At 50.1% G+C, this 57,064-nt stretch carries 58 protein-coding genes and 1 pseudogene (1 of these 59 cut by a window edge); 20 read left to right on the top strand and 39 right to left on the bottom strand.

Annotated features, from left to right (window positions below):
- The 8 genes in view from FVR03_RS05540 to FVR03_RS05510 are tightly spaced (at most 53 nt apart) and all read left to right on the top strand, a layout consistent with a single transcriptional unit that may run on beyond the window.
- Positions 1-95: the end of a hypothetical protein gene (locus tag FVR03_RS05540; RefSeq protein ID WP_147920753.1), read on the top strand. 166 nt of this gene lie to the left of the window's left edge; 95 of the gene's 261 nt are visible here — the last part of the coding sequence; its start codon lies beyond the left edge, outside the window; the stop codon is at positions 93-95.
- 15 nt (positions 96-110) lie between these two features.
- A complete protein-coding gene (locus FVR03_RS05535; protein ID WP_147920752.1) occupies positions 111-437 on the top strand; it encodes a hypothetical protein in 327 nt (108 codons plus the stop codon).
- 10 nt (positions 438-447) lie between these two features.
- Positions 448-1,233 carry a DUF6671 family protein gene (locus FVR03_RS05530; RefSeq protein ID WP_255474074.1) on the top strand — a complete coding sequence of 262 codons (786 nt, stop codon included), beginning with the start codon at positions 448-450 and terminating at the stop codon, positions 1,231-1,233.
- 53 nt (positions 1,234-1,286) lie between these two features.
- Positions 1,287-2,639, top strand: a complete 1,353-nt coding sequence (locus FVR03_RS05525) for a dihydroorotase (protein ID WP_147920750.1) — start codon at positions 1,287-1,289, stop codon at positions 2,637-2,639.
- Positions 2,640-2,641: 2 nt separating this feature from the next.
- The gene (bioD, locus tag FVR03_RS05520; protein WP_147920749.1) at positions 2,642-3,250 is read left to right on the top strand and encodes a dethiobiotin synthase; all 609 of its coding nucleotides are present in this window, start codon (positions 2,642-2,644) and stop codon (positions 3,248-3,250) included.
- Positions 3,247-3,744, top strand: coding sequence for a carbonic anhydrase (locus FVR03_RS05515; RefSeq protein WP_147920748.1), 498 nt, complete (start codon positions 3,247-3,249; stop codon positions 3,742-3,744). The genes bioD and FVR03_RS05515 overlap by 4 nt, the downstream gene beginning before the upstream one ends.
- Before the next feature lie 48 nt (positions 3,745-3,792).
- Positions 3,793-3,960 (top strand): hypothetical protein, encoded by a 168-nt coding sequence (locus FVR03_RS24295; RefSeq protein WP_187270052.1) that lies wholly within the window; start codon positions 3,793-3,795, stop codon positions 3,958-3,960.
- Positions 3,957-4,916, top strand: coding sequence for a sodium-dependent bicarbonate transport family permease (locus FVR03_RS05510; protein ID WP_147920747.1), 960 nt, complete (start codon positions 3,957-3,959; stop codon positions 4,914-4,916). Before FVR03_RS24295 ends, FVR03_RS05510 begins: the two co-directional genes overlap by 4 nt.
- Positions 4,917-5,411: 495 nt before the next feature.
- Here the strand turns inward: FVR03_RS05510 and FVR03_RS05505 are convergent, their stop codons facing one another.
- Positions 5,412-6,005, bottom strand: coding sequence for an EF-hand domain-containing protein (locus tag FVR03_RS05505; RefSeq protein WP_147920746.1), 594 nt, complete (start codon positions 6,003-6,005; stop codon positions 5,412-5,414).
- 376 nt (positions 6,006-6,381) lie between these two features.
- Here FVR03_RS05505 and FVR03_RS05500 point away from each other — a divergent pair, with 376 nt between their 5' ends.
- The 7 genes and pseudogenes from FVR03_RS05500 to FVR03_RS05470 all read left to right on the top strand — a co-directional run bounded on the left by FVR03_RS05500 (position 6,382) and on the right by FVR03_RS05470 (position 13,989).
- Entirely contained in the window at positions 6,382-6,675 is a 294-nt protein-coding gene (locus FVR03_RS05500; RefSeq protein ID WP_147920745.1) for a transposase, read from the top strand.
- 225 nt (positions 6,676-6,900) lie between these two features.
- Positions 6,901-8,268, top strand: coding sequence for an IS110 family RNA-guided transposase (locus FVR03_RS05495; RefSeq protein ID WP_147920744.1), 1,368 nt, complete (start codon positions 6,901-6,903; stop codon positions 8,266-8,268).
- Positions 8,269-8,321: 53 nt separating this feature from the next.
- A pseudogene (locus FVR03_RS05490) lies at positions 8,322-9,179 on the top strand (IS3 family transposase); the annotation flags it as partial.
- A 49-nt stretch (positions 9,180-9,228) separates the two neighbouring features.
- On the top strand, positions 9,229-10,113 hold the full coding sequence (locus FVR03_RS05485) for a chromate resistance protein ChrB domain-containing protein (protein WP_255474073.1): 885 nt from the start codon (positions 9,229-9,231) through the stop codon (positions 10,111-10,113).
- Positions 10,114-10,213: 100 nt separating this feature from the next.
- Positions 10,214-11,437 carry a chromate efflux transporter gene (gene chrA, locus FVR03_RS05480; protein WP_222707175.1) on the top strand — a complete coding sequence of 408 codons (1,224 nt, stop codon included), beginning with the start codon at positions 10,214-10,216 and terminating at the stop codon, positions 11,435-11,437.
- A gap of 91 nt (positions 11,438-11,528) precedes the next feature.
- Positions 11,529-12,515 (top strand): DUF1259 domain-containing protein, encoded by a 987-nt coding sequence (locus FVR03_RS05475; protein WP_255474072.1) that lies wholly within the window; start codon positions 11,529-11,531, stop codon positions 12,513-12,515.
- 232 nt (positions 12,516-12,747) lie between these two features.
- Positions 12,748-13,989, top strand: coding sequence for an MFS transporter (locus FVR03_RS05470; RefSeq protein WP_147920741.1), 1,242 nt, complete (start codon positions 12,748-12,750; stop codon positions 13,987-13,989).
- A 178-nt stretch (positions 13,990-14,167) separates the two neighbouring features.
- On the opposite strand, the gene FVR03_RS05465 is transcribed toward FVR03_RS05470, so the two are convergent.
- The 15 genes from FVR03_RS05465 to FVR03_RS05395 all read right to left on the bottom strand — a co-directional run bounded on the left by FVR03_RS05465 (position 14,168) and on the right by FVR03_RS05395 (position 31,839).
- Positions 14,168-15,352: a TolC family protein gene (locus tag FVR03_RS05465; protein ID WP_187270051.1), complete on the bottom strand. Its 1,185-nt coding sequence runs from the start codon at positions 15,350-15,352 to the stop codon at positions 14,168-14,170.
- Positions 15,345-18,437: an efflux RND transporter permease subunit gene (locus FVR03_RS05460; RefSeq protein ID WP_147920739.1), complete on the bottom strand. Its 3,093-nt coding sequence runs from the start codon at positions 18,435-18,437 to the stop codon at positions 15,345-15,347. Before FVR03_RS05460 ends, FVR03_RS05465 begins: the two co-directional genes overlap by 8 nt.
- A 56-nt stretch (positions 18,438-18,493) precedes the next feature.
- Positions 18,494-20,035, bottom strand: a complete 1,542-nt coding sequence (locus tag FVR03_RS05455) for an efflux RND transporter periplasmic adaptor subunit (protein ID WP_147920738.1) — start codon at positions 20,033-20,035, stop codon at positions 18,494-18,496.
- Between the two features lie 113 nt (positions 20,036-20,148).
- Entirely contained in the window at positions 20,149-20,415 is a 267-nt protein-coding gene (locus FVR03_RS05450; protein ID WP_147920737.1) for a hypothetical protein, read from the bottom strand.
- Between the two features lie 156 nt (positions 20,416-20,571).
- Positions 20,572-20,973, bottom strand: a complete 402-nt coding sequence (locus FVR03_RS05445) for a hypothetical protein (RefSeq protein ID WP_147920736.1) — start codon at positions 20,971-20,973, stop codon at positions 20,572-20,574.
- A gap of 187 nt (positions 20,974-21,160) precedes the next feature.
- Positions 21,161-22,246 carry a PDDEXK nuclease domain-containing protein gene (locus FVR03_RS05440; RefSeq protein WP_147920735.1) on the bottom strand — a complete coding sequence of 362 codons (1,086 nt, stop codon included), beginning with the start codon at positions 22,244-22,246 and terminating at the stop codon, positions 21,161-21,163.
- 325 nt (positions 22,247-22,571) lie between these two features.
- A complete protein-coding gene (locus FVR03_RS05435) occupies positions 22,572-22,784 on the bottom strand; it encodes a hypothetical protein (protein ID WP_116544964.1) in 213 nt (70 codons plus the stop codon).
- Between the two features lie 181 nt (positions 22,785-22,965).
- Positions 22,966-25,110 carry a DUF5916 domain-containing protein gene (locus FVR03_RS05430; RefSeq protein ID WP_133242792.1) on the bottom strand — a complete coding sequence of 715 codons (2,145 nt, stop codon included), beginning with the start codon at positions 25,108-25,110 and terminating at the stop codon, positions 22,966-22,968.
- A gap of 109 nt (positions 25,111-25,219) precedes the next feature.
- Positions 25,220-26,014 (bottom strand): ABC transporter permease, encoded by a 795-nt coding sequence (locus tag FVR03_RS05425; protein ID WP_116544962.1) that lies wholly within the window; start codon positions 26,012-26,014, stop codon positions 25,220-25,222.
- A 12-nt stretch (positions 26,015-26,026) separates the two neighbouring features.
- Positions 26,027-26,659 carry an ABC transporter ATP-binding protein gene (locus tag FVR03_RS05420; protein WP_116544961.1) on the bottom strand — a complete coding sequence of 211 codons (633 nt, stop codon included), beginning with the start codon at positions 26,657-26,659 and terminating at the stop codon, positions 26,027-26,029.
- Between the two features lie 68 nt (positions 26,660-26,727).
- The gene (locus tag FVR03_RS05415; protein ID WP_116544960.1) at positions 26,728-27,711 is read right to left on the bottom strand and encodes a DUF1259 domain-containing protein; all 984 of its coding nucleotides are present in this window, start codon (positions 27,709-27,711) and stop codon (positions 26,728-26,730) included.
- Positions 27,712-27,759: 48 nt separating this feature from the next.
- Complete coding sequence (locus FVR03_RS05410) at positions 27,760-28,521, bottom strand: hypothetical protein (RefSeq protein ID WP_116544959.1); 762 nt, start codon at positions 28,519-28,521, stop codon at positions 27,760-27,762.
- Positions 28,522-28,543: 22 nt separating this feature from the next.
- Positions 28,544-29,260, bottom strand: coding sequence for an ABC transporter ATP-binding protein (locus tag FVR03_RS05405; RefSeq protein ID WP_137761650.1), 717 nt, complete (start codon positions 29,258-29,260; stop codon positions 28,544-28,546).
- Positions 29,247-30,806, bottom strand: a complete 1,560-nt coding sequence (locus tag FVR03_RS05400; RefSeq protein WP_116544957.1) for an ABC transporter permease — start codon at positions 30,804-30,806, stop codon at positions 29,247-29,249. Before FVR03_RS05400 ends, FVR03_RS05405 begins: the two co-directional genes overlap by 14 nt.
- 16 nt (positions 30,807-30,822) lie before the next feature.
- The gene (locus tag FVR03_RS05395; RefSeq protein ID WP_116544956.1) at positions 30,823-31,839 is read right to left on the bottom strand and encodes an extracellular solute-binding protein; all 1,017 of its coding nucleotides are present in this window, start codon (positions 31,837-31,839) and stop codon (positions 30,823-30,825) included.
- 398 nt (positions 31,840-32,237) lie between these two features.
- Here FVR03_RS05395 and FVR03_RS05390 point away from each other — a divergent pair, with 398 nt between their 5' ends.
- From FVR03_RS05390 to chrA (FVR03_RS05380), 3 genes are all read left to right on the top strand, one after another.
- Complete coding sequence (locus tag FVR03_RS05390) at positions 32,238-32,804, top strand: hypothetical protein (RefSeq protein WP_207774915.1); 567 nt, start codon at positions 32,238-32,240, stop codon at positions 32,802-32,804.
- 157 nt (positions 32,805-32,961) lie between these two features.
- Positions 32,962-33,825 carry a chromate resistance protein ChrB domain-containing protein gene (locus FVR03_RS05385; RefSeq protein WP_147920733.1) on the top strand — a complete coding sequence of 288 codons (864 nt, stop codon included), beginning with the start codon at positions 32,962-32,964 and terminating at the stop codon, positions 33,823-33,825.
- 140 nt (positions 33,826-33,965) lie between these two features.
- Positions 33,966-35,177, top strand: a complete 1,212-nt coding sequence (chrA, locus tag FVR03_RS05380; protein WP_116545007.1) for a chromate efflux transporter — start codon at positions 33,966-33,968, stop codon at positions 35,175-35,177.
- 129 nt (positions 35,178-35,306) lie between these two features.
- Here the strand turns inward: chrA (FVR03_RS05380) and FVR03_RS05375 are convergent, their stop codons facing one another.
- The 4 genes from FVR03_RS05375 to FVR03_RS05360 all read right to left on the bottom strand — a co-directional run bounded on the left by FVR03_RS05375 (position 35,307) and on the right by FVR03_RS05360 (position 38,383).
- Entirely contained in the window at positions 35,307-35,750 is a 444-nt protein-coding gene (locus FVR03_RS05375; protein ID WP_116544954.1) for a beta-barrel fold lipoprotein, read from the bottom strand.
- A 136-nt stretch (positions 35,751-35,886) separates the two neighbouring features.
- The gene (locus FVR03_RS05370; RefSeq protein ID WP_147920732.1) at positions 35,887-36,981 is read right to left on the bottom strand and encodes a DUF3991 domain-containing protein; all 1,095 of its coding nucleotides are present in this window, start codon (positions 36,979-36,981) and stop codon (positions 35,887-35,889) included.
- 7 nt (positions 36,982-36,988) lie between these two features.
- The gene (locus FVR03_RS05365) at positions 36,989-37,621 is read right to left on the bottom strand and encodes a DUF4099 domain-containing protein (RefSeq protein WP_147920731.1); all 633 of its coding nucleotides are present in this window, start codon (positions 37,619-37,621) and stop codon (positions 36,989-36,991) included.
- A gap of 381 nt (positions 37,622-38,002) precedes the next feature.
- Positions 38,003-38,383 carry a hypothetical protein gene (locus FVR03_RS05360; protein ID WP_137761653.1) on the bottom strand — a complete coding sequence of 127 codons (381 nt, stop codon included), beginning with the start codon at positions 38,381-38,383 and terminating at the stop codon, positions 38,003-38,005.
- A 106-nt stretch (positions 38,384-38,489) separates the two neighbouring features.
- Here FVR03_RS05360 and FVR03_RS05355 point away from each other — a divergent pair, with 106 nt between their 5' ends.
- On the top strand, positions 38,490-39,944 hold the full coding sequence (locus FVR03_RS05355; RefSeq protein ID WP_240773492.1) for a tyrosine-type recombinase/integrase: 1,455 nt from the start codon (positions 38,490-38,492) through the stop codon (positions 39,942-39,944).
- 390 nt (positions 39,945-40,334) lie between these two features.
- Here the strand turns inward: FVR03_RS05355 and FVR03_RS24290 are convergent, their stop codons facing one another.
- On the bottom strand, positions 40,335-40,565 hold the full coding sequence (locus tag FVR03_RS24290; protein ID WP_187270050.1) for a hypothetical protein: 231 nt from the start codon (positions 40,563-40,565) through the stop codon (positions 40,335-40,337).
- A gap of 128 nt (positions 40,566-40,693) precedes the next feature.
- Between FVR03_RS24290 and FVR03_RS05350 the strand changes: the two genes are divergently transcribed.
- A complete protein-coding gene (locus FVR03_RS05350) occupies positions 40,694-41,311 on the top strand; it encodes a hypothetical protein (RefSeq protein WP_147920730.1) in 618 nt (205 codons plus the stop codon).
- Positions 41,312-41,382: 71 nt separating this feature from the next.
- On the opposite strand, the gene FVR03_RS05345 is transcribed toward FVR03_RS05350, so the two are convergent.
- The 18 genes from FVR03_RS05345 to FVR03_RS05260 all read right to left on the bottom strand — a co-directional run bounded on the left by FVR03_RS05345 (position 41,383) and on the right by FVR03_RS05260 (position 56,656).
- Complete coding sequence (locus FVR03_RS05345) at positions 41,383-41,733, bottom strand: helix-turn-helix domain-containing protein (RefSeq protein WP_137761655.1); 351 nt, start codon at positions 41,731-41,733, stop codon at positions 41,383-41,385.
- The gene (locus FVR03_RS05340) at positions 41,730-43,697 is read right to left on the bottom strand and encodes a type IV secretory system conjugative DNA transfer family protein (RefSeq protein ID WP_147920729.1); all 1,968 of its coding nucleotides are present in this window, start codon (positions 43,695-43,697) and stop codon (positions 41,730-41,732) included. The genes FVR03_RS05345 and FVR03_RS05340 overlap by 4 nt, the downstream gene beginning before the upstream one ends.
- Positions 43,698-43,801: 104 nt before the next feature.
- Positions 43,802-44,260 carry a hypothetical protein gene (locus FVR03_RS05335; RefSeq protein ID WP_147920728.1) on the bottom strand — a complete coding sequence of 153 codons (459 nt, stop codon included), beginning with the start codon at positions 44,258-44,260 and terminating at the stop codon, positions 43,802-43,804.
- Positions 44,257-45,045, bottom strand: a complete 789-nt coding sequence (gene traN, locus FVR03_RS05330; protein WP_147920727.1) for a conjugative transposon protein TraN — start codon at positions 45,043-45,045, stop codon at positions 44,257-44,259. The genes FVR03_RS05335 and traN overlap by 4 nt, the downstream gene beginning before the upstream one ends.
- A 1-nt stretch (position 45,046) precedes the next feature.
- Complete coding sequence (gene traM / locus FVR03_RS05325; protein ID WP_147920726.1) at positions 45,047-46,228, bottom strand: conjugative transposon protein TraM; 1,182 nt, start codon at positions 46,226-46,228, stop codon at positions 45,047-45,049.
- Positions 46,215-46,493 carry a hypothetical protein gene (locus tag FVR03_RS05320; protein ID WP_147920725.1) on the bottom strand — a complete coding sequence of 93 codons (279 nt, stop codon included), beginning with the start codon at positions 46,491-46,493 and terminating at the stop codon, positions 46,215-46,217. Before FVR03_RS05320 ends, traM begins: the two co-directional genes overlap by 14 nt.
- 85 nt (positions 46,494-46,578) lie before the next feature.
- On the bottom strand, positions 46,579-47,187 hold the full coding sequence (traK, locus tag FVR03_RS05315) for a conjugative transposon protein TraK (protein WP_007661352.1): 609 nt from the start codon (positions 47,185-47,187) through the stop codon (positions 46,579-46,581).
- Between the two features lie 17 nt (positions 47,188-47,204).
- Positions 47,205-48,200, bottom strand: coding sequence for a TraJ family protein (locus tag FVR03_RS05310; RefSeq protein WP_018480024.1), 996 nt, complete (start codon positions 48,198-48,200; stop codon positions 47,205-47,207).
- 4 nt (positions 48,201-48,204) lie between these two features.
- Positions 48,205-48,828, bottom strand: a complete 624-nt coding sequence (locus FVR03_RS05305; protein WP_147920724.1) for a hypothetical protein — start codon at positions 48,826-48,828, stop codon at positions 48,205-48,207.
- 15 nt (positions 48,829-48,843) lie between these two features.
- Positions 48,844-49,515 carry a plasmid transfer protein gene (locus FVR03_RS05300; protein ID WP_147920723.1) on the bottom strand — a complete coding sequence of 224 codons (672 nt, stop codon included), beginning with the start codon at positions 49,513-49,515 and terminating at the stop codon, positions 48,844-48,846.
- Positions 49,490-51,934 (bottom strand): TraG family conjugative transposon ATPase, encoded by a 2,445-nt coding sequence (locus FVR03_RS05295; RefSeq protein ID WP_147920722.1) that lies wholly within the window; start codon positions 51,932-51,934, stop codon positions 49,490-49,492. The genes FVR03_RS05300 and FVR03_RS05295 overlap by 26 nt, the downstream gene beginning before the upstream one ends.
- 48 nt (positions 51,935-51,982) lie before the next feature.
- Complete coding sequence (locus tag FVR03_RS05290; protein WP_255474070.1) at positions 51,983-52,216, bottom strand: DUF4133 domain-containing protein; 234 nt, start codon at positions 52,214-52,216, stop codon at positions 51,983-51,985.
- A 72-nt stretch (positions 52,217-52,288) separates the two neighbouring features.
- On the bottom strand, positions 52,289-52,558 hold the full coding sequence (locus FVR03_RS05285; protein ID WP_439651038.1) for a DUF4134 domain-containing protein: 270 nt from the start codon (positions 52,556-52,558) through the stop codon (positions 52,289-52,291).
- A 48-nt stretch (positions 52,559-52,606) separates the two neighbouring features.
- Positions 52,607-53,017: a hypothetical protein gene (locus tag FVR03_RS05280; protein ID WP_147920720.1), complete on the bottom strand. Its 411-nt coding sequence runs from the start codon at positions 53,015-53,017 to the stop codon at positions 52,607-52,609.
- Between the two features lie 154 nt (positions 53,018-53,171).
- A complete protein-coding gene (locus tag FVR03_RS05275; RefSeq protein ID WP_147920719.1) occupies positions 53,172-53,666 on the bottom strand; it encodes a hypothetical protein in 495 nt (164 codons plus the stop codon).
- A 71-nt stretch (positions 53,667-53,737) separates the two neighbouring features.
- Positions 53,738-54,367 carry a ParA family protein gene (locus FVR03_RS05270; protein WP_147920718.1) on the bottom strand — a complete coding sequence of 210 codons (630 nt, stop codon included), beginning with the start codon at positions 54,365-54,367 and terminating at the stop codon, positions 53,738-53,740.
- 20 nt (positions 54,368-54,387) lie between these two features.
- Positions 54,388-55,965 (bottom strand): relaxase/mobilization nuclease domain-containing protein, encoded by a 1,578-nt coding sequence (locus FVR03_RS05265; protein WP_147920717.1) that lies wholly within the window; start codon positions 55,963-55,965, stop codon positions 54,388-54,390.
- Positions 55,966-56,218: 253 nt separating this feature from the next.
- Complete coding sequence (locus tag FVR03_RS05260) at positions 56,219-56,656, bottom strand: plasmid mobilization protein (protein WP_187270049.1); 438 nt, start codon at positions 56,654-56,656, stop codon at positions 56,219-56,221.
- Positions 56,657-57,064 lie beyond the last annotated feature (408 nt).

Here is a 57,064-nt window from a genome sequence, read left to right as displayed (position 1 = left end):
CCAATAATGAAGCGTCTTTACTGACGGAGCTTACCAAAGCTTTAGCCATTATCGCTTGTTTAAATCTTATTCGAATTCTTCCAAAAACTTCTTAAATAAAAACAATTTTTATGACAACAATTAATTTGATCATGGGTGATTACACCCCTATGGAGGCCAAGGAAACACTCCTTGATGTGGTAAACAGTAAAATCAACTTTTATAAGCTTCAAAATTTTAGCGCGCAAGTTCGTTTCGGCAAACCCGACACTGCATCGGAGTCAAGGGTAAATGAGCTGGAGGAAGCAAGGGCGCAAATCATCGCTCTTATTCAAAAAGCGCAGGAGGCAAGCAGCAGCTTAAAAATAGAGTCAACCATAAACGTTGCTTTCGAAGCCAAAGGTCAACCCGGTGATTATGTTCAAAGGCAGGAGCTTGCTCATAGCTACCAAGCATAAGAAAGAAAATGTGATTGTCCCCCTCTTTCAGGAGGCCTTTGGGGTAGAATGCTTTGTCTCAGAGAGCTTTGACACAGATACGTTTGGCACTTTTAGCGGAGAGATAGAAAGAAAGGACGATCCGATCACCACCGTACGGAACAAGTGCCTGAAGGTAATGGAGTTGTATAGTTGCGACTTGGGCATCGCTAGTGAGGGGTCCTTTGGACCCCATCCTTCCTTTTTCTTCCTGCATGCTGATGAGGAAATCCTGATCTTCATAGATAGGGAGAACAACCTGGAGATCATCGTCAGGGAGTTAAGCACCGAAACCAACTTTGGAGGGGAACAAGTTCACACAGAGAGCCAGCTGGCAAGCTTTGCTGAAAGAGCGCAGTTCCCGTCGCATGCGCTGATACTCCGCAAGTCGAGAGAAGACAATGCCGGGGTTATAAAAGGTATTCAGGACTGGAGCCAGCTTAAAGACTATTTCTATCATTTATTAGGAAAGCACGGCACAGTGTACGTGGAAACGGACATGAGGGCGATGCTGAACCCTACGCGGATGAAAGTAATCGGACAGGCAGCCCAGAAGTTACTAGAGAAAGTCCGCTCACGTTGCCCCCACTGCGCTACCCCTGGCTTCGGTATCACCGGAGCTCATCCGGGCCTACCCTGCGAATGGTGCCGTTACCCTACCCGTTCCATACTGAGCTATGTATATGAGTGTCAGAAGTGCGCATTCGTGAAAGAAGAGAAGTACCCGCATCAAAAAACCAGCGAGGACCCGATGTACTGCGACCTGTGTAATCCATAGATAACCAGATTAGAAAATCAAATAAAGACCTAAGAGCAACTTAAAAGCCGGAGATGAAAACTATTATACGCAACGCGAATGTCGTAAACGAGGGAAGCGTGTTTGTTGCAGATGTGTTGATTGCAAAAGACAGAATTGAGAAGGTTGCTCCTGAGATTACTTCTCCAAAAGAAGGAAGATATATGGAGATCAACGCGGAAGGACTGTATTTGATGCCGGGTGTTATTGATGACCAGGTGCACTTCAGGGACCCCGGCCTCACTCACAAAGCAGACATCTTCTCCGAGTCAAAAGCTGCCGTTGCGGGTGGTGTTACCTCCTATATGGACATGCCCAATACCGTTCCTAATACGCTGACGCAGGAATTGCTTGAAGAAAAATACGGTTTGGCGGCTGAGAAGTCCCTTGCGAACTATTCCTTTTTCATGGGCATTGGGAAAGACAACTTAGAGGAAGCCTTAAGAACGGATACTGAGAACGTTTGCGGCATCACCGATGATGGCCTCTACTTTCACAATGATGAAGGGATACTGGCAAATTATCCAGATTTCTTAGAAAAACTATTTTCCAGAACCAGCACCTTAGTTGCCCTGCATTGTGAGGATGACAGCATCATAAAAAGGAATACTGAATTATTCCGGAGAAAATACGGCGATAACATACCCTTTGGCTGCCATCCATTGATAAGAAGTGAAGAGGCCTGTGTAAAAGCAACTGAAAGGGTGTTGCAGATTGCACGCAAGCACAGCAGCCGCCTCCACCTGTTTCATATTTCCACACTGGCAGAAACAAACCTTCTTGACAACAAAGCAAAAGCCAGAGAAAAGCGCATAACAGCCGAAGCATGTATCCACCATCTTTGGTTTTCAGAGAAGGATTATGACCAGTTGGGCTCCAAAATAAAATGGAACCCTTCCATCAAAAGCGAAAAGGACGCTAAAGGTTTATTAGAGGCTCTTATAGATGGCAGATTAGATATTGTTGCTACCGACCATGCTCCGCATACCAAAGAAGAGAAAGCGGGAAATTACTTTCAGGCGAATTCAGGGGGTCCTTTAGTTCAACATGCCTTAGTTGCTATGCTGGAACTCTATCATCAGAAAAAAATAAGTTTGGAAAAGATAGTCGAAACCATGAGCCATAAAGTGGCTGAGATCTATAAAATCAAAGAAAGAGGCTACATCCGGGAGGGATATTATGCAGATATGGTTCTGGTCGATATAAACCGGCCATGGCAGGTAAATCCACAAAACCTGCTGTATAAATGCAATTGGTCGCCTTTTTCAGGACAGGTTTTCACAAGCAGCGTCACTCACACATGGGTAAACGGAAATTTAGTGTATGCAAATGGAAAATTCGCCAGCGAAGCAAAAGGCAAGAGATTGGAATTTGAAAAGATAAGGTAAGAATGAAGAGACTATTTGTAACTGGCATTGGTACGGAAGTGGGGAAAACAGTGGTTTCAGCCATTCTCACGGAAAAGTTAAAGGCCGACTACTGGAAACCTATCCAATCGGGTGATCTAGACTACTCTGATACCCAAAAGGTTAAGAACCTGACAGGCAATTCAACCTCAATATTTCATCCGGAAAGGTACACGTTTTCACAGCCTCTTTCCCCACATGCGGCAGCTGAAATAGATGGAGTAACCATAAGGCTGGAAGAGTTTATCGTACCGGAAACAAAGAATCATTTGATTATTGAGGGAGCCGGCGGCTTATTGGTTCCACTCAATAAGGAGCATTTGATTGCTGATCTCATATCACACCTCCGAGCAAGTGTGGTCCTGGTGTCCAGAAACTATCTTGGAAGCATCAACCACACACTGCTCACTGTTCAGGAGTTAAGGCGCAGGAACATCCCTGTTCTTGGTCTTGTATTTAACGGCGAGAGCACGCCAAAGACAGAAGCCATTATTGAGCACTATTCCCAACTGCCCGTTTTGTTCAAAGTTGAAGAGGAGAAGGTAGTCAACAAAGCAACTGTCTTGAAATACGCTAAAGAAATAGAGATATGAAAAACAGGCTGTTTCTCATTTGCCCGGCCAGCCAAACAGAGTCACTCATCAAAGAACAATATGGCCAGGAGGTGTTCTTTCTTACCGCACTTGGAGCCGTATTTAACTTTCAGGAAATAAATTATGTGGAGACATTGGAGGACTTCCTCAAAAGGGAGGCTATTGATGAGGTCATCATTGTGAGTGACTCCTCCTGCCCTTTCATAAAGAGTGTTCTGGAGCAGGAAAAAGGCTTTGACACTAAGGCAGAACAGGTATTGCGGGACCTGCTTGTAGATAATTACGCCACAGTCATGGCAGGCGACTCTCTGGCAGACAAGAAGAAAAACATGGCGAAACTGAATATACAGCGGCAAGCTGATGACATTCTTTCCAATGAGCTGCTCCTGTCACCCATCACTCAATCTCAGATCAGGATAAAAGGCTTGGTTACCACAAAAGAAAAAGGCCAGCTGGAAGAAGTGAAGTTGACGCTAAAAGAACTAAATCAATAACCTTGGCAGCTGCCAGGACACCCTTTCAAGTCCTTCCCTAAAGCCGAAATGACTACAACAAATCAAAGCCTGATTCCTTCATTGCTCACCAAATGGATGTGGTCGATTTTCGCCATTAGCACCGCTCTCCTTATTTTCTTCTTCATAACACATCCTGCATGGGAGCTGGAGAGCCTTTTCTTTTTCAAAACGCAAACTATAAAACACGATAAATGAACCTAAACTTATTAATAGATAACTTAACAAGCCCTGCCTTACTATTTTTTATCCTGGGAATTGTGGCAGTCCGTTTAAAAAGCGATCTGGAAATACCCCAAAATTCCTCTAAGTTCATTTCCCTTTACCTCTTGTTCTCCATTGGTTTTAACGGAGGCAGGGAATTAGCCCACAGCCATTTTACATTAGAGATTGTATGGGCAATTTTGTTTGGTGTCCTGACTTCCCTCCTAATCCCGTTTTACTCTTTCATTATCCTGAAAAGAAAGCTTAGCATAGAAAATGCGGGTGCCATTGCAGCGGCATATGGTTCTATTAGCGCTGTAACCTTTGTTACTGCAGTATCTTTCCTGGAAATCCAGAACGTTCCTTTTAGCGGGCATATGGTTGCGGTGATGGCCCTTATGGAAGCACCTGCTATTATTGTAGGGGTAGTTCTCATCAGGCTGTATGGCAAAAAGGATTCCTCTTCCCCCAGGATAGGCAGCTTAGTCAGTCATTCTTTTACCAATGGCAGTGTAATGATGATTTTAGGCAGCTTAATCATTGGTCTTCTGGCAAGCGAAAAGCAGGCGCAGGGCATCGCCCCTTTTACTACCGATATTTTTAAAGGCTTCCTGGCTATTTTCTTGCTAGATATGGGGATCGTAAGCGGAAGAAAGTTAAATGACTTTATTAAAAGTGGCTGGTTTACAAGCCTGTTCGCCATCCTGGTTCCCCTGATCAACGGCTGTTTTATAGCTTGGATAAGCGGCCTTGTGACAGCCGAAACCGGGGACCGCTTAATGTTTTCGATCCTGGCAGCAAGTGCCTCCTACATTGCAGTGCCGGCTGCCATGAAAATGGCGGTTCCCAAAGCCAATCCCGGTTTATATTTACCCATGGCCTTGGCGGTTACTTTCCCCTTCAACATTACCTTTGGAATGCCTATTTATATGTCAATTATTTTAGGCTGAAAATAAGGATGAACAGTATTGAAGTAAAACAGAAGGGGGAAAATTATAGTTTGTCTTTTGACTTATTGTACGACGGAATCTTTATCCAAGCAGGAGTCGCTACACCGCCTCCCTGACATAATATAAGACAGGGCGCAGCAAAAACTCAAAAAACCGCCCCGCTTAAAGGCGTCCCATCAAAGGCGGAATTTATAGGCTTTTACAATCAATAATCTTGGAAATTACTATAACACCTGTTTTAGGCGAACTACTCAACGTCCTAGAATGAAGAAGCATGGTTTTGGCACTTAGCGGCAGGCTGCGGTGTGAGAGCAGTAACCGAACCTTTCCAGCCCGTACAAGGGCGCGTGTCCTGTGGAATTGTGCCTTCAGCTCCAAGGCATAATTTGTAGCTCATCTCATGCTGAGCCGTTACTCCTTAGTTTTTAGCTTGCCTCAGCCATTTTGCTCCTATGCTGCCATTGTTGGCAGCAGGCCCACAGCATCAAGTCTATGTCAGTGGAAGTAACGTCTGTACTCCGTTTCATCTAGGGTTTTGTCATTGTTTTTATCCCACAGTTGGAAGACACCGGCTGTATACTCCCGCACTGATATCTGGTTATCGTCGTCTTTGTCCCAAGCATCATACCAGCCTGTGTCGGCGAAGCCGATTTCAAAGTCAGCCATCTCCAGGTAGCCATCACCGTCAGTTTCCCAGGCTGCCCCACCCAGGCCAAAGTCCGCCACCGCCCTGTTTAATTCGATATCCTCGATCATTCCGTCGTTGTCTGTGTCCCACAGCTGAAAAAAGCTTGCTACAAACTCATCTTCATTCAGGAAGTTGTCGCCGTCCACGTCCCAGTCCTCATAGTAAGTAGTGGAGGTAAAGTCCGTGAAGAAATCAACCTCGTCCCAAGTGTCGGCCACAGCCACTTTTTCGGTCACACCCAAATCAGTCACGGTCATACGGTCGGCCGGAAATAAATCTTCGTCCACCACATCACCCTCTGCAACTTTCCTTCCTCCGTAGCATGCTGCCATTCCTGCCAAAAGGAAAAGGCAGAATCCGTTTCTTACCCTTTTCAGAATGCTCATCTCTCTTTTCTTCATTGTTCTTTCAGGAGCTTATCGTTAACTGCTTTGCAGGCGTCTGTTAAGATCTACGGGGTATGCTTAACCTCGTTCCACTGATCATGGTTTGTTTATATGAGGGAGAGTGATAGTTGAGAAAAGCCAGGTACTAAGGCTGATAGAAAGAAACAACACACACAGGGAACAACAGGTACTCAAGCTCAGTTTATGGGATGAAACACCAGTCTTCCATGGCAGCTGTTCTAGTGCTCATACTCCGTTTCATCCAGTACATTATCCCCGTTGGTATCCCATAAGGAGTAGACACCGGTAGTATACTCCCTCTCCGTTATAAGGCTGTCTGAGATGCTTCAATAAATACGGACAGTGGATTTGCTTACCTTAGCAAATCAAGATGAAAGAGAAACAAGTAGCTATCAGTCGCCGCAAGTACGACGCAGCCTTCAAAGAGGAGGTGCTGCAGCTGGTGTTCAATGGTCGCCCGGTCAGCGAGGTGGCCCGTTCCCTGGGAATCGGGGAGAACCTGATTTACAAGTGGAAAAGCCGCAGCAGGTTGGCAGACAAGCCAGCTACCGGAGGCACAGGAGCAGATCTTTCGCAGGTAGATGCGCTCCACAAGCGCATCCGGGAGCTGGAGACCGAGCGTGACATTTTAAAATCAGTATACAGCGCCGGCACTGTGGAATAGCCAATACAACCTTTCCGACATAATTCCTAAATTAGCCGAGACTTCAGCGAGCCCCGCGCTTTTAATGGCACTAGGTAAGTCCTTCCTAAAATCTGGGCCGGAATGCCCTATGCTCCTCTTGTGGAGGGGCATTTGATGAATGAACTGGTGATCTTGTCTAAGAATCCCGTACAGAAAAATTTTACTATTCACGGCCTTCCCTGAAGTCACTAATTTTTTTCAATTATGGGAAAGCAGGAAATACCTTTTAAAGTCATTCATCCGCATGCCGCCGGCATTGATGTGGGTTCTCGCAGCCATATGGTTGCCGTGGATCAGGTGAAAGAAAATGTGCGTGAATTTGGTGTCTATACAAAAGATCACGAGGAACTCATTGACCATCTTCATATCTGTGGCGTCACCACCATCGCCATGGAGAGTACCGGTAGTTACTGGCAGACTTTGTTCAATGCCCTGCAGCAGGCGGGCTTCGAGGTGCTGCTGGTACCTGGCAGCCAGACTAAAAATGTGAAGGGACGAAAGACGGATGTGCTGGATTGCCAGTGGATACAGAAACTCCACTCCCTGGGCCTGCTGTCAGGCAGCCTGCTGCTCAGCGACACGTTCCAGCAGCTGCGCACCTATTATTATCACCGTCAACATTTGGTGGAGCAGTCGGCGCGCTACAGCAGCAAAATGCAGAAGGCACTCCGGCTGATGAACATCCGGCTGGATGTGGTTCTCAACGACATCACCGGTCAGTCTGGCATGGCCATTATTGAAGCCATCCTCTCAGGAACCCGCGACCCAGAGTGCCTGGCTTCCCTGGTGAGCAGCCGTGTGAAGCGCTCACGCCAGGAGATTGCCGGGGCGCTGCATGGCTGGTGGCGGGAAGAGCTGCTCTTCGAGCTGGAGGCCTGCCTGGATTTCTACAGGCTCTATGAAAACAAGCTGAAGGAGTGCGACCAGGTCATCGAGCAGTTCCTGATCAAATATGCCCCTGAAACAGAAATACCGGTCCAGGAGGAGAAGCAGTTGAAAGCCAACAGGAAAAAAAGGGGCAAACATGCTCCGGGCTTCGATTTGCCTCACCTTGCTTATCAGTATTTCCAGACCGACCTGTTTGCCGTTAACGGCATCAGCTTTAACACGGTGCTGTGCCTGTTGACCAACATGGGCCATGACCTGCACAGGTTCCCGACGGCCAAGAGCTTTGCCTGCTGGCTAGGGCTGGTGCCCAACAACAAGGTAAGTGGCGGGCGTGTGATCAGCAACCGTACGCCATCGGGGAAAAACTATATTGCCAAAGCTCTGCGTCATGCAGCTAACGCTATTGGCAATCATAAGAATCATGAACTCACCCCATTCTTTAAAAGGATTGCGTTCCGGAAAGGGCGCATCGCTGCTATCATTGCCACGGCCAGAAAGTTAGCTGTTATTATCTGGAACATGATCACCAAAAAAGAACCCTACAGAAAAGAACAGGTTCAGGTCAGTAGCCAAAAGCAGAAAGCCCTGAAACTAAAACAAATCGAGAAAAAGCTATATGCTCTTGAGTTAAATAAAGAAGAGCTTGATAAGCTGTTTTTTAGAACTTCATTAGCAGTTAGTTAGCAGTTGGTTGTACAGAAAAAAGCCTTGGCCATTTTCAGTCGCCAGACCTAAAGCAGGTGTACGGCTTCATCAGGGGGAGCGCAGGCGCCTGGCCGGTGCACACGCTGTGCGCGGTGCTCGGGGTAAGTCGCAGCGCCTACTACGGCTGGTTGTCAGCATGCGGAGTTGTGGACAAAAGGGAAGAGGAAACTGAGCGGCTTGTCCTGGAGGCGTTTCAGGACCACCGCAGGCGCTACGGCGTGCGTCGCCTGGTGGCAGAGCTCAAGGCGCAGGGCCTGGAGATCGGGGCGTATAAGGTGCGGCAGGTGCTGCAAAAGCACGAACTCAAGGCCATCCAGCCGCGCAGCTTCGTGCCCAGGACCACTGACAGCCGCCATCCATACCCGATCAGCCCTAACCTGCTACTTGAGCTGGCTTTCCCCACAGCCCCTAACCAGGTGTGGGTGGGCGACATCACCTATATCCCGCTGGCGGGCGGCGGCTTCCTGTACCTGGCCGTGTGGATGGACCTCTACTCCAGAAGGATAGTGGGCTGGAGGCTGGATGCACACATGCAGGAGGAGCTGGTGGTAGAGGCGCTGCGGCGGGCCCTGGCCACCAGAACGGTTGCTCCTGGCATGCTCGTGCACTCGGACCGGGGAGGGCAGTACGCCGGAAAAGCCTTCAGGAGGCTGCTCGACAAGCACAAGACGTGCCAGAGCATGAGCCGGGCCGACAACGCCTACGACAACGCCTTTATGGAGTCCTGCTTCAGTCGGTTTAAAGCAGAACTGCTGGAGGGAGGGGCCTTTGAAAACAAACAGGATGCCCAGACGGAGATCTTTGAGTATATCGAGATGTATTACAACACCAGAAGAAGGCATTCTGCTTTAGGGTACCTGAGCCCGATGCACTATGAAAAGAAATGTTAACTTTATAACCGCTAAGCAAATTTACTGTCCGTCATTTCCGACACACCTCATGATATCTATAAGCAAACCAGTGAAATGGATCACACGCGAACGTCCTAAGATAGACCGGATAGCATGCCCCTGGCTTATCAGAAGGTTCATTGATAAGGATGCGGAAATTATTTTTGCTCCCTATGCACAGATCAAGGAGAGAGCCCGTGAGTTGAACGCTACCCCTTTCGATATTCCAGGGGTGGAGTTTACCCATTACGAAGATCGCTGCACGTTCGACTACTATCTGCAGAAGTATGACTTGAAGGAGCCTGCGCTTCAGAAAATGGCCCTTATTGTAAGAGGCGCTGACACAGATAACCACAGCTCGGCAAGCCAGGCATCAGGACTATGGGCAATCTCAGCTGGCCTTGCCTACAACATAAAGGATGATTACGAGCTGCTGGAAAAGGGAATGATCATTTATGATGCCTTATACAGTTGGGCAAAGCACCTTCAACAGGAAAAGCATACACAGAGTCCGACAGAGCGTCTTTTCCTGCAAGTATTCAACCAATATATCCAGCAGAAAAAATGCGAGAAAAGTAAAACCCCAGCTTGGGCAAAGGGTCTGCAGGAGATCATCCAGGACCAGATAGACACTAATCTGACACTGAGCCTCAAAGAAATAGCGGAAGGGCTGAACCTGCATCCGGCCTATGTGTCGCGCGAGTTCTCCAAGTATTTCGAAAACCTGTCTTTTGGAGAGTACATCCGCAAACTTCGCATAGAGAAAGCAATCAACTTACTTCATATATCCAATTACTCTTTATCAGAAATAGCCTACCTGACCGGCTTCTCGGATCAGAGCCATTTCACCCGCACTTTCAGAAAACACACCGGCAAAAGCCCTTCCGAGTATAAAAAAAGCCTGGCAAAAGGTAAAAAGGATACCAAAGGTTAATTATGTTCAATTTTTAGCATCAGAGATTTATTAGCTTGTGCAAAGTGAGCGCAGGCACAGCCGAGGCTGCCACGTTTTTTATATATCTGGTTATTTAGCTATGCAAATGCAGGAATCTTCAGGCACCGCTGCTCTGCGTCAAACGAAGACGCAAATCTTCTTCCGTTTCCTAAGGTTCGGTTTCCTTGCCTGGGGAGGTCCGGTGGCCCAGATCGCCATGCTTAGGCGGGAGTTGGTGGAAGAGGAAGCATGGGTGTCGAAAGAGCGGTTCAACAGGGTGCTGGCCGTTTACCAGGTGCTGCCCGGCCCCGAGGCGCATGAGCTGTGCGTCTATTTCGGGATGGTCGCGGGCGGCAGGCTGGGCGGCTTCCTAGCGGGCCTCGGGTTCATGCTACCCGGCTTTATCCTGATGCTGCTGCTCACCTGGCTTTACACCACCATAGGGATAGAAACTCCACTACTGAGAGCTGTCTTTGTGGGATTTCAGGCCGCCGTCATCGCGCTTATCTTCGCGGCTGTCCACCGCATCGGGAAGCACGCGCTGGTGAACAAAAGGCTGCTTACAATTGCCGCAGTTGCCTTTGTGGCCTACTTCTGCGGAGTCGGCTTTTTTATCGTTCTGCCGCTGGTAGGGCTGGCTTACATGTTCTGGATGAAGGGAAAAACAGCGTATGTGGCCCTTTGCACCGCTGCCCTCGCCGCGGCCTGCGTGCTGCTGTTCAACCCGGAGGTGCTGCAGCTCCAAAATACTGCTGTCGCCCCGGAAGCCTTCTCACCCGCAAACGCTGGCATCCAGTCGCCCTTTGCCGTATTCTGGTCAGGGCTGAAAGCCGGGCTGCTAACGTTTGGAGGTGCCTATACCGTCATCCCTTTCATTCAGCAGGATGCGGTCATCAACAACGGCTGGCTCACCAACAGGCAGTTTCTGGACGGAATTGCGCTTTCCGGCATACTTCCCGCTCCGCTCATCATTTTCTCTACTTTCGTGGGATACTTTGGGGCCGGATGGCCCGGCACACTTATCATGACGTTTGCCATCTTCCTGCCGGCCTTCTCCTTTACGCTTATTGGCCACAGCCTGATGGAGAAAGTGATTGACAACAAGGCCCTGCACAGCTTCTTGGACGGCGTGACGGCCGGCGTGATAGGGCTGATTGCCATAACGGCGGTGCAGCTCTTCAGAGCAACCATCACAGACTGGTTTACCCTGTCTGTGTTTGCTCTGTCCATGCTGGTGCTCTACCGCATCAAGTCGAAGTTCACGGTGGTGTTTGTGCTATTGGGCGCCGGGTTGATCGGGATGTCCCGGTACCTGCTTAGCTAAACCGCAGTAAAGATCGAACATGGACCACAATCCCTTTAATCCGTATTTCTATGAATATACTTTTCATGTACAGCCATAAAACACAGTAGGTATGAGTACAGCAAAACTTAACCGCAGGCAGGCACTTTATGCCACGGCCATGCTGAGTACCGCCAGCCTCTTGGATTACAAACAGTTGTTTGCCTCCCCCAAACCACAAGGCCAAGCACCTCCTTTGAGCGCGCAGGAGATAGCCTCCATAGAGGCCGCCTTAGGCAAGAAGGGAAACTATGTACAGGAGCAGGCGGTACACAATACCTCCCTTCCCCGCAACGATTTAAAAGTAACAATAAAGGGAGAGCCTGTGCCCATACCGTTCGGCTTTGGCGGCTGGGTAGCCATCAAAAAGACTACCGATGGTAAGTCCGCTGTGCTCATGAGCGACACGGTGCTGCTGCAGGAAGAGGTTAACCCATTGATCTCGGCTGCCCAGGCCAACGGGCTGGAGGTGAGCGCCATCCACAACCACTTCTTTTACGAGGAACCCCGCATCTTCTACATGCACGTGCACGGCATGGGGGCACCCGCTGATCTGGCAAAGCGCTACGCCGCGGCCATCAAAGACACAAAGCTGCTCCCCGCCAACCAACCCAAGACAACAAGCGCCTCCCAGAAAACAGGGAAAGAGCTGTTTGACATACCCAAACTGGATGCCATCGTCAAGCAACAGGGCGCGGTAAATGGTCCTACCTACAAGTATACCGTGGGTAGGAACGACCTAAACGTGAAGGCCATGGGTGCTGAGTTGACTACCGCCATGGGTTTGAACTCCTGGGCTTCCTTTGCAGGGACACAGGACAAGGCGCACATCGCCGGTGACATCGCGATGCTGGAGCAAGAGGTGAACCCCGTCATCAAGGCATTGCGGCAGAACAACCTGGAGGTGGTGGCCCTGCACAACCACATGCTGGGCGACGACCCGCGCATGGTGTTTCTGCACTACTATGGGCAAGGACCTGCCCCGCAGCTGGCCCAAGGGTTCCGGGCGGCGCTTGATGAGCTCGGCAGGCACGGCAAACGTGATGTGATGAAACACTAATGAGATGTAGGAAAGTATAGCTTCATCGCTTTGCAGTGTAATTGATCCCACCTTTCACTTTGGCATCAACTATCACAAGAAACTATACCACCTAAACTGTAGTGGGCGGGTCAGAAGAGCCCGTACACCACTTCTGCCCACTCCTCTTATGTCTAATGGATACCTGTTCTACAGCCTCTCCCAAGACTGTTTCTGGTTTTGTGCGTACCTACAGCCAAAACACTCTATACGCATGGCTTCGCACAGGCTATCTGATGTAATCAAAAACAAACCGTTTGTACAGTTATACCTGGCCGAAACAATCAGCCTGTTGGGCGACGCCATTACCTGGGTGGGCATCGCGCTGCTTTCCTATCAGTTCGGGCAGGAACGCTCTGCAGCCATCTTGGCAACCGCCTTGACATTGCGTGTCACCGCCTTTATCCTGTTCTCCCCTTTGGCAGGGGTTCTGGCAGATAAGCTGGACCGGAAAAAGATACTCTATGTAACACATTTTGCCAGAATGGCCATCGTGGCTTGTTTGCCATTTGTTACGGCTGAATGGCAGATTTACACCTTGATTTTTCTATTGAATGTCTTTAACGCCTTTTTCAACCCGGCCTACAAGTCAGCTATCCCACAGCTGATCTCCGACAAACAAAACTACGCGGCTGCTATTTCCCTGTCAAACGGCACCTGGCAGTTGCTGGGTGTGCTGGGCCCGGGTTTGGCAGGTATATTAGCGGCCTGGTTGGGTGTACGGCAAATCTTTTTCATCGACGCGGCCACTTTTATAATAGCCGCTGTCCTTATCGTTTTACTGCCCCGAAAAGCAATTGCCCCCCAAGCCAGGGTAAAACCCGGCGAAAAAGCTGCCACAACCTGGCAGGGCATACGCAACGGCACCAAGCTGCTGATCCATAACCCTGCCGTGCGCTTCGCATTAGGAATAGAGCTTGTCGCTGCCATTGCAGGGGCGCACATTCTGGTGAACACAATTGGCTACATTGAGGGTGGACTGCATTTGGGTAGCAAGGAATACGGCTGGGTGATGGCTTCCTTTGGAATAGGTGCCACTATAGCTGCGTTTAGTGTCGGCATGGTAGACAAGTCCCGAAACAAGGTTCTGTCGCTTATGGCCGGGGCTTTGCTGCTCATGCTGGCCATCGCAGGCGCTAACTATGTTACCCTGATGCCCATGCTGATGCTGTGGCTTCTTGCTGGCTTAGGCCAGAGCTTTTGCGAGATGCCTTCCCAGATCCTGATTGCCGAGAATATCCCCTTAGAGCAGCAGGGCAAAGTATACGGCGCCCATTTTGCGTGGTCGCATTTATGGTGGGCGATTGCCTACCCTATCGCGGGTTTCACAGGCATTCACTTCACAGGGTACACTTTTTTAGTCGGGGCGGTTTTGGCCGTCCTTGTGTTTATCAGTCTTGTGTTGCTGTCCTTGCCTTACCTTCAGAAGTGGGTCTCCGCAAAAGCTTTCCGCTAAGCCTCAATTGTTTCTACAGTCAAAATGCAATCGGCCAGCAGTGTTAAGGGTACAAAAGGAATGAGCAGGTTGTAACAGGTACCTCCAGAAATAAAGAAGGCAAGGAGTATCCCCTTGCCTTCTCACTAATTTATACCAACAAGGGTACAATATCAATAGCTTATACTTTACCCAAACCCTACAACGTGTAGCGCAGCAGTTCCGCTACCTTCTGTTGCGCCTCAGCCTCCAGCTCCAGGTATTTGTCGTAGGTGTCATAGTAAAAGCTGAGCTCCATGAAGTACTCGGCGGCCGAGATCTCCCCCAGCCGCAGGGCCTTCTCCAGCAATCGCAGGTTCTCCGGCCTTTCCATCAGCTCCTGGTAATCGCGCAGCGACTCCTGCAGCACCCGGTATTCTTCGTATGCCTGCTTTACCTCCTGCCGGTGTGAAACCCGCTCGGCCTCCAGCTGCGCCTGCGCATACTGGCTGTAAGCCTGCTGCGTGCTGACGGTGTTGCGGCGCTCCCAAAGCGGGATGGAAATGCCGGCGTGCACCCCCTGGAACGTCTGACCCAATATACTTTGGTAGCGGTAGCCGCCCTCCAGTTTCGGCAGAGCCAGTGCCCTGGCCACCTTCACCTTCTCCTCCTGCACCCTTGCTTGCTGCTCCAGCGTTTTCAGGCGCGGGTCTGATACTTCAATCAAACTGTCCAGCACTTCAAAGGCAGGAACTGCCGGCATAGCGGCAAAGGCTGTATCAGATAGAGCAACCGGCTGGCCGCCGTTTAGCTCTTTGAGTTTTTCCTCCAGCACCCTACGCCTGGCCTTGTTTGCTTGCAAGGTGGCGCGGATGTCCAGCAGCCGGATGCGCGCCTTGTTCTCGTCCAGCACGTTGCCCTCTCCGGCACGTGTGCTTTTCTGAAACCTGCGGTACAGCGCCTCTACATCCTGGTAGCGTTTCTCCAACTCCCTCGCCTGCTTGTTCAGGTAGATCAGTTGGAGCGCGGCTTGCTGGGCCTGCAGCAAAATGTTCTGCCGCTGCTGGGCATACTGGTAATCCGCCTGAGCCTCCTGCAGGCTCGCCACGCGCCTTTTCCTGCCGTAGGCCGTTGGGAAGTCGATACGCTGCGTCAAAGCAAACTCCTTCTGGTTTCCGGCTTCTGCGGGCTGGCCGTTAAAGTAGACATACTCTACAAAAGGGTCCTCCGGATTTAGGCCAGTTTTAAACTCCAGCTTCCGGGCTTCGCTGTATTGCGCCGCCGCCTGCAGGGTTTTGTTGTTGGCCGCCACCTGCTGCAACACACCGGCAACGGTTTGCTGTGCCTTTGCCTGCACCGCAACAAGCAGGTATAGGCAAAGGCTGGTTATCAAATATCTATACATTGTCTTTCTCATTTTGATTGGACATCAGGAACACCGCCGGCACAATAAACAGGTTCAGCAAGGTCGAGCTGAGCAGACCGCCCAGGATCACCTGGGCCATCGGGCTCTGGATCTCGTTGCCCGGCAGATCGCCAGCCAGGGCCAGCGGAATAAGCGCCAGTCCTGCCGTAAGCGCCGTCATAAGGATAGGGCTAAGCCTGTCCCGGGAGCCAATGATCACGCTCTCATACAAGCTATGCCCCTGCTGCAAGAGCAACTGGTAATGCGACACCAGCAAAATACCGTTTCGCGTAGCAATACCGAAGAGGGTGATAAAGCCGATGATGGCCGGAATGCTGATGATGCCTGATGTGAAGAAAATGCTCAGCACGCCACCAATCAGGGCCAGCGGCAGGTTTAGTAAAATGATGCTCGACAGTTTAAAGGACTTGAACTCATGGAAAAGTATCAGGTAAATGGCCAGCAGCGAAAGCAGCGAGGCGAACAGCAGTGTGCTGGACGCTTCCTCCTCCGCCTCAAACTGTCCACCGTACTCGATGCGGTATCCTTCCGGCAGGGCCACATTCGCCTGTATTTTCTCCTGCAATTCCTCCACAGCGCTGCGCTGGTCACGGCCGGCTACGTTGGCCGACACGACCGTCTTGCGCTGCACGTTCTCCCGGTTGATGGTGTTCGGGCCGCTGGTCGAGACGACGTCCGCTACGTAGTGCAGCGGTATCTTCTGCCCGTCATGGGTATCGATCAGGGCGTTCTTCATCTTCTCGAACTCCCCGCGGCTGCTCTCGTCATAGCGCACCACCAGGTCGAAGCTGCGTGCCCCCTCATATACCTCAGACACCTTTTCCCCAGCAAAGGCCACGTCCACGTACTCGGCAAACTCTCCGGTGGTGATGCCATACTTGGCCAGCATGTCGCGCCTTGCCTTGATCTGTATCTGCGGAATCTCTATCTGCTGCTCCACGCTCACATCGACTAGCCCCTCAATGGAGTTGGCCTGTTGCTCCACCTGCTTGGCGATGGAGAACATTTTCGGGAGTTCAGGGCCGAATATCTTAATGGCGATGTTGGCCCGGGTGCCCGACAGCATGTGGTCGATGCGGTGGCCGATGGGCTGCCCGATGGTGATATTGGCACCGGTAATGCCCGCCAGTTTTTCCCTGACCTCGGCCATAAACTCTTCGCGGCTGCGGTCCTCCAGCACAAACGGTGCGTCGATCTCGGAGGCGTTCACCCCTTGCGCGTGCTCGTCCAGCTCCGCCCTGCCCGTCCTGCGGGTCGTTGTTTGTATCTCCGGCACGGTCAGCAGCGCTTTCTCCACCTGCGTTCCGATCTTGTTGCTCTCCTCCAGCGAGATTCCCGGCTTGCTGACGGTACTGATCACCAGGGAACCCTCGTTGAACTCCGGCAGGAAACTTCGCCCCAGCGTGGTCATGACAAAGAGTGCCCCCACCAGCAGCAGCACCGCAACTCCTAGAATCGCCTTCTTATGCCGCATGGCGCTTCGCAGCGACCGCTCATAGACAATATTCAGGCGGTGCACCAGCCAGCTTTCACGGTGCTGCTTCAACAGCATTTTATCGCTGGTGAGCATGTAGCTGCACAGCACCGGCGTCAGGGTGATGGCCACGATCAGGGAAGCAAATAACGACACGATAAAGGCGATGCCCAGCGGCGCCAGCAGCCTTCCCTCCATGCCGGAAAGGAAGAAGAGCGGCACAAAGGCGGCGATAATGATAAAGGTGGCGTTGATCACAGAGGAACGTATCTCCACAGAGGCGTCGTAGATAACCTGTAATTTACCCAGCTGCTCCTCCACGGGTTTTCGCGCATTCTCCTTTAACCTACGAAACACATTCTCTACGTCGATGATGGCGTCGTCCACCAGGTCACCGATGGCGATGGCCATACCGCCCAGGCTCATGGTATTGATAGAAAAGCCAAGCCACTTGAGGGTAAGGATAGCCGCCATCAGCGAGATGGGTATAGCGAGCAGAGAGATGACAGTGGCGCGGATGTTCATCAAAAACAGGATCAGGATCACCACCACGAACACGGCCCCCTCCAGCAGCACCTTCTGTATGTTGTTGATGGAGGCATTGATAAAGTCTGCCTGCCGGAAGATCTTGGTGTTGATCTTCACGTCCTCCGGCAGGTTCTGACCCAGGTCGGCTATGGCTTGGTCTATCTGCTCTGTCAGTTCCAGGGTGTTGGTGTTGGGCTGCTTCATCACAGTCATGATCACGGCCGGCTCGCCTTTCAAAGAACCGTCACCGATCTTCACGGCCGCGCCCACCTTAATGGCGGCCACATCCCCGATGCGTACAGGCGCGTTGCCATTCACCTTGATCACCGTGTTAGCCAGCTCCCCCAGATCGCTGGTACGGCCGATGCCGCGCACGATATACTCGTTACCGTACTCCTGCATAAAGCCGCCCGACGCGTTTTGGTTGGCCTCTTCCGCCGCCTGCAGCAACTCGTGCAGCGACACATTGTAGTACTTTAATTTCTGTGGGGAAGCCAGCACCTGGTACTGTTTATACTCTCCCCCGATCACTACCACCTGCGACACACCGCCCGTGGCCAGCAGCCGCGGACGTATGCTCCAGTCGGCAAGCGTGCGCAGGTCCATTTGGCTGGTGCTGTCGCCGGTCACACTGATGAGCATGATCTCGCCCATGATGGAGGATTGCGGGGCCAGCGTGGGAGTCCCCACGCCCTGCGGCAGGCGCTCGGCCACGGTGGCCACTTTCTCGGTTACGATCTGCCGTGCCTTGTAAATGTCGGTGCCCCAGTCAAACTCCACCCACACGATGGAGATGCCGGCAGAGGAGGAAGAACGCACGCGGCGCACGTCGGTGGCCCCGTTGACAGCTGTCTCAATGGGAAAGGTCACCAGCCGCTCGGCTTCCTCCGGCGCCATGCCATGCGCCTCGGTCAGCACCACCACCGTCGGGGCCGTCAGGTCGGGGAACACGTCCACCTCCATGCGGGAGGCCGTGATCCCGCCGAAGACAAGTAACAGCGAGGAGGCCACGATAACCAGCAGCCGGTTATGCAGCGAAAACTTTATGATATTATTTAACATTTCTTCTCTTTTTGATACGAATGGGCAAGACTCTTAAAAGTCCTCGCCCTACGTGGTTAATGTTCGTGTCCGTGGGCCGGCACCTCACCCGATGCCGAGGATAGCTTGATCTGGTAGGCCCCTTTCGTCACCACCCGTTCTCCCGGCTTCACGCCCGAGAGCAGCTGCACGTTGATGCCGTCGGATGCACCCAGCTTTACTTCCCGCTTCTCAAAGGTCTCTCCCGCCGTCTGTACGTACACGTAGTGCGTGCCCTGGTCTTCCATGATCGCGCTGACAGGCACCGTCAGGGCATTGGGCAACGGCGCAGAACGCAGGTACACTTCCACAAATGACCCCGGAACCAGTTCGCCACGGTTGGCTATCTCGAAGGTGATGGGGATGAGGTAGGAGTCAGCACCGGCGCTTTTGCCGTAGGCCAGCAGCCTGCCGTTCAGGTTTTCGGTATCGTATACTTCCCCGCCCGGCACTTTAAAGCTGGCGGAGTTTACTTTGGCTAATTGGGAAGCCTCCGTCTGGGGCACCTCCGCTCGCAGTACCAGTCGCTCATTCTGCGTGATGCTGGCCAGCGGCTGCCCCGCCTCTACAAACTCTCCGTCAGAGACCAGCACGGATTTGATGAACCCGCCCTGCGGCGCGGACACGCTCAAGCCCTTCGGGCCGTAGTTACCGGCAATGGTGCGGTAAGCCGACGCCGCATTTTCATAGATGGCCTTGCGCCTTTCAAACTCCCGCTGAGAGATGATCTGATCCTTTACCAATTCCTTTGCACGCTCGTAGTCGGCCTGCGCACGCTGAAAATCTGTACGCGCCTCCCTCACACGGGTATCGATGTTGCCCTCGGCCACTCCGCCGCCGGAAATGGTGAAAAGCCTTTCCCGCGCTTTTACTGGCGATCCGACAATGATGTCGTTACCAGCCAAAGAGACCACTCCACTTGCGCTGGCCGTGATCGATTGCTCGTCTCCCGGGGCCGGCATGATCTGGCCGGAGGTTCTGATGATGTGGTGAAAAGGCTGCGGCGTCACCTGCTTTGTGGCAAACGCCACCTTCCAGGCCTGCTCCTTCAGGAACGGCACCTCCTCACCCATCGGAGCGTCGGCCTCTTTGGTATCGGCCAGCGCGGCTTCCGCGTTCGGGTACACCTGTAAGTTGTCGATCACGATCCTGTCGGTGAAGTCCCCTGACTTGACGTCAAAGATAAGTTTATACCCGCTGCCGGCTTCCCTGGGCTGGAGCGCCGGACCAAAGATGCCCGGTGAGCGCGGCTCCTGCACCGTCTGCCGTATGCCTTTGTCGCCTTTCACGAGGCTGACGGTTAGCTGCCCCTCCGTAAGGGGCGTGAAGTTTTCACCGAGGCGCGTAACGTGTGCCGCAAAGGAGGAAGTCTCGCCGACTATCAGCGGCTTGAACTCCACAAACAGCTCGGTTTTGTCGGTATAGATGGTATAGGAGACAGGCTCCAGTTCGTCTCCGTGGGGATGGCCGTGTTCCGCTTCGGTTTCTGCCCCGTCGTGGGCGTGTTCCTGATTCTGGCCGCAGCCTGAGGCGAAGAGCACCAGGCAAAAAGCCATAAGGCTTACATATGATCTTAACATGTTAGTTCTGATGTTACTGTAACTCAAGTGTACATTTAGTCCATAGCGGCTTGCCCGGGAAGCATGCGGCTGTTTGCCGCACTCCCCGGGTAGCGCACTAATGGTTCAGCAGACTAGTGCTGGTGGTCGCCCTGTCCGTCGTGCGAGTGGGTTTCCGTGGCGGCTTCGGTCACGGCAGAGTCGCCCTCTACAGTGAACTCTTCCTGCTCATGCGGGTGGCTACCGTCGCTTTCATGCGGATGACCGTGCTCCTCTTCTGAAGTGCCTTCGTGCTGGTGGGAGTCCGGCCCGTGCTCATGTCCTTCTTCGCTTGACGTGTTAGAAGAGCAGCCAAAAGTAAACAGCGCCATCGCTGCAATAGAGAAAAGAACCTTTTTCATTTTGCTTAAAAGTTAATTTTGTAAAAACAGGGGTTAATTAAAAGAAGGGGTGCTCTTTGCCATTCACGGTAAAGTATAAGCGCACGCATAAAATGCACTCAAAGACCGTAGCCTAGTAGACCTCGGCTGATCTGACAAGAGCGATAACTGGATGGGCTAGGCAGCCGGAGGGCCGCGCTGCGGGAGGTGGGTTTGGTGTGGTGGAGGCGAAAAGCCTATGATGTGTAAGGCGCTTTTCCGCACTATGCCGGCGACCAGTTCCTTAGGGATAAACAGGAACTCCTCGCTTCTGGCGTCCGAGAGAGGAGCCGAAGTTAAGTTGTTTTGTCGGGTTGACACATGCGGCTCTCCCTGTACGGCCGAGTGGAAGTAGTGGCTGAAAGGGCTCTCCTTTTCCTCCGGAGCATCATGGTCGTGGGAATGCGGATGGTCTTGGTGGGCGTGGTGCTGCGCCTTGGTGTCCGTCTGGTGAAGATGCTCGTGCGGCATAACACCATGCACCAATACAAGGGTATAGGCAAAAAGGGTAAGCAGCAGCAGGGCAACCTTCTTAGACATTATTCAAAGTTAGCCATTAATTGGCTTATGTCCAATCTGTAAGATTACATGGAATAAAACAGAACTGGTTAGTGACGCCTATCTTTCTTCACTACAGATGATAAAAAGATAATGACAAAGGAAAAGCCCATAACAGCTTTTATGTAAAACAAAGTCACCGAGGAATTAGAGGAAGCAGGCCACTTGGCTATAATTCACTGCCTTCTTGGTTTGCCTCAAACAGCATATGCAGTTTTTGCTGGAGCAGCTCCTTATTTGGCAGCTGGGTCCTGTACTCGGCCACCAAGGCCGGGGATAGATTCCTGCTCAGGGCGTACTCGACCACTTCTGTGTCCCTGTCTTTACAGAGCAGGATGCCGATGCTGGGGTTCTCGTTCGACTTCTTCACGTCCCGGTCCAGCGCCTCCAGGTAAAAGTTAAGCTGCCCCAGATGCTCCGGCTTGAACTTGTCGGCCTTCAGCTCAAAGGCGACCAGGCACTGCAAACCCCGGTGATAGAAAAGCAGGTCTACATAGAAATCGCTATTCCCGACCTGAAGCCTGTACTCTTCCCCCACAAACAAAAAGTCCCTGCCCAGCTCCAGAATGAAGCTCCTCATCTGGGCGATCAACGCTTTTTGAAGCACCCCCTCACTGTGCGGCTCCGGCAGGTTCAGAAACTCAAAGACATAGCTGTCCTTAAAGATATTCACCACCTCCTGGTCCAGTCCCTTGATCGCCGGCGGCTGGCTCTGGTTCCCCAGCATCACCCTTTCGAACACGCCGCTGTTGATCTGCCTTTCCAGCTGCTTGACACTGTACTTCTCCTGAATGCAGAGGCGCAGGTAAAACTCCCGTTCCTCCTCCGTTCTGGCCCGTGACAGCAGCACCAGGTGATGAGTCCAGCTTACTTTGGCCAGCTCACTGCCGCTCAGGCTGCTTGACCCTAATTGTGTCATTGGCGATGACACAATTTGAGCCTCCTGCTCCCCGGCTGTCGGTGCCTGCGGTCCTGGCGATGGCGCTAAAGCGCTTGTGGAGTAGGTTTCATAGAATTGTTTCATACGGTACAGCCCCCTCCGGTTGAAGCCTTTCAGCTCCGGGTGGTTTCGTTTTAAGTAGGCGGCCAACTCATCGACTGTTTTCTCGCCCCAACTGGCGGTGGCGATCCGCCTGCTGATGTACTCCCCCACCTGCCAGTACAGATTGATCAGCTCTGTGTTGACGGCTCTCAGGGCACTGCTTCTGGCTTGTTGGATGAGCGTAGTGATTTCAGAGAATTGGTCCTGTGACATGGAGAATCCGGTAAGGTGAACGGTCACAAAGGTAACACTTTGGCTCTCCTTGTCAACTACGGCTGTAGGGACATTGCATCACTCGCGGCTGGAGACGAAACGATATGTGAAGCAAAACAAACCGTTTGCTGTTTAACATATCGCAAATTATAAGACATTTAATAAATTATAAATTTTCACCTATACGGCTTAGGTAAAGTACTGCGCAAGGGGAAGGAGCTGCTCAAGCAACACTTATGACACCGGAGCTCCAAGAAAGCATCAAAAGCAAGATCTGGCAGATCAAATTAACCCTTGCGGCTGGCAAGAATCGGTGGAGCAGCGCTTATAACGACAGCTGGGGCTCTAATACTTGCCACTGGCGCTTTACATTCAACTTAATGACTTCCCGGGCGAACTTAGCTACCTCAACCATGTCAACAAAAACTTCCCGGATGACAGCGGCTTTCCGGACTTTTTGTTCAAGTGGACGATAATCCTTTTCAAGCTTGGCGAACGGAAGGAAGCCGAGCGGAGGGCTTTCTGGGATTTCTGCCACAATACTGGTGTTGCTAGGGTTTGTTAAAGGGTTAAAATATATGCTTGATAACCAATAGAATGATCCTGTGGTTGTCAACCATTTAATGGTTGCTTCTTTGTGATCGCGTTATGCTGTCTTGTCCCTCCTATAGCAGCGGCATATTTTTGATAACCTTCTGTTCTTAGCGGGAATGTGGTCCTCATAGCACGAACCGCCAAATCAATTTGCCGATAATGAGCGTCTGGGTCAGCTTCCATCCCAGGCCGGAGGTGTCGTAGAGCTGGTTCACGATAAAGAAGAAATCCGTGCCTATCCTGGGGATGATGTGGAGCCGGTAGTTCAAAATGGCTTCCCTGTCCTCATCGTTCCATTGGCCAAACAGGGAGCCGAATACATTCGGGCTCAGCGCATAAGCGATTTGGCTGTTGACTAACCTGGCATGGAAGCTCCCTTCCGGCAGGCTCACCCAATTATGTTCGTAATTTAGGTTGGCGTTCAGGTAACGGCTTGCACGCCAATTGAGGCCGAAGGCACTTTCTGTTATTTTACCGTCATAGAACCTGCCCCAATTAACGGCAGTGCCTACCGAGAACTCCCGGCTAGAAAAGGTGCTGGCTTGTATCTCATACCGGGTTTGCCAATAGTCACCTGGCTGTATAAAAATCCCTCTGCCAATCTCAAAGGGCTCCCTGACTCCCTCCCCGCGGCGCTGAATATTAAACTCGAAAGACTCGCCGCCCCTTGTCTCGAAGCCCAGCGGCCTGATCTCGTAGAAGAAGCTCTGCATCTGCTTGGTGTCATCGTAAATGAACCAGTTCATGTCCAGCGGCTTAAAACTGAACTGCCTGATCCAGCGCAGGAAGTTCTTGGTGGGGCGGGGCCGGAACTCCAGCTCGGTGTAAAACTCCTGAAAGTTATCCCGACTCAGGAAACCTACCTCCGGGTTAAAGTTGGTCGCACTGCGGTTCCAGGCTGCGTCAAACTGGATGCGGTCATTGGGGTAGCTGACAAAGAAACGGTGAGCGCTGGCGTCAGCCGGCGTGCCATCTGAGTTATAGTTTCGGGCGTAAGCTCCGCCAGCCATCAGGTTCTTGTCTCCGAAAAGGGAAGAGGTACTGTAGCGGGCGTATCCCCCTGTGGTGCTGTGATGACGTCCCTGGGCGTATTTGTTCGTAGACATGATACCTACGCTTGACTGCTTTAGCACATCCTGCCGCCAGCTTAGCACCGTATAATTGGTAGTGGGGGAATGGTTTTCCCCGCTGCCTTGTTCGGCCGTCTGTAAGCTCATCGCCCCAACCGTGGAGTTGTTGATCTTGCCCAACATCCTTGCCCCTGCTATAATGGACACCGGCTCTCGGTTTTGGTTAAGCCCTATCCTTCTGCTATAAAAGCCTATTATCCGGTCACCGAGCCCCATGTCAAAGTAGTCTTCCCCCTCCAGGAAAAACTCACGCCGCTCCGGGAAAAACACCGGGAACCGGGTCAGGTTGATTTGCGCCCGGTCCGCCTCCACCTGTGCAAAGTCGGTGTTGACCGTAAGGTTTAGCCGGAGCGTAGGTGTCACCAAGTAATTCACATCCCCACCCGCATTGAGCACCCCTTTATTAGCATCTCTTCTGTTGAGTTGCATTCCGGCAATGCCATAGGGTTTCACCTCCACAAAAGCCTTGTCTTCAATGTTGCTCAATCCTTTCAACGCTCCTGCCCGATTGACAAACTCCAATTCTGAATCCCTCGACCACCCCTGCCACAGGATTTGTTCCCGTTTCCGGCGGATGTTACGTTCGAAGTTTATCCCCCAAACCTGCTGTTCAAGACCTGACCTGAATTTTAAGGTGGAGAAGGGTATTTCAAACTCAGCAAACCATCCTTCCGCGGTGATGGAGGTCTTTACATTCCAGACCCCATTCCAGTTGACGTTAAAGCTGCCCCCATTATTTAAAACCTGGGCATCTTTGCGGGCCCCGTTAGGGTTGACGATGAACAGAAAACCGTTCCGCTTGTCGAGGTACGTATCAATGATGACCTCGAAGTTATCATCCACACTGTGGTTGAAGTCCCTTCTAAGTTCCTTTGCGATTATTTTATCTGGCTCCCGGTCGTAGCACCAGGCTCCGATGTAGAGGGCCTTCTGCGTGTACACCACAGCCACCTCCGTGCGTTCGGTGGCCAGCTCACCCTCGTTTAACTCCCGCTGGGTAAAATTAGAGATCCGGGTAGCTTCTTTCCAGGCAGGCTCATCCAGGATGCCATCGAGCTGGATCCCTGCTTCTGTGAAGTTAGTCCGGATAGTATCAGGCAGACTCACCTGCGCCACGGTTTCATAACAGGGAGCCGTCAAGAGGCAAGAGAGAACACAAAAGCAACGGAAGAGGAGGTCTTTGTACATATTGACACAGGTTGCGCAGGTTTAGTGGACAGTTACATGTGAGACTGCTTTTGCTATTATGCTACTGGGGCTTGAGGCTGTCAAGCTTGAAATTATCATAGGCATCAAAGGCATATCGGTTAGCGAAGAAAATCGTCAGGAGTACCGTGAGAAGGGAGGAGGTGAAAATGGTGACCATGATCATGAGCTGGTATTTTATGGCCACACTAGGGTCGCTTCCGCCCAATATCTGCCCTGTCATCATCCCAGGCAGCGACACCAGGCCAATCACGGCCATGCTGGCGATAGAGGGGTTGAAGGCCTTGACCAGAGCATCCCGTACAAAGGGGTGAAGTGCTTCTCCGCGGGTGGCGCCGTTAGCCAGCGCGTAGCGGTATAGCTGCTGTTCCAGGCGGAGTCTGCTATAGTAAGCATTCAGTCCGATGATGTTGCTGTGCATGCAGTTACCCAGCAACATACCGGTAATTGGAATCAGGTACCGAGCTTCAAAGTAGTTCTCCAGCCTGATCACTACAGTGAAAAAGTACGCTACTATCACGGTGAGACTAAGGCCAATGGCCCAGAAAACAGGTATAAGATAAAGCCTATGCGTAAGGCTGGTCCTGCTGATAACCGCCAGCGAGGCAAAAGCCACCATCAGGATGATCCAGAGCAGGTTGACCCAGACGTTGTCCAGCTTGAAGATAAACTCCAGGTAAAGGCCTACCAGAGACAATTGGATTGTCATTCTGGCCACCGCCATAAGAGTGGGCTTTATCAGTCCCGTACGGTAGTACCCCAGCAGGGCAAGGGGCAGCAGCAGCAACAGGTAACCGAGCAGTAAAAAAGGCCATTGTATATCCTTTATCCCGTCCACGTTCCTGCTAATTTAATGATGTGACGCGTTTCCTAAAGAGATAACCCCATCGGAACGGGCAATCCATTCCTGGTCATGAGAAAGCGCCAGTATCGTTACTTCCCGAAGATTAAAAAGGTAGTCCATGACGCACTGCTTCGTCACAGCATCCAGCGCGGAGGTTGGTTCATCCAGCAGAAGCAGGGGCCTTTTCATCAGCACACAGGATGCTAATGCGACCCGTTGCTTCTGCCCACCCGATATCTCCTGCAAAGGTTTGTTCAGTAAGGTGGTCTCCAGCCGGAAAGCCTCAAAAACCTCTGCTACCTCCCTGTCAGATGGCAGCAGGTGCTTGTTGCGGGCAAAGGAGAAAGGCATCAGCAACAAATCCCGCACCCGATCAAGGAGCAGGGGCAGCTCCTGGGGTAGCCAGGCTATTTGGGAACGTATCTTCTGAATATGCTCTTGGCTCAAAGGGTGCCCTGCAATGATTATTTCACCGCTTTCTGGTATCACAAAACCCATCAGCACATGCAGCAGGGTACTTTTCCCCGATCCTGACGGCCCCTTTACGGCCACTTTATCGCTTTGTCCCACTTTAAAAGACAAATTATCCAGAACAGTCTCCTGATCAAACCTAACTACTACATCTTTGGCATGAATCATCTTTATGCGTTCAGAAGCCCGCCCCTAAAACATGCGCTGCATGGATAGGGGCTTTAGCTTTTGTAACATCAATGCTTTTTATGGTTCATTGCCTTGCCATGCCTGCCCAACTCGTCAAGTGCTGCCCGGAAGCCCTTTGCCAATTCTCTCGCCTGCCCACGCCCATAATAGTGCAGAAATATCATGCGCGGGTCGTCGCCGAGCATATGGTTGTGCAGGGCCACCACTTCCAGATTATTTCGACGGAGAGCCGCTATCACAGGGTTTACTTCAGGTTCCAGCATCGCAATATCTCCAGCTACGTGGGCATTATCTCTATCCCCGGCAAAGGAGGCCCAGGAGTTCAACCCGATGGATGGCGTCAGCTCCGTACCCATGGCCATGATGGTTAAATCTTCACGTCCCACGGTGTATTTGTAGGTGGGGCCGTTCACCGTGCCTTTATGCCCGACGATGCCATCCAGGGCTGGTGTGTAAAATCTTTGATCCCCCGCCGAACCAACAGCTGTAGTGGTTTTGGGTTGGTTTGCAGGGGAGATCTTGCTTTGGCTGATGGTCGCGGCAAACTTCTTTGCCAGCTCTGCCGGGGTACCCATCCCATGCAGGTGCATGTAAAAGATGCGCGGTTCTTCGTAAAAGAAATGGTTGTGGATAGCGCTTACCTCCAAGCCATTGGCATGGGCCGCGGAGATCAAAGGGTTTACCTCCTCCTGCAGCAGCACCGTGTCGCTCATCAGCATCGCGGTCTTACCATCCACGGTTTTCTTAATAGCGGCCCAGCCACCAAATCCGAAGGAAATCGGTACGGCTTCGCCCTTTATCTTGACCTTTAAATCATTTCTAGGCAGCGCCGTGGTATGCGTGGCTTCGGCCTCTTTATAAGTTCCTTTCTTACCCATGGCAGCTTCAATGGCCGCAATCTCCTGCGAGCTAAGAGGAGGTGTTTTCCCTTTTTGCGGGGCTGCCTGTAACTCAGGTATACCTATAAGGGGCAGCGTGCCCAGTAACGCAGTAGCACGAAGGGCCTGTCGACGGTTTATGATGTTCTTCATGAAGTCCAGTGTTAATTTTTATCTGAAAATTTATGTTTAAAATTATACTTACGGTAATACTTCTACCTGCAGGTCATCAAAATAGGTCACGGCATCGGCTTTGGTCCAGAATCCAACTTTGCCGGCCTGGGGGAAGGTTTTGTCAATGACCCTGAACAACTCCATTTCGTTATAGTACACGGTAAAGAGGCTGTCACGGGCTTCCAGCCGGAGATCATTCCAACCATCACCCTGCACCTCAGTCTTGGTGCCGTAAGTCCTTCCCTGCCCTACTAAAGGCAGATCTGTCCTTTTCCCTTTTTCTACCTTGTAAAGCACCACGTTATCCTCCAGGGGGTTCGCCCGAACCACGTAATAGTTTCCGGGGTCCTGGAACCGCCAGACAAACCCGCCGCCCTGGTCCATTCTACCCCTTAACGATTTGAGCCGGGCCTGCAAAGAAACATTTCTGGCAGTGATGCTGTCGTTTACGGCCACATTAAAGTGGTTGTTAGGGTTGTCGCCGGCTAACTGCGCCAGCACTTTGTTGCCGCTGTCATTCACAATCCCCCAGTTAATCTCACTTCCCTTGCCGGTTTTATGAGCGCTCCAATTTTCCGGCAACTTTCCTTCAGGCGCCTCCTCGAAATCAAAGGAGACGGTGTTCCCCACATTTTGTCTCACCCCTTCCGGTTGGCTTATAGGTTGGGTGGTCACGGTAGTGGCCTCTTCCTGCCGGGTATCGTTATCAGTGGTGCCGATCGGCTGGTTTTGCTGATTACAGCTAAAGCAAACGCCTGCCAGCAGCCCTATTAAGTTTATTTTTCGCATCTTTATCGCATTTAAATTAAAATCACAGCTCTATAAAGTATTTAATGAACGCACTGTCCGATTGCCGTATCTCTTCCGGGGTGCCTGTTGCTTCCACGCTGGCCCCGTTGAGGATGATCAGTTGGGAGGCCAGGGAAAAAGCCTCCCGGTGGTCATGGGACACGTAGATAATGGTAATCCCCAGCGCTTCCTTTAGCTCAATTATCTTTTCTCGCACCACTTTCTTCAGCTTCACATCCAGGTTGGCCAGCGGCTCATCCATCAGCAGGACTCTGGGCTGGAGCACTAGGCTTCGCCCAATAGCGACTAATTGTTGCTGGCCGCCTGATAACTGGGAGGGGTACTTGTCCAGCGAGTCTTTCACGCCAAGCCATTCTGCCGTCTCCTGGACTTTTATTCTATAATCTGGCTCCTTCCTGGCCTTTAGCCCGAAAGCTATGTTCTCGAATGCCGTCATGTGCGGCCACAGCGCCAGGTCCTGGAAGATGTAGCCGATTCCCCTCTTATGAGGTGCGACAGTCACTTTCCCGTTGCCGCTCACTACCTCACCACCGATGCTTATCTCCCCGCTGTCCGGTGCCTCAAACCCGGCCAGCAATTTTAAGATAGTGGTCTTCCCGGAACCAGAACTGCCTAAAAGGCAGGCAAGGTCGCCTTTCTTAACCTCTACCGTAATATCCTGGAGTACCTGTTTCTTCCCGTAAGATTTAGAAACATTCCTCAGCTCAACTTCTGCCATAGCGTGCAGTTACTCTTCTCTTAATGTACCAGAGGGCAAACAGGCCCCCTGTTACGCTCCCGGTGAACAGCAGCGCCACCAGGCACATGGCGCTTGTCAGGCTTTGCGGGGCGTTCGCCATGATGGTGAAGATCTTGATGGGAAGCAGCGAAGTGCCCGGCGGATAGACCATGATGGCTGTTCCCAGTTCACCCATACAGAAGATAAAGCTTATGACAAAGGCTCCGAATAAGGCGTCGGCCACAAGGGGTACCGTTATCTGCCAGAGCGCCCCCCACTTTGTGGCGCCGCTCACCAGGGCCGCCTGCTCCAGGCTGGCCGGAATCTGCATCAGCCGGTTATGCAGGATTTTCTCCGCCACGAACAGGTACCGCATCAGGTAAGCGATGATGATGATGAGCGGGCTGGTGTAGATGAAGTTGAGGGCAGGCGTGTTATAGTATCTGATCAGAGCTATTCCTGTTACCACAGAAGGCAAAGCGAAAGAGAGGATTAACATAAAATCCACAGCCCGGGCGGTCTTTCTTCCTTTCAGGTAGGAAAATCCAAAACCAAACAGGACGAGGAGCAAAGCACCCCAACAGGCGTATAAAAACGTTTGCCACATCTCTGCCTTCAGGTAGTCGAAAGCCTGTGCCAGGTGCTGCAACCCAGGAGAGAGCGCCTGCACGGCCAGTAAAGCGATAGGGACCAGTGTTGAGCAAAAGAGGTAGCCCCCTGCGACAGCCAGCCATTTCTTTTTATCCTTATCGGAGGCGGTATACCCGGACCGTCCGTTTCGGCTTCCTATCGTCAGGAAAGGCTTGTCTGTCAAATAGCTTGACTCTGCCAGCAACCCGATGGTGCAAAGAAAAATTAGGGAGCCTGACAGGATGATGGCCGAGTCGAAATCATAGAAAGCCGAGAATTGTGTAAATATCTCCGTCGTCATCACCTGTACCGACAGAAAAGCAGGAACAGAAAACTCGGATATGGCTAAGATAAAGATAAGCAGGCCGGAAGATAGGAGAGCAGGCTTAACCAAGGGCAGAATGATGCGGAAGAAGGCCTCTCTATAGGGTACCATGATCATGGCCGCCTCCTCCAGGCTGGCATTTATATTCTGGAGAGAGTTAGAAAGCAGGAGCATGGCAATGGGTGTGTAGATGATGGTAAGAACGAAAATGGCTCCAGCCGGGCTATAAATAACACTGGGGCTCATGCCCAGCACCACAAAAAAGTCAACCCAGGCCACAGCAAAGATGTAGGGGGGCAGGAACAGCGGGACCAACAGCAGGATGGTGAGCAGCTGCCCATGCCGCAGGTTGTTCTTGCTGATGATAAACCCCAGCACCAACCCTAAAAAGGTCGCGCTGATCGCCACGGCTGCCCCTATGCCAACAGTGTGGAGCAAAAGCCGAACCGTCCGGCCTCTCAGCAAGGCAGTGTATGCCCCCAGCTCTATTTCACTTCCGATTCCCAGAGAATGTGACACCAGGTAAAGGATGGGCAATAACGCTATTGCCACAAACAGGAATGATAAAGCCCAGAGGTAAATTCTGCTCATCTGCTCAAATGCTTACTTACATGTTTGTTTCCACCCATTCTTTCAGGTAAGGCTGAATTTCCTCCAGCTTTTTGGACGACTTGTCATAATCCACCCGCATCGGCTTTACCTTATCAAGGGAGAACACGCCCTCCGGCACTTCTACCCCTTTGCTCAGCGGCATCTGGGCACTCGAGTGTGCCAGTTTTAACTGTGTCTCCTCACTCATCAGATAGTTTGCCAGCCTTTGGGCCTCCTCAGGGTTGGGAGAGCCCTTTATTAAGGAAAGGGTGTTAGGGATAATCAAGGTGCCAATGTCTTGCTGCCCTAAAAACACGACACCTATGGGTGCCCCTTCCTTCATGGCCTCGTTGGCATCATCCGTGTCGGTAAGACCGAGCCATACCTCCCCATTGGCAACCCGCTTCTTTACATCTCCGTTGCTGGTGGCTATCACCACGTTGTTTGCCTTCAGGTCATCGAGCCACTTCTTTGCCTGCTCATCCCCTAGCGCAGCGAAAATGGCCGCCATGTGAAAAGAGGTGGTGCCAAAAAGGGGATTGGCAACTGTCACTTTTCCCCGATACTCCTCTTTGGTCAGGTCGAAGATGGAAGTGGGCACCTGATTGGCAGGAAGGAGGTCTTTGTTGTAGATAAGGACTCTGGCCCGGGAGGAAAAGCCTGTCCAGTGTTTCTCCTCATCAATAAAGTGACCGGGAATGGTCTGGGCGGCCTCCGGAGAGAAGGGCTGGCTGATGCCTTTTTGCTTCAGGACATTGGCTCGGACCGGGTCCCCGCTCCAGAAAAGGTCGCATTGGGGATTATTGGCCTCTGCGATCAACCTGTTGAGCACCCCGGTGGATTTTGTTTCCTCGGTGTCAAATACAGCCTTTACTTTGATACCGGTCTCCCTCTCAAAATCATGCAGGATTGGCTCGGCGAACACCTGATCCACGGAAGTATACACCACAACCTCCCCTTCGTTGCCCCCGCCGCAACCCGTGCTAAGAGTAACCAAGAGCAGCGCAAGGATTTTGTATAGCTTTTCCTTCATAGTTTTCTGTTGTTTTTCATTTATCCGGAGGGGTCAGTCTGAATACGTAAAAGATGAATCGGAATCTGCCCCGCCACGGAGGTCATCAGTACCTCCCTTTGCCTTGGTAACCTTGCAAGGTTAGGTATTCTGCATTAGACATAATAGAAGGATTTTAACCTTTAGGACATGCTTTACCTTTTACCTGGCTTTTTCTGTGGTCGGATGGGTTATAAAAAGGAGAGTATACTAAAATCTTATCTTGTCTTACCTGCTAATGCTATTTGTTATGTTACGATTTTTACAGCAAAAAGCTTTTAAAGTGTAAAATGTTAATTTAATACAAAAGGTTAACTGGGTTCTATTTTGTTTGTTAATCCCTTCCTATCATTGCAGTTTGAAACAAACCATTAGATTCCATGCTTCACTTACACGCTACTGTAAAGAGAACTTCCAATGCAGGATTTACTAAAAGCATTGCTTGCATACTCCTTACTGTATTTCTTGCCTTTTTCTTCGGGCAAGCCCATAGCCTGGCACAGGTACCGCCCGTAACCTATCCCAAAGTAGCCGGATACGTGGGAATAATCCATCCACTAGTGACTTTCAGCAAAGAAGGCACTACTACGAATTTCAATGACCACTATGTAGTTGGTATGCCTACTGGTATCAATATCTGGAAAAGTGCCAGAGTAGGGTTCACCTTTGAGGCAGTTCCTTTCATAAGGGTCGAGAACAGAACGAGCAGAATGAGTAATTTTTTGTTTCATCCTGGTATATTAGTAGCATTAGGTAATGGCTTTACCTTTGCTGGCCGTGCAGCTTTCGAGACCTCCGGCCGATATGGCTTCACACCCGTTCTAAGCAGGGCCATTATCAGAAACAAAAACAGTAGCTACTTTGCAGCACTTCCCGTACCGGTACGATTTGGAAACAAACACCCTACCGCTATAACGGTAGGGCTTCAATTGGGAATAGCTTTTTGAGTATGACCTGGCATGCAAGGGGGTAATTCTGCATTAAAATAATACTACTGGCCATTAGTTCTTTTTTAAGCCACTGTCCGGATTGTTGAGTTAGAGACATCAAACCCTAAAGCTGGATCCAACAAGACAGTTCAAGACTGTACAATTAATTTACCTTATGAAGTGGATTACCCGAGAGCGCCCCAAGATTGACCGCCTGGCCTGCCCCTGGTTAATCAAGAGGTTTATCGACGCGAAGGCCGAAATCATATACGTGCCAGCCAAAGAGGTGATAGCGCAGGCTAAGGCGCTGCAGGCTATTCCCTTTGACGTACCCGATGTCGAGTTCAGCCACTACGAAGACCGCTGCACCTTCGACTATTTTATCGAGAAGTATAACCTCAAAGACGCCGCCTTGCATACCATGGCCCTGGCCGTACGCGGGGCAGACACAGACAACCACAGCATCAGCAGCCAATCCGCCGGCCTATGGGCTATATCCGCCGGCCTTGCCTTTAACTTCAGGGATGACTATGAGCTGCTTGAAAGGGGCATGCTTATCTACGATGCCCTCTACAGCTGGGCTAAGTACCTGCAAAATGAGACGCATACCCAGAACCCGACAGAGAGCCTGTTGCAGCGGGTGCTCCATCAGCACCTTGCCCAGGAAGAGGAAACCCACAGGAAAATGCCAGACTGGGGCCTTCCTTTAAAAAAAATCATCCAGGACCAGATAGACAGGAACCTGGTCCCCAACCTGACTAAGATATCAGAGGAACTGGATCTGCACCCGGCTTATCTGTCCCGCCAGTTCCCCAAGTACTTCGACAGCCTCACGTTTGGGGAGTACATCCGGAAGCTTCGTATTGAAAAGGCCATTCATCTGCTCTATCATACAAGTCATTCCCTATCCGAGATCGCTTACCTGGTCGGCTTCTCTGACCAAAGCCACTTTTCCAGGATGTTCAAAAGCCAAACCGGTGTGAAACCCTCTAATTTCAGAAAAGGGATCATAAAAGGTAAAGAAATTGCAAAAGGTTAAAGCTGTTCTATTAATAATCGGTTTAGCTCCCTATCATTGCACTAAGTAAGTAAGCGACAGACGGATAGACATGAGCGAATTGCCACACCTGTCTCTAAGCTAAGCTTTAAAGAAGCTTTTTACATACTTATTTTATGCATATGAAAGAATCTCCAGGCACGACTGTTATTCGTCAGACGAAAATACAGATTTTCCTACGCTTCCTAAAGTTCGGGTTTCTTGCCTGGGGCGGCCCGGTGGCACAGATAGCCATGATAAAGCGGGAATTGGTGGAAGAGGAAGAGTGGGTGTCTAAGGAACGGTTCAACAGAATTCTTGCCGTTTACCAAGTGCTGCCTGGGCCAGAGGCACACGAATTGTGCGTCTATTTCGGGATGGTCGCAGGAGGCAGGCTTGGCGGGTTTCTCGCAGGGCTTGCCTTTATGCTTCCCGGCTTTGTCCTCATGCTGCTGCTCACGTGGCTTTACGTCAGCATCGGGATTGACTCTCCAATACTTAAGGCTGTTTTTATAGGTTTCCAAGCCGCGGTTATCGCCCTTATCTTTGCAGCCGTTCACCGGATAGGGAAACACTCGCTTACAAACGTGAAATTGATTGCGGTGGCTGCAGCCGCTTTCATTGCCTACTTCTGCGGAGTGGGTTTCTTTATTGTTCTCCCCCTGGCAGGGCTGGCCTATGTCTTCTGGATGAAGGGGCAAAGAGCCTATGTCGCCCTTTGCGGGGCAGCGCTTGCCATTGCCAGTGTCCTGCTGTTCAACCCTGAAGTGCTGCAGCTACAGACTGCCGCACCCGTACCTGAAACGGGCTCATCTACAAGTAGCTATTCGCCCCTTGCTGTCTTTTGGGCAGGATTGAAGGCGGGCCTGCTGACCTTTGGCGGCGCGTATACCGTTATTCCGTTTATTCAGCAGGACGCGGTCATCAACTATGGCTGGCTAACGAACCGACAGTTTATTGATGGCATTGCGCTTTCCGGTGTACTTCCCGCGCCACTTATCATCTTCTCTACCTTTGTGGGGTACTTTGGGGCGGGGTGGCTTGGGACAGTGATTATGACGTTCGCCATCTTTCTCCCCGCTTTCTCCTTTACCCTCCTGGGACATGGCTTGATGGAAAAGGTAATCGAGAACAAGGCGCTGCACAGCTTCCTGGACGGGGTAACTGCTGGGGTGGTAGGGTTGATAGCGATGACGGCGATTCAGCTTTTCAGAACAACCATTACAGATTGGTTTACCCTATTCGTGTTCGCTGTATCCCTGCTTATGCTGTACCGGATCAAATCAAAATTCACAGTGGTGTTTGTAATTCTGGGTGCTGGACTGATAGGTATGCTTTGGCACACGATTGTATAAACGACCATGACAGGATACTTCAGGCTTCTTAACCACCATGAGAGCAAAACAAGCATATGCTCCTTATGCAAAGCATATGCTTGTTTTGCTCCTGTAGATTATTAACAAAATAAATCCTCAAGCCCCTACTCATTCACTTGCTTTGTAATGCAAGTACTCGTTCTTTTCTCCTGAAGCCTCATTGTAATTGAAGGACTTCACATCAATCTGCTTGCCGTTCTTGTAAATAACAAAGCGCATCTGCATGGAAGCAGGACCATCCTCCACAGCACTAAATTCATTGGCAGCGTGTATGGTGAGTTCCCTTACATTATCCGCCTCATAGGAATAGGACGCCCCCGAAAGGTTCCCATCAAATAATACGGGCGGCATAGCTTCGGTAGTGCCCCTAACTTTGAAATCGCCACCTCCAATAGTAATAATCTTAATGAATTTCTCATAATCCCCAGACTGGCTGTAATCGACCCGATAGGTAGCTGTATCGGGCAGCACCGGGTCATCACTGTCTTTGTCACAACCAGTAAAAAGTAGAATTATGCACAACAGAAGGGAGAAGAAAGACAGCTTTTTCATAGCCTAAGAATTAAAGGGTTTATAGTTAGGTGAAAAAATATTATCTACGGAAACGTAATTAACCGGAACAGCCAAACGAGACACAGAAACTGCATTTCCTCTTCTAAAGTCTTTGACTACTATACTAGATTCTAGATCATAGCTTCACTTTCATAGGGATACGGTTCTCCTGGTCGTTTTTGGGATGTATGATGTCGTTATAGTCTTTATGGCCAAGGGGCTTATGCACCTGAAGTCCGGAACGAATACCGGAGTTCTTCTCAAAGGCAAAAAGGCTCAGCTTGTCTACGGGAATATCAAACTTTTTCTCATCCAAGTTGAAGGTAATACTGTCGGCATTCTTTGTAAAGGTGTAAGGCTTACCTGCTATCGCCGTGGCCAGATAGATATCATAGATCTTTCCCTGGTAATCGTTATCGAAAATGGTATGCTTTTGGGCATGCGGCCAAGCCTTCAGGGAAAGCTCCACCTGCATTCTCGACATTCCCCCGCCAAACGAGACGAACACGGAGTTGCTGAAGTCCCGCTTATCCTTCTCCAGCTGATAGAAGCTCATGGCATCTATAGGGTTCTCCGCAAAGTAGACATGGCGTGTAAGAACCGGATTCTGCGCAAAGTCGGCTACCCAGACACCGTGCTTGCGGTCGCTGCCCGCTGCCACGCCCTTAAAGCCATAATTTCTAAGGTCGTAGCCTATCGTTTCGCTGCTAGCTGGCCTTTGCAATGGGAAAGCGATATTGGTATAGGCATTATCCTTCTCTGCGTCCCGCACTAGCCTAATGTAAGGCAGGAACAGCTGCACCGTCTCGCTAGAGAGACCTCGTTCCTTGATTAGGTAATGCAGCTTAAAAACAGAGGCCTCCGATTCGACAAACCTGCTTTTGTCAAAAGGCTTTGCTTCCGTAACGGCATAGGCAGAAGCTTTGGGTTGAGAGGCATAGGCATACCTAGACAGCACCCTATTGATACCGTCGATCTCATTGCGAAAGCTTCCCTGGAAGCGGTGCAGCCGGTTGGCCACAAAATCTATCACCGACCCCTTGTCGTTGCTTCCATCCCGGTTGAAGTACATCTGTCGGGAGCTGTCGCCTGGGTTGTTGATAATGATTCTGTCTCCGTCAGGGTGCTTGAACTCAGGGCTCTTTCTCCCCTTTAAGGGATCAAACACATAGCCCAGCGACTCGGCGACCTGAATAATCGACACCTGCTCTCTGTATTCCTGAAAGGTCATAGGCAAGCTAACGTTTAATAGACACAACAGGGGTTTCCTTCACTGCCAAAGTGTGGCTTTCTTTTAGGGAGACCTGCCCCTCCACTATCTTCAGTCCTTTAGGATCATTCAGATCCAGGCGGGCCGTAATCAGCTGATCCTTTGCTTTGGAATAAAGCTCCAAGGTGCCTCCTTGCCGCAGGTGCTCTTTCTGATCAGTACTCAACACGATATCCCTGATAGCACTAGGCACTTGGATATCCCGTACCCTCACCCTTAGAATCTCGTTGGTCTCCTTATCCAGCTGGAAAACATACAGCTCTTTCTCCCCATTAAGCGATTTAAACGGCTTTACCAGCAGCTCCCCGTTTTGCAGTTTCTCCAACTCCTGCTTACTGGCGCCAATCTCGTTCTGTATCTCCCTCCGTATAGGATGAATCAACAGTGAAAGGGTGTTGTCTGGATTCATCTTCAGGCTCAATTTTGCATCCACGGTAAGGGGTTCCAGACCGGCGTCCTTGATAGTAAAGGTATGCAGGCTCGTGCGCCTGCCCGTCAGCAGGCTGACCAAATCGTCAGACTTCATGGAGAGCACGTCTTTCTTGTTCATCCCCAAACGCTCGAATTGACCATAAGGCAGGTCCTTTATATCAAAGTTCATAGTTTACTTATATCGTAGATATTGCTAAATAAATCTACGTAAAAATATTACACGAGTATAGATTTACGGATTATTTTTAATTATTTCAATTATATTATATATAATAATAAATAAAATACTTATAATTTATATAAACAGGATTGTTGTTACTCTTATTACCGTGCTTAGCAATTTGCTTATCCTAGAAAAAAGTCTATTCTATTAATTGTATCAGGGGTTATGGCTTTCCCCTATAGGAGATAGTGAGAAACGGCAACAGGAAACAAGAATGGTTGTGCCAACAAGAACCGCTTTACTTAACGTACCTAAATGCGTGTGTCGCCTCAGCTATAACCATGTTGCAGCAAAAAGCACATCCCAGTTGACATACCGACAGCGCTATCACCGACCCACATCCATGTAGGGCTGCCAATTCACGATCAATACCTTCTCCTCAGGCAGGAGCATATACCCATAGTCATAGCAGAGATAGTAGGTGTTTCCCTTCTGGGTGCGGTAGACCTGGGTCAGGTAGCGGAAATCAAAGCCTGCCAGCTCCAGGTACTGGCGGGGCAGGGTGGTCTTACCCTGCGGACTGAGCTGTTTGAGAATGCTGCGGTTCTTTCTTAATGCAGCATTGATTTGGAGAATCCTGCGTTCGTGTTGGTTCTGTACCTTGACCATATTGTTGGCCAGGTGTCTGCAGGGGTCAGAGCAGTAGCGCTTATCGCTCCTGCCTACAATGGCTGTTCCGCACTGGATGCATGTTCTGGCTTGGCTCATAACTTACCCGCGTTTGTACTCGCGTATATCCGTGTATACTCGCGTAATAACACGGCTACGGTTTTGAAAGGTTTTACCTTTGCCTTCAGTAACTGTCTCATTTGCCATGGCTTATCCCGATCAAAAACCTATTTTGTACCTTAACCCGCTGGAGCACGCGGGCAAAGCTATTATCCGCATCTGGCACAAGCCCAACCCCTTCCTCTCCAAACGACTGAAGGAGGCTGGCTGGATCAAGTACAGCAGGACCTACAAGTGCTTTGTGATGCACCGCAGCAGCCAGGCCATCGAGATGACGCACCAGCACTTCCAGGGGCTGGCCAAGGTGGACACAAGGTACCTGTTCCGGCCCAAGCGCCTGCGCCCGGCGGAAGGAACCGTTATCCTGCAACAAGATAAGCATGTGGCAGAGCCATTGGGAAAGGTGCCCGCACGCCCCGTCGTGCGCCTGCAGCCCCTGGAACACCAGGGCAGACCGTATGTACAGCTCAGTTATCTTTACAACAAGGAAATCCATACCTGCCTGAAGCAAAGCAAAGTGGCCAGGTGGCTGCACGACATGCAGTGCTTTGTCATCCGCACCGAAAGCAGCAGTCTGCACACGCTGCTAACCGAGGTAGAGCGAGTAGCCCAGGTGTGGCTGGCGCAGACCATGCAGGTGAAGGACATGGCCCTGCAGGCCCGGCTCTGGGAACAATGCTACCGGAAGGGCGACGGCTATATTGCCTGCCCGCTTCACTACGTGGAGAAGCTGTTCCTGCTCAATTACAGCCTCAGTACCATCCGCACCTACCACAGCCTGCTCCTGCGCTTTCTGAATGCGCACAGGGATAGCGGGCTGGAGGGCATACATGCTTTCTCGGAAGAGGCCATCAACCACTACCACCGCCAGATGGTGCAGGCCGGCACCTATTCCGTATCGTTTGTGAACCAGTCCATCAATGCCGTGAAGTTCTACTACCAGCGCGTGCTGCTGCGGCACGAGGTGCAGCTGGGCCAGGTGGAGCGGCCCGAGAAGCCCGAGCGGCTGCCGCAGGTGCTCAGCAAGCAGGACGTGCTGAAAATCCTCTCTGTGACCGAGAACCTCAAGCACCGCTGCATGCTGCAGCTTTTGTATGCGGGTGGCCTGCGTATTGGCGAAGTGATCAACCTGAAACTTACGGACGTGCAGTCGGAGCGCAACCTGCTGCTGATCCGTGGCGGCAAAGGCAAGAAGGACCGCACCACGCTGCTCTCCCAAAAGCTGCTGGAAAGCCTGCGTGCTTATTACAAGCAGTACAGGCCCAGGGTGTGGCTCTTTGAGGGGCAGACGGGCGGGCAATATACGGTGGAGAGCATCCGCAGCGTGTTCCGGGCCAGCAAGGAGAAGGCAGGCGTGAAAGCACCCGCCACGCCACATACCCTGCGCCATTCTTTTGCCACTCACCTGCTAGAGCAAGGAACGGATTTAAGGTATATCCAGGTGCTGCTGGGACATCGGAGCAGCAAGACCACCGAGATCTACACCCACATCACCACCCATGCGCTGGATAAAATTGTCAGCCCGTTGGATAATCTCTAGCAATCACCTATATTAGCTTAACTATATAAACGCATGCGCACTACAGCCACAAGTATCAGATCCAGTAAGCAAAAGTGGACTCAAGCAGTGTTTAGCTACTACGTACATAGTGCAGATAAGCGTATGTTGTCGTATATACTATAGTTGGCCGTGATTGGGATTATTTTCTGATTTTAAAGTGGCGTGTCTTTCAGGCTTTTTATGGCTGGAGGGCATCAAAGGCCACTAAAGCGAGCAAGCTGCAGAAAAAGAGCCAAAGTAAGAAATGGTGTTTCTGACCCGAAGTCTTGCTCGGCGATGCCGGAAGAAAGCCAGCGCTTTCGGACGGGGGCGTCCAGGCAAGACTTTGGTGGGGCGAAGTTAGCGTTGGGAATTGACAAAGTCAAGGGGCTAGCTTCGGCTGATTGGCTCTTTTTCTGCTGCTTGCGGTGATAGAAAGGCCAGTGATAAGTTAGTCTTTCTATGGACTGTGGCCAGCCCCGAGCCTGACGCCTCTGGCAACATTGCTAATACTTCACTATTAACTGTATTGCCGCCGGCTAAAGCGCCACTTGATAATGGAATATAAGAGGAGAAAATAACCCAACCATTCAGGTTGTTTTCCTTAAATAAATAACACACACAGTATCGGTAGAAAAGGGGAAAACAACCTCGACCAACACTGTCCAGATGCCATTGGAGGAAATTTGCTGAGCACAGCGATCCTCCAACGAGACACCATCTGGACTAATCGTTACCAGTAATTTTTAATGAAAAAAATAACCGAGCCTTTACCAGAAAACCTGCAAGACATTCTCAATAGCTTGGACTATGAAGAGAATGGCGGACTCGTTATCACATCATTAAATTATTCAGGTGACGATTTGATAGTATTCTTCAAACTTGCCTATGGAGACAATGAAAGTCCAGAACAGCATTGGCGATTAGATGTAGTCGGATTAGAGAAAGAAAAGGTGGTTAGAAGTTGGACACTGTTTCCTGAAATCTATACCGAACATTTTCTGCTGTGGGAATTCACAGACTACTATACCGAACTTTACTACAAAGGGCATGCAGATAATCCTGAAAAGCTATTTTCCGACCTCTATAAAACTCATGTCGGCAATTTTGATGATAACCTCAAATTTGGATATGGCATCAATGCCCCCAACGGAATGCTGAAACTGTGCACCGACGATGTCGGCTTGTTTGCGAGGGGACCTAAAAAGCTGTTGGAGAAGTATGAAAATTGCCTGATCGCAAATGGAGTAAATACGAGCTATGTCAACGAAATCAAGCCTGACTCAAAAGATTTGAAGCTCTTACTATTTGGTGACAGCTACTTTATAGGGAAAGAGTTTAAATTTCAATTGGCTCAAGAAGAATAGAAGAATAAATACTGGTAACAAGGTGCAGCTTTTATACTCAGCTTCGCTTCGTTCATCAGCTGCACAAGACGTTAAGGGGTATCAAGCAAACGTATCACCTCCTCAATCTGCGTGGAAAACTCACTTTGAGCCAGCTTCAGCTTTTCAACAGCAATGCTGTTGATGCTGTGGCTGTTGGATAGCTTCTCGTGCTTTTCCAGGATGTCAAAGTTGTCGGAAAAAAGAAGGTCCACGTGAAAGTGCTTGCTGTAGAAGCTGAACAGAAGTAAAAGCAGTTCGATCGTCCCTCCCACCCCGTTCTCCAGCCGGGATATCTGGTTCTGGTTCACCCCCATGGACTCTGCCAGGCTCTCCTGCGATAAATCAAGCCGCTTTCGCAGCAGCTTTAGCCTCTGGCCTAACTCCTGTATGCTTACGCTCATACCTGTAACGCTGTGATTAGTGTCTTAACCTCATTTCTAATTTTATTGTAGTTCGCTCTCAGGATTTGGTCTTTTTGATCGGGGGTACCAAAGTTATAAAATTTTGGCAAATCAAGATACTGCTTTTCTTCCTGTTGTATGTTATCAAGGTCGAGATTAATTTTACAGTGGTAGGTACTGGCAACATACTTCCCGCTATACTCTTCGTTATCGGAAGCCACCTGGCCTACCAGTTCACCGGCCTGCAAATTGGCAATTTTTGATGCCGGAATAAGCGGTCCCATTTCCTCGTTCATGTTCACCGAAGTACGGTTCCGGTCCACACTGAGCCCCTCCTTTAGCTGCCTCACCCTACCAAACAGTTTCTCCAGCCAGTCAAGCGTTTCTTTATTACGGGCAGAGCCCGAGAGTACATTGGCCGCTACAGAGCAAATGGTGTCGGCTGTTTCCCTGCCATACTGCTGCCGCAGCTGCGGTAGTTCCTGCAGGCCCAGCAGAACAGCTATCTTGTTGCTCCTGGCTGTAGCGATCAGGTTCTCCACCCGGTGTATGTAAAGCGTAGGAGACTCATCCACGATTAGCCCACAGGGCAAGTTCCCCTTTGTATTGATCAGGCGTGTCATGCGATTGAGGATAAGCGCATTGCAGGCGCTGTTAATGCTCTGTGTAGCTGGATCATTTGCAATCACCAAAACTGAAGGATTTTCCGGGTCCGTTATCTTTAAATTAAAGTCGTCTCCTGATAGTACCCAGAATGTTTCTTTTGTGGCCAGCCGACCAATATTAATCTTTAAGGTGCCAATCTGCCCTTCCAGCTGCTCAAAGGCTCTATTTTTATATGCTGTGGCAAAGGGCGAAAGCAGACTATCCAATTCAGGTTCGGAAAAGAGCACCTCGAAAATCTGATCATAGCTTAGGTTAATAAAGGAAAGTACATGCGGAAACGAAGAATATCGCCCCCCTTCGTGGCGGCTCAGAAAGTAGATGCAGCTGGCCAGGAAATTAACTGCTGACTGGTTGAAGAATTGCGCAGACCCTGATTCCCTGTCTCCTTTCCGCAGCGCTTCCAGCAGCGCCTCAGCCGTTTCGGTGGCATCGGCCAGAGTAGGCAGGTACTCCGGCTTTAATGGGTTAAATCTCCTGCTGTGCTCTACGCTGCTAAAATTGATGGTATGGAACCTGTGGTTTTTCAATACCCCTCTCTTTTTATTGACCAGGTAATGGTAATAAGTCGTTCTAGCCAGGTCCGGAAATTTGAAGTCGTAGACCATCATAGAGAAGCCTTTCCCCAGGAGCTGTTTGATAAAAGGTAACACCACTGAGAAAGACTTTCCTGAGCCGGGTGTACCGATCAGCAGTGTTGCTCGAAAGGGATTCACTACATTTAGCCACCCGCGCTGTACCCGCTTTTGGTAATAGTAAAGCATCGGGATATTCACCGAGTATGGCGTATGCACCGGTTTCTTGGACTGCTCAAAGGACTCATTTTCCACGTTGAATTTGTCTTTCATCAATCGGTGCTGTATATGCTTAGAGATATTATCCAAGGCTATATGAATCATCATCGCACCTAAGAAGGAGAGCAGGATGTAAGCCGCATCAGACAGGGACACATCCCAGAAAAGAATACGGCTGCTTTCAAAGAAATAAAAGAAACCCGAGCCAAAGAAAAAGGCGCAGCCGATAAGCAAGGGAAGGAAGATATGCCGGAGCGGGTCGAGGTCCAGGTTCTTCCTGGCCTTTGTGCCAATGCTCACGATCAGAATCAAACCGAAGGTGAAAGCTTTGGAGAAGTAGATGTGCTCATAAATAGCCATGCGCTTTACTTTGCGCAGTACAGGCTGCAGCTGATACATACTGCCCGAATCCATAAAGAGGAAAACAGCTACCTCCACCACAATAGTGAAGTAGATAAGTCCCTGTAGGAAGGAGTAAAGTTTTTTAATTTCGCTGGATTCTTCCATATCGTTCCTGATAAAGGTTATCCAATACTATCAGATAGATGTAAGGGAAAGACTTAACAAACTTTCTTTCCTGAGAAAATTCCCATCGACTAGCTAATACCTGCTCACAACGGAATTTTGATGCCAGCCAGCAAACCAGCTCTGAAGCTGTGGTCTACCCGAAGTACCCCCTCGTTTTTCTGTTGAAGCATCAGCACTACATTTCCCGGCAGCACATAACCCAGCTCCAGCCCTGCCTGCAGGGCTCCTATGAAGTGCTCGGTATTAGACCCAATGCCCGCTCCCAGGCGCAGTTTGAGCAACGTGTTTCTGGAACGGGTAAGCATGGGTTTGTAAGCAACCCCCATTAACCAGTTTTTGCTGTCGTCCATGTTGCTCTTATAGGCATCACTGAAGATCTCATAGGAATTGTGGTGGCGTTTGCTGAACTCCAAGGCAAGGTTAGCAGTTAAGGCATCTTTGTACATCCAGCCGCCTGCCAGGTTCAGGTGGGTGTAGCCCTCTTGCGCTCGGCACGGCAGCACAACTAAGAGCAGTAAGGAAAGGAGTAACGACTTTCTCATAAGGTGTCTGCATGAAGGATGTCGGAATAGTCAATTTTAAGGGAGATGGTGCGCCCAGAAATCTGCTCCTCGGCCACCTCAATATTGAACACCTTTTCCTCTGGGAAAGTAAACTTCCTGAACACAAACACGTTCCGGTACTTACGCTTGAAGTGACCCGTGTCATAAAGCTGGAAACTGGGCTGTAGCTCCACCTGCTGAAAGTTAGTGGCCTTCACAACTTTTTTATCCTCAACCTTAAACCGTATTTGATCGACCGTATAGGGGATGTTGGTGTCATTTCTAAGGGAGAGATCAATAAAGAAATAGTCCCCCACCGTATAGATGTTGTTCAGCCTTGCCCGCATCCCCTGCCCTTTCGTAGTCACACTATTGAACTGGGGTTTTCGTTGGAGAGCCAGCAGCGCAAACCGCGCCATGTCCTCCCGGCTCATGGCCACAGCTGGGTTCAGGTAATCATCTACCTGGGTAGGGTCTATACGCACCTCCGTATCTGCCCGATCCGCTCGGCTGTAGGCCAGCTTATATTGTATTATGAAGCGCTCTCCAACGATGGTGATAATACCCGGTTTTGCTCCGCCATGCTTGGGTTTGACCCGAAGGATATTGGCAACAGGTATGTCTCCGGCCACATCATCTGTAGAGATATCTACATACTGTATCGGCTCAGGACTCACAATATGCGTGGAGATGCTCTCATGCACGTGCACTACCTGAAGAGAATCCTGTGCCGAGGCTGAAAACAGCAGGGCAAACAACACATATAGAAGGAATAGCTTTTTCATATTATTGGGCTTTATTATCTATCAAATAAACAATGGTGTTGTACTTTAACTTAGCTTTGTTCTTCCGGATGGCTTTGCCTGCGGCGCGGGTGGTGGTCTGAGAAACCCTTGCCAGCATAGAATAAAGCATCTGGTTGGCATCGTCAGGTGAATCCTCAAAAGTCAGTGTCTGACCACTGCTCACATTCCCGGCAAGCTCTTTTGTAAAGTCCCGGAACTGCGAATCTGGGACATACAGCCCAGCCAAGCCGTCGTTGTCGTAGATACTCAGGTCTACCGGGATGATTTGGTTGCCGTAGAGTATAGAGCGGATGGCTATCTCAATTCGTTGGGCACTGAAACCGGAAACAGTGCCGTAGAGGTAGCTGCCTTTCTTTATTTCGTAGTCCCGCACATAGATGTCATCCAGCAAGCGAATCCTGATCCTGCCGCCTTGCATCACCTTCAAACCTTCGTCCAGAATAGCTCTGATAAACTGCTCCTCACTGTCGGCTGTAATGGTATTGAAAAAGGCTTTATTCGTATTCCTGCTTTTGGTCACGGGTAACGGTGTCGGCTCTTGCTTCTCGGAAGCCGGTGCATGGGCTTTCATCGGCTGTGGCCCCGTACGAGAAGGCACAGGTTCCTCTCCTACCCGGCTCAGGCTGTCAATAAACATCATCTGCTCCCGGAATAGCCGCATCTCCTCTTCATATGCCGATTCAACTTTTCGCATCGGGCGGGTTGACCGTCCAGGCACAGAGGTAGTAGCAGATGCATAGCGCTCTGAGCTGAGGCGCTGCCGCTGGCTTACCCGCTCCATAAACTCCTCCGGCTGCTGATCCGATAGGATACGGTTATTGAGACTGTCGAGCATCCGCCGCTCCTCCTCCGTGTACACGCTGCCATAGGCCATGTCCCTGGGGTCTACCCTATCCTCCCCGATTTCCTGCATGGCCGAGTAGTCGGTCCTATACTTAAACTCGTCCCGAAAAGCCGAGAACTTATCCTTCATTTCCCGCTTTCTCAGGTTGGCATCCGGAAGGGAGGTATTCAGGGCTGTTGTCTCGGTGAGTTCCACTTTCGTTTGTGCGGCGGTGGCCGCCGGTGTCATGTCTAGCCACAGGTAATTAAGCAGTACAAGGAAAGGGAGTATGATGAGCGGGATGGCATATCTGGGATGCCGAAAGTTAATTCTCTTCATGGATGATTCGGTTTAAACGCTGATCAATATCTTTGAGAAAAACACTGTCTTGGGCACGCAGGCTGTCAGGGTTTAACTGCCTGGCCGTGTTGTAGAGCTTTATCAGCTCCAGCATATCTGCGGTACTCGACCTGCCTATAGTCATCTTGTCGCCAGAAGTATCAAGCTGCCTGTACAGCTTGCCAGCCGTCACGGCATAGGTTCCCTGGTGCAGGTGCCGGACGACTAATAGCCCCATGACAGCCACAGACAGTAAAACTAGCATGGCCAGTACCACTGCTTTAGGATTCGAGACACAGTAGTCCCTGACACTTTCCTTGAGGTATGAAAGCCTTTGCTTTATGTTACCGCTAAAAGGATTTCTTCTCGACATACTCCAAGTCCTTGTTCATGACCGTTTTCCAGTTCTTTATCAAAAGTCCATGGGGGTTGTTCTCTGTGCGCGGCACTTCCTCAAGATCCCCCTCTGTAACAAGAAGTCTTTTCATCACAGAGGTCTCCCGCTCAATGCGCTGTGTGGCGTAGTAGGTAAAGTGCCTGTTTTCGTCCACTTTAACGCTATCGGTTTTGATCGTCAAAACCGCAGAGCTCGCCAGGATCTGGTTGTAATAGCCCTTCTCCTTCAGGTTGTTGTATTGTGCCAGACCGGACTCATCCACCAGGTACATGGCCTTGGAGATGTTATTCTTGATGTAGGCGTCATCTGGAGGTAGCGTGAAGAAGAGCAGGTGAAACATGTTCACGTGCGACTTGTACTCTACTGTCCGGTTTACCCCCAGCTCGGTCTGCTCCACCAAGAGCGGCACCGAGTGGTCGATCACATAAATCTTCTTCCGCTGCTCCTCGGCATAACGAAAGGCAAAGGCGCAAACCGTACCTACTATAATGATGGAGGAGATAAAGCTGCCGATACTCACAGCAAATGCCAGCTTCATTTTCTTTTCGAGGTTGTTTATCATAGCAAGCGCTTTTTAGTTTATTTTAAAATTCCTCCGGCCGCCTTCGCAGCTCCTCCTGCCATTGTACCAATGGCATTACCCACACCCGTGGTGTGCACGATCCAGGTGGAAATAATGGGAATGGTCAGCATGGCCAATCCTCCCACAATCAAGGAGACAATGTAGAAACTGATGCCGCCAGAGGGGAAGGAAACGTAGGCAATGAACATCTCTTCGTTGCCCAGTACTGCCTTCAGGATATCTATTTCCTTCATCAACCCATACTTGACCAGCACAAAGGAGATGGACATAACGATATAGCCCAGTCCCGAGTACAGCCCTACGGAAATATAGCGGGCAATCCAGGTCAGGTAGGAGTCCCGAAAGCCCGGCAGCACGCTCAGGGCAAAGGAGAAGGGGCCCAGGATCACCAGAATGCCTGCAAAGATGATCTGCAGAAAATAGATAATGTAGGAGCATACCTGAAAGATGCTGATCACCATCCACTCCACCACCATCATCGCCGTAAAGTGCAGCTTGGCCATCAGCATCAGGTAATAGCCTTTCATTTTGTTAAACAGGGGTTGCAGGTCAATCCCCATCGTTTCGTACCAGCTCGCGTCACTGGCCTCACTCTCAATCCGCTCAAACTCGGCGCTGCTCTCAGAGAGCTTTCGGGCCACAGAGTCTACCAGCGCGAGGCGTTCCCGGTGCAAATCCTCCACCTGATCTACCTGTGCACCGTACATGCCTTTTGCCTGATCATTAACTAGCTGCAGCGGCAGGTTCACAGCGTCGATAAATCCTGGCCAGAAAACAATCACCAGTGTCAGGGCGAAAGGGCGCAGCAAAGGCATGATGCGAAGCGTTTCATCCCCGGCCATCATTTTGTAAGCCTCCAGGCCGAAGTACAGCAGCATGCTGATGGCGCAAAGGGCCTGCGCATCGTAGAGGAAAACACTCACCAAATCCTGTATATTGAGAAAGAGCCCGTCGAACAGGTCAAATATGGCTTTATCGATCAATTCACGCATAGCATCAGTCGGTTAAGTCCTGACTCGTTTTAAAGAGAGAGATGAGCCGCCTGAAATCATTCCTCAAGGCCGTAAGCTCCCCGATGTATACCCGCAGCTGCTCCCCCTTTTTGGCATCGTCCAGGTAAGCGTCCAGGATAATCCCGATGTCGGCGTTAATTCTGTCCCGCTCGGCATGGATGGCCAAAATATAATCTGCCTGCACCCCGGCCTGCACCGCCTCTGCATTCATCCCCAATAAGGCAGTGTTGAGTTCATCTATCTTCTTTTTATACAACAGGTGGTATCCTTTATTCAGGGACCTGTCGGCAAACTTGAACATCTCCTGCTCAAATACCTGGCTTACTGCTTCCTCCTGCGCCTGGGCCTTCACCCTGTTCTGGTTTAGCAAAGCCATGGTAGGGGCAAGCTGCAGCATGTTCCGCCTATCAGGCCCTTTCCTGTACTTGTTATGAAACAGAATAAAGTACCATTTCGGGTTGAACTTTCCCCAACGGGTAACAACCTCCCGCTCCAGCTGGTACCTTGTGTTTTTACTGTTAACTGGCTGCACGCCTTGCCCTAAGGCATCTGTAAAGAGACCAGGAAGCAGGGCCAGGCACAAAGCAAGTACACATAACGTCTTCATAGCAATAGAGATAATTTACTTCCTGATTGCCTTGTACTCATCCATCAGGGAACGGATGATCGCCTGGCTGTTGTTAGGGTAGGTAAGTCCCATCGGGTTCATGGTCTTCAAAAGGCCCGCGTACTTGGCCACACGCATCTTGCGCGTAATGGAATAGGCTAGGCCCCGCATCACCCGCAGCTCGTCCACCACGTGGCGGATAAGGGTGAGCCTGTCGGCATTGTTCATCAGGTTCACATCCGTGCCGATGACAGCCACCTGGTAGATATAGGTAAACAGATCGGATGTACGGTTGAGCAGCTCCAGCTCTGTCTTGGCAGCGATCAGGAGCAGCTCGTTATCACCGCGCGCCAGTTCCATCATTTGGTTTTGGTAATGACCTATGTCTGCGGCAATTTGTGAGGCGTAAATAATGTTTTTACTTTGCCCGATAATGGATTGCACGGATTTAAGGGAGTTGTACATCTTTTCCTCTAGCTCCTTGATCTGCGTCATCTTCAGGCTGATGGTAGTCTGCAGGGCCGCAATCTTTCCTTCGTTTTCCTTAATGTCGTTTAAGGCCGCCTGCTGGGCCGTGTGGTTGACAACAAGTGTGGAGACGACCGCTGGGTCAAAAACAACCTGCTGGGCTAGTACATGACCTGTTAGCAGGCCCATGAAGCTAAGCGTGTAGAGGTACTTTTTCATAGCTGCGTTGCAAAATTAGGTGAACAAATTCATTTAGCTTGAGCCCCGAGGCCCTGAAGTCTGCGACAAATCTTTCCAGGGCTTCCCTGAAATCCCCATACTTGCTTAGGTACACTTGTATGGCCTCTTTTTCCTGGCGCTCGGTGGTAAAGGTCAAATACTCTTCCAGCGATACCTCCACACCGTACACCTCACCGGTGGCCCCGCGCTTGATGTAGACTTCTTTGAAGCGGCCCCGCCCCTCTTTGTTGTCGAGGCTGTTGATGGTGAATATTTTCTTGCGCTCCACCTCATTGATAGAGAGCAGCGCGGCGATCTCATCGAAATTGTCCTTGAATTTGGTCTGGTCCAAGAGGCAGATGGTATCGGAGTTGTTGATGATGGAGTTCTTAACCACAACATTGCCGATGATATCATCCAGCTCCTGTGTCACGACCACGGCCTCTCCCCAGAATTTGCGAACTGTTTTATAGACGTAGAGGATATAGCCGGCCATCAGCGGAGAGGCAATGGCCTTCCAGGCTTCCTCAATGATGAGCGCCTTCCGGTTCTTCTTGTGGCGCATCTTCTGAAGGAACACATCCATGATAATCAGGGTGGTGATCGGGAAAAGAATCTTATGCTCCTTGATGGCATCTATTTCAAAGACAATGAAGGGTTCATCGAACAGGGTGGTATCCATCTCGTTGTTCAGGATCTGCCCATACGCCTCACCTTTGCAGAACTTCTTGAGGATAAAGCGGTAACTGGTCAAGTCAAAGCTAATAGACTCTTTTTGCGTGATCTCGTCGATCTTTCTGATGGAGAAGTCATAGAAGGACTGGAAGGAAAGGTAGCTGCTCTCCAAGCCGTTTTCAAAGTAGTGTTGGTAATAGGAAGTGATAACGGAAGAGAGGACACTGTCCTCAATTTGGCTGACAGTGCCCTCGGCACCTTTCCAGAGCAGGCCCACCAATGACTTGAGAAACTCCCGCTTCTCCTCGTTGAATTCGGCAGCAGAGATCCGGAAGGGGTTCATCGTAATAGGCTGCTCTTCGGAGTAGGTAATGTAGCGGCCCCTGTAGTAGGCACACAGCCCAGAATAACTGTGCCCGGTGTCTACCAGGATAACATCTGTGTGCTGTAGGGCATACTGTCGGATCAGGTGGTTCATAAAAAATGACTTTCCCGCTCCCGAAGGTCCCAACACGAACTTGTTACGGTTATTCATCCGGCCTGAGAAGATGGGCGCATCACTCGTGTCAATCGTGATAGGAATCCCCTGCCGGTCCGTGAAGTATACCTGAAAACTGGATAACTCACTTTGCAGCAAACGTTCTTTAAAAAGCAGACATAAGGCCGCGTCTGAAGTAGTCAAAAACTTATCATATACTTTAAGCTCCGAACTATTGCCGGGCAAGGCACACCGGAATAGCTCGAGTTGGTTATATGCGTTTCGGGAGGGAATAATGCCAATGGAAAACAAAGCGCTTTCCAGATAGTTAGCGGCACGGTCTATCTCCTTTTCTCTGGCTGAAAGCAGCACGCTGTAATGTCCGTACACGAGCAGCTGGTTATCCTTGGCGATATCGGCCATCACCTGATCAATATCCTGCACACTTAAATCATTGGCCGGGTCAGGCATGGAGAGGTGTTTTTTTCTTTTGGCCTGCAGCCTGGCCAATTCATGGCGCTGATCAGGGATTTGGATCACCTGGTTGTACACCAGGCAGTCACAACCAGGCACCTGGTGCAGAAAATGCATCAGGTCTACCGGGAGGCTGTACCCTATGTGAAGCGCTGTGTTTGGCTTAAGATTAGACGGAAAGTTGATCTCATCTATGTCCACAAGCGAGATGCATCGGATAACGCTGTCACCGACTTGCAGGCCTTCATCTGAGGCAAGGAGGTTATTGAGCGCATAAACCTCATCGGAAAAGTTGAAGGCAAGCATGCGGGAAATAAACTTCTTCACCTCGATTTCTTTCAGAGCATAGGGCTTGAAAGACCTGCTCTCCAGTATGTCCAGCACTTTGTCAACGTTCCGCTGGAATGCTTTGAAGTCTTTCTCGTCATATGTAAAGAAGCTGGAGCGCCGCACGTCCCTTGTTATAGTCAGGTATGTAGAGACGTCCAGGTACTCTCTTCCTGCAAATGTCTCCTGAAATTTCTGACTCAGGAGGTCATCCGTTTGCTTCGGCACATAGCACTTCCTGGCTAGTATGTCCGTTTTCTGAAGGGTGTAGCCTGCGCCTAGAATTTTAACGATGTTGGCAAAGGTCTGGTGGAAGAGATGGTAAGCCTCCACGTCTGCACAATACTGCAGGGCAGGATTTTGTACTTTGATGATAACCGAATAGTCTCCGCGCTCATGATATAGAATATCATGGGCATGACGGTCTATGCCAATGTATGGCAGACCAAACCGCTGCTTTTTCATGGCTGAGAAAAGTGATGACGTTAAAATTGTGCTGCCAGGGCCAGACTCCTATCTTCGTGCAGAACGCCTCCATTGTGCGGGCATGATGTATACCCCTTTTGACTTCGTTTTATGATATAACCCTTTCTTCTGCTGCATAGCCGTAAACCCCATACCGCCGAAAGTCACGATCACCAAGGCTACCAGGCCTGAAAAGAAGTTGAGCGAAACAGATAAGACAACTGCCGCAAAGAAGCCAGTTAGAACGGAGGCCAGGCCCCAGTAGATATATCTACCTTTCAAGGATTTAAATACAAGGGGTTTTTGCAGCCCCTTGTAGACATTAAATCCTCTGTTATCTTCGGGAGCCACGGCTTACAAGCCGAAGAAGGCTTTGATCACTACCCCCACCACCATCAGGAATACGCAGGACCCCATCCAACCCATGACAGCCTTTTGTGTGTCCTGGTCCCCGGAGTTCCACTTGATGTATACTCTAACTCCCCCAATCAGGCCAACAATAGCTCCGATGACCAGGATTAGGTTGCCTACAGGGTCAATGTAAGTTTGAAGCTCAGAGGCTCCGGCATCAATGCCTCCGGCCCCTTGAGCAAAGGAAGATGGGACAGCGAGGACTACCAACACGAGCATAGCAAGTATCTTTCTCATAATCTCTGTTATTGAATTAAAAATTTATGAAGAAAAAGGTATTGCGTTTGAAAGTCGCCTGGCGTTCTGAAGGAACTCCTCTAGGGGTATACCCTGCCCTATCACGGGCATGGCGACACTGTTCTCAGAGGCCGTCTGATGCGCAAAGGCGTGCTCGTCGGCTGCAACAGGATATTCTTGGGAACCGCTATCCAAGGGTAACTCCTCCTGCTCGTAATCCTCATAATCCTCCTCGAATTCTTCCTCCAGGTAATCCTCGTCCACAATATCTTGGGGTGACTCTGTAGTGTCTACTAAATCGGAAACACTGTATTGGGCCACCATATCTGCGGCCACGCCTTTTGCATTTTGAAGGTACAGGTCAAACAAGAGGTTACCTGCATAGTAAAGCACATAGAGTACTGCTATCGTAGCGAAGAAAGCGCCCCAAGACATAACTATATAATTTAAGTTAAAACATCGATTTACAGCCTAGACATTCCTACTTTAAATATATAATCGATACGAAATACGGTTTTATACTTATACGTATATTTTAAGATGAGATTATTTATTTATATACTTTTTTACTTAATGTTATAGATTCAGCTTAGTTCAAGAACTTGTTATCGGTCCTATCACGGAGCCTTTGAATCTCCTCTTTATGCTCTTCAATGAATTTAGCAAACAGGTAGCTTGCCAGCACATTGATTTTAATCCCTCCTTTTTTCTTCAGCAGGTCTAGCACTTCATGTATATGCACATCCACATAGACTGTTTTGGAGGTAAAGGTAAACTCCTCCTTCGCCTTATCGAGTTCAGCAAGCAGTTGCTCGAAGCTTAAACCTGACGCTGCTTTACCCGAAGCCTTTGCAGCTGTCATTTTCGAGGAAGGAGCCTCCTGCTTTTTGCCTGCTGTAGCATTAGAAGAAGCCTTAGGCTTTTCACCGGCTTTGCCTGATTTTGAAACTGTTGGTGCCGTCTCTTCTCTTTTCTCAGGAACTGGTTGAACAGCTTTCTCTTCTGCATTTTTCTGCTGGGGAGCCTGTCCTATGCTTTGCTTAAAGCTCTTGATGTCAAACTCTTTGTTACCTGCTGTAGACATGAATATTATACGTTATTTGATTAAAATGTTTCAATTATTGAATATTAATATAAATTTATTTGAAGGATCTTCTATTTTGTCTCCAAATACTCATTATATATATACCCAAAAGAATTATCGAGCACCCCTCGAATATCCGAAGAAATAGATACAGTATCTATGCGTTGAAATCCTACCCGGTCTGGCAGCGCCGGAGCGACAGTGCCGAACTGCGTCAGCTGCTCATCTACTGCAGCTTTCAATTCATAGTTCACGGAGGACTTCAGGCGGTTTGGCAGGAACACGATCTTTACCTGCGGGTTAACATGCTTAGCCACCTGAACAAAGAACATGGTGGACTCAAAAGTCATCTTTTCATAGGCGAACGGACAGACGATTACTTCAGCGTCCTGGTATACAGCGATGAGTTCATTCGTGTCCAGTCTGCCAGGCATGTCCATAATAACATGCCCCCCTTGCAGACTATCAATATGCACCTTGTATTTCGGGTACTCCTCTACCTCCATCTTGATAACCTCGTACAGTGGTTCATTGGCATATAACTCCTTCTCCTTCTCCCATCTGGAGTAGATGGAGTCCTGAAAGTCCATATCCAGGATGATCACATTATCCTTTTTCTCTAAGGCCAGATAGTTAGCCAGCAGTATACAGGTGGTAGACTTGCCCACCCCTCCTTTTTGGTTTGCTACTACAATTTTCATGTATTAATTGTCTATGTGTATTATCGTTTTCGTTGATTTTTTCTCTTCCTATTCTCGCTCTGATCAGACCCTAGGTTTGACTCCATAAGGTAAAGCATGGAAGCCGCCAGTTGACCGATGGCCCCGGAAGACTGGGTCCATGCGTCCTGCAGCCTTTCCTCTCTCGCCCGATCACTACCCTTATCAAGCTCAACAACCTGCACAGCTTGAAAGTCAGGCCTCTCTTTTGTCAGATCTGCCCAGGCATATACCCGTTTCTGCTGATGATCAACCAGGAAGTGCTTTCCGTCTGCATGAGCGATGCTCCAGCCGCAACTGTCCAGGATTTCCTGCAGCGGCCTGCCGCTGGCAAGGCCGCTGTGCAGCTTGGCGGCCACCACCTCCTTCTCCAGAGGGTCAGAAGCCTTCGCAACCGACAGATCCGATTGCTTTACAAAAAACAGCCTGGCAAGCAGCCTCATATCCCTATCGCTCGTCACAGCGTACTGCCGCGCCTCCTGCAGCCTTTCTTGGTAAAGCAGCGCCCTGACATGCGCCTTATCAAGCACCAGAACAGGGATGCTGCCTTCTTCATCTCCCTTGATGCGGATCTCTCCCTTTTTGTTGACAAGGAGTCCTGTTGTCTCCACCTGTCTTTTGAAACCGGTGTAACACAGCCCCCTGTCTGTAGAAAGCTTGGCTATGAGTTCCCGTCCAGCCTGTATTTTCTCTTCTCTGTTAACACCGGAAAGCAGCTCGTCGAGCCTCATCACCTGGGAACCCTTCAGCACCTGTTTGCTGGCATGGTCGAGAATGGTGTAGCCATAGGGAGTGCTCTTCCCCTTTGCCTGGTGCACCACCAGCTCTATCCCGAACTTTTCCTTTAATAGCCCGGAGAACTGCTCCACCGTTAGGCCTCGTTTATACTTGCGGAATATGGCTTTCAGCTGCCCTACACGCGCATCTGGTGCTTTATACTTCGCTATCCTGTCAGCGACTTCTTTCTTTGCAAAGGCATGCACCACTGAACTGTACTTAATGAACTGGTACTGCCCCTCCTTCTCCGTGACTTTCACGCCTTCCCTTTCGAGCAGCAACTTAAACTGAGCCTCTGAGGAAAATCCATATGCCAGCGCTTTAGTTAAGTATGCTTTTACCTCGTATTCCACATCCTGCATCAGAATCTCCTGCATCACTTTCTGAGACCTCACGTTTTCATACTTGTCATTCACCTTCTTCCCCTCTTTGCTCACCCTAGTAGATACCATATGTACATGGTTGTGCGCAGTATCTGAATGAAAGTAGATAAGGTAAGGGTTGTCATGGTACCCCATGCGCTGGAGGTATTCCTCCGCGATTTCCAGGAGCTCCTCCGCACTCTTCTCCCTTCCCTTGCAGGAAATAATGGCATGGAACTGGGACTTTAGCACTGACTCGTTTGTGTTTGCAACCAACGTCATGTACCTGATGTAATCCTCCTGCTTCAAGCTTCCCGCAGCCAGGTTCAAGAAACCAAAGTTCTCAGCCTTGAGCAGCTGAGCTGCACCCTGTGCTCTTTTCTCTTCATTATAAACAACGCCATTGAACCCGGCAGCGGCAGAAAGGATTTTCACGATCATAGCCCACTCATTAATGCTTCAAAAATATAACAAATAATAACTTTCACATAAAAGCTACTATATATTATTTAAAAATTTTAAACTATTATATTTTACTTAACAATTATTAGTTATTATTTATAATATAAATATTAATATTTAATAGTTAAAATTTATTAATTCTTATTTATTAATTCTTATTTATTAATTCTTATTTATTAATTCTTATTTATTAATTCTTATTTATTAATTCTTATTTATTAAATAATAAATATTATTTAAATTTTTTAAACCTTGCAGCAGCAATCCGGAGAAAAGAGCGAAGCGCCTTGACCAATTCTTTTTCTATAATACTGAACTCTATCATGTGCCTATTAAAATCGGCAAGAAACTGCAGGTTTATCATATTGTTTGCCTTTAGGTAATTGACATACCTGGCTACCTGATTGATATTGTTACCGACCCTGCTGATCTCTGGGCCGAGCCTATCCAACACCGCGATTAACTCTTTAGGATTAGCAATAAAATCGTCAGGCTGCGCCAGCGCCTTCTTCCGCAGGTAAACAGACAATGATTCATGCCCTGCAGCTGTCATCTCAGCCTCCAGTCGCCTGTATTCGCTATCGGAAAAGGTCAGCTTTACTTGCTTGGCTCTCTTTAATTCAGGCGATAGTTTTGGACGCCCTCCCTTTGCTTTTTTAATATCTTCCATACATTCTTTGCTCAATAAAAGACACGAGTTGCGAGTGGATTTCCCCCTGCTGACAGCTACGCTGAAAGCAGGGCAAGAGGTTTTGAAGGACTCAAAACACATCTTGCAATACAAAGCCCATCATACACCAAAAGAAAGAATTCTAGGCAAATAATACAAGGAGAAGGGGCTAGGAAGGGATAGGATTCCAAAGATGGAGCATTGGTTAAGCTGGAAAGAAGCAGGGGAGCATGGATGAAAACTACTCACTACAAGAAAAAGCACCAGGTGCTAAATCCAGCGGCAAAACACTTATTAACTATTGTATGTTATTTAAAATTTAATAAGCAATAATTATCTGAATATTCCGGGCAAGCAGCGCCACCGTTCCGGGCCAAGCGGCGCCACTTAGGATGAGCGGATTTGTGA

The sequence above is a fragment of the Pontibacter qinzhouensis genome (assembly GCF_008017455.1).
Taxonomy (GTDB): Bacteria; Bacteroidota; Bacteroidia; order Cytophagales; family Hymenobacteraceae; genus Pontibacter; species Pontibacter qinzhouensis.
This window is presented reverse-complemented; position numbering and strand designations above follow the sequence as displayed.

Bases quoted from the DNA above. Each gene is read 5' to 3' on its own strand.
- FVR03_RS05515 (WP_147920748.1), top strand. From the start codon at position 3,247: ATGAAAAACAGGCTGTTTCTCATTTGCCCGGCCAGCCAAACAGAGTCA.
- FVR03_RS05295 (WP_147920722.1), bottom strand. From the start codon at position 51,934: ATGAAAAAGCAGCGGTTTGGTCTGCCATACATTGGCATAGACCGTCAT.
- chrA (WP_222707175.1), top strand. From the start codon at position 10,214: ATGCAAATGCAGGAATCTTCAGGCACCGCTGCTCTGCGTCAAACGAAG.
- FVR03_RS05340 (WP_147920729.1), bottom strand. From the start codon at position 43,697: ATGGAAGAATCCAGCGAAATTAAAAAACTTTACTCCTTCCTACAGGGA.
- FVR03_RS05470 (WP_147920741.1), top strand. From the start codon at position 12,748: ATGGCTTCGCACAGGCTATCTGATGTAATCAAAAACAAACCGTTTGTA.
- FVR03_RS05455 (WP_147920738.1), bottom strand. From the start codon at position 20,035: ATGTTAAGATCATATGTAAGCCTTATGGCTTTTTGCCTGGTGCTCTTC.
- FVR03_RS05525 (WP_147920750.1), top strand. From the start codon at position 1,287: ATGAAAACTATTATACGCAACGCGAATGTCGTAAACGAGGGAAGCGTG.
- FVR03_RS05305 (WP_147920724.1), bottom strand. From the start codon at position 48,828: ATGAAGACGTTATGTGTACTTGCTTTGTGCCTGGCCCTGCTTCCTGGT.
- FVR03_RS05365 (WP_147920731.1), bottom strand. From the start codon at position 37,621: ATGAACTTTGATATAAAGGACCTGCCTTATGGTCAATTCGAGCGTTTG.
- FVR03_RS05420 (WP_116544961.1), bottom strand. From the start codon at position 26,659: ATGATTCATGCCAAAGATGTAGTAGTTAGGTTTGATCAGGAGACTGTT.
- FVR03_RS05275 (WP_147920719.1), bottom strand. From the start codon at position 53,666: ATGTCTACAGCAGGTAACAAAGAGTTTGACATCAAGAGCTTTAAGCAA.
- bioD (WP_147920749.1), top strand. From the start codon at position 2,642: ATGAAGAGACTATTTGTAACTGGCATTGGTACGGAAGTGGGGAAAACA.
- traM (WP_147920726.1), bottom strand. From the start codon at position 46,228: ATGAAGAGAATTAACTTTCGGCATCCCAGATATGCCATCCCGCTCATC.
- FVR03_RS05360 (WP_137761653.1), bottom strand. From the start codon at position 38,383: ATGAGCCAAGCCAGAACATGCATCCAGTGCGGAACAGCCATTGTAGGC.
- FVR03_RS05310 (WP_018480024.1), bottom strand. From the start codon at position 48,200: ATGCGTGAATTGATCGATAAAGCCATATTTGACCTGTTCGACGGGCTC.
- FVR03_RS05320 (WP_147920725.1), bottom strand. From the start codon at position 46,493: ATGCTAGTTTTACTGTCTGTGGCTGTCATGGGGCTATTAGTCGTCCGG.
- FVR03_RS05385 (WP_147920733.1), top strand. From the start codon at position 32,962: ATGAAGTGGATTACCCGAGAGCGCCCCAAGATTGACCGCCTGGCCTGC.
- traN (WP_147920727.1), bottom strand. From the start codon at position 45,045: ATGAAAAAGCTATTCCTTCTATATGTGTTGTTTGCCCTGCTGTTTTCA.
- FVR03_RS05355 (WP_240773492.1), top strand. From the start codon at position 38,490: ATGGCTTATCCCGATCAAAAACCTATTTTGTACCTTAACCCGCTGGAG.
- FVR03_RS05390 (WP_207774915.1), top strand. From the start codon at position 32,238: ATGCTTCACTTACACGCTACTGTAAAGAGAACTTCCAATGCAGGATTT.
- FVR03_RS05505 (WP_147920746.1), bottom strand. From the start codon at position 6,005: ATGAAGAAAAGAGAGATGAGCATTCTGAAAAGGGTAAGAAACGGATTC.
- FVR03_RS05350 (WP_147920730.1), top strand. From the start codon at position 40,694: ATGAAAAAAATAACCGAGCCTTTACCAGAAAACCTGCAAGACATTCTC.
- FVR03_RS05400 (WP_116544957.1), bottom strand. From the start codon at position 30,806: ATGAGCAGAATTTACCTCTGGGCTTTATCATTCCTGTTTGTGGCAATA.
- FVR03_RS05415 (WP_116544960.1), bottom strand. From the start codon at position 27,711: ATGAAGAACATCATAAACCGTCGACAGGCCCTTCGTGCTACTGCGTTA.
- FVR03_RS05460 (WP_147920739.1), bottom strand. From the start codon at position 18,437: ATGTTAAATAATATCATAAAGTTTTCGCTGCATAACCGGCTGCTGGTT.
- FVR03_RS05300 (WP_147920723.1), bottom strand. From the start codon at position 49,515: ATGAAAAAGTACCTCTACACGCTTAGCTTCATGGGCCTGCTAACAGGT.
- FVR03_RS05465 (WP_187270051.1), bottom strand. From the start codon at position 15,352: ATGTATAGATATTTGATAACCAGCCTTTGCCTATACCTGCTTGTTGCG.
- FVR03_RS05375 (WP_116544954.1), bottom strand. From the start codon at position 35,750: ATGAAAAAGCTGTCTTTCTTCTCCCTTCTGTTGTGCATAATTCTACTT.
- FVR03_RS05410 (WP_116544959.1), bottom strand. From the start codon at position 28,521: ATGCGAAAAATAAACTTAATAGGGCTGCTGGCAGGCGTTTGCTTTAGC.
- FVR03_RS05345 (WP_137761655.1), bottom strand. From the start codon at position 41,733: ATGAGCGTAAGCATACAGGAGTTAGGCCAGAGGCTAAAGCTGCTGCGA.
- FVR03_RS05510 (WP_147920747.1), top strand. From the start codon at position 3,957: ATGAACCTAAACTTATTAATAGATAACTTAACAAGCCCTGCCTTACTA.
- FVR03_RS05370 (WP_147920732.1), bottom strand. From the start codon at position 36,981: ATGACCTTTCAGGAATACAGAGAGCAGGTGTCGATTATTCAGGTCGCC.
- FVR03_RS05500 (WP_147920745.1), top strand. From the start codon at position 6,382: ATGAAAGAGAAACAAGTAGCTATCAGTCGCCGCAAGTACGACGCAGCC.
- FVR03_RS05445 (WP_147920736.1), bottom strand. From the start codon at position 20,973: ATGTCTAAGAAGGTTGCCCTGCTGCTGCTTACCCTTTTTGCCTATACC.
- FVR03_RS05395 (WP_116544956.1), bottom strand. From the start codon at position 31,839: ATGAAGGAAAAGCTATACAAAATCCTTGCGCTGCTCTTGGTTACTCTT.
- chrA (WP_116545007.1), top strand. From the start codon at position 33,966: ATGAAAGAATCTCCAGGCACGACTGTTATTCGTCAGACGAAAATACAG.
- FVR03_RS05450 (WP_147920737.1), bottom strand. From the start codon at position 20,415: ATGAAAAAGGTTCTTTTCTCTATTGCAGCGATGGCGCTGTTTACTTTT.
- FVR03_RS05405 (WP_137761650.1), bottom strand. From the start codon at position 29,260: ATGGCAGAAGTTGAGCTGAGGAATGTTTCTAAATCTTACGGGAAGAAA.
- FVR03_RS05265 (WP_147920717.1), bottom strand. From the start codon at position 55,965: ATGATCGTGAAAATCCTTTCTGCCGCTGCCGGGTTCAATGGCGTTGTT.
- FVR03_RS05260 (WP_187270049.1), bottom strand. From the start codon at position 56,656: ATGGAAGATATTAAAAAAGCAAAGGGAGGGCGTCCAAAACTATCGCCT.
- FVR03_RS05440 (WP_147920735.1), bottom strand. From the start codon at position 22,246: ATGTCACAGGACCAATTCTCTGAAATCACTACGCTCATCCAACAAGCC.
- traK (WP_007661352.1), bottom strand. From the start codon at position 47,187: ATGATAAACAACCTCGAAAAGAAAATGAAGCTGGCATTTGCTGTGAGT.
- FVR03_RS05335 (WP_147920728.1), bottom strand. From the start codon at position 44,260: ATGAGAAAGTCGTTACTCCTTTCCTTACTGCTCTTAGTTGTGCTGCCG.
- FVR03_RS05475 (WP_255474072.1), top strand. From the start codon at position 11,529: ATGAGTACAGCAAAACTTAACCGCAGGCAGGCACTTTATGCCACGGCC.
- FVR03_RS24295 (WP_187270052.1), top strand. From the start codon at position 3,793: ATGACTACAACAAATCAAAGCCTGATTCCTTCATTGCTCACCAAATGG.
- FVR03_RS05485 (WP_255474073.1), top strand. From the start codon at position 9,229: ATGATATCTATAAGCAAACCAGTGAAATGGATCACACGCGAACGTCCT.
- FVR03_RS05280 (WP_147920720.1), bottom strand. From the start codon at position 53,017: ATGTCTTGGGGCGCTTTCTTCGCTACGATAGCAGTACTCTATGTGCTT.
- FVR03_RS05270 (WP_147920718.1), bottom strand. From the start codon at position 54,367: ATGAAAATTGTAGTAGCAAACCAAAAAGGAGGGGTGGGCAAGTCTACC.
- FVR03_RS05535 (WP_147920752.1), top strand. From the start codon at position 111: ATGACAACAATTAATTTGATCATGGGTGATTACACCCCTATGGAGGCC.
- FVR03_RS05495 (WP_147920744.1), top strand. From the start codon at position 6,901: ATGGGAAAGCAGGAAATACCTTTTAAAGTCATTCATCCGCATGCCGCC.